The following is a 57,671-nucleotide window of genomic DNA, read 5'->3' as shown; positions in this document are numbered from 1 at the left end:
CTCTTTGATGATCGGATCTTCCGTAAAGCTGTCCACCACTAAATATCGAGCAAAGTAAAACACCACAACCACAACAAAGGTGACGAGCATGCCGGTGCGTAAACTCTTCCACGTGCGGGCGGATGCTGCATTAAAGTTCGATGCACCCACCAAATGCCCCACCAAAATCTCATTGCCAATGCCAATGGCCAACGCAAAAAGCATCAACATGTATGAAAGCTGCAAATAGATGTTGTGTGCGGCCAATGCATCTTCCCCCATTTTGCCCACAAAGGCGAGCATCACGAGCATTTGCGCCGTCCATGAGAGATTTTCCCCTGCCGATGGCAAACCAATTTTTAAAATCTGCTGCAAAATCTTTTTATGAAACTGAAAGAACATGCGCCATTCTAAACGCACTTTGATGCCAAAAAACAAAAGATAAAAGAGCAGCGACACGCCCACAATGCGCCCAAGCAATGTTGAACCCGCCACGCCAGATAAGCCCAATTGCGGAAAACCAAACACGCCATAGAGCACAAAAATATTGCCCACCACCGTCACAATGTTCATGATCAGTGAGACATACATCGGAGCTTTTGAGTAGCCATACACCCTTAAGCAAGAGGCCAAAATGATCGCCACCGCCTCAAAAATCAGACAGATGCCAATGATGTGAAAATAGTCATACGCCATGCCTAAAATGTTCTCTGGCGTATTCATCACGGCCAATAAGTCGCACCCAAAGAACCAAATGGCCAAAAAGGTGACAAAGCCCAGCATTAAATTTAAGGTGATGGATAAATGGATGGCTTTACGCGTGGTTTCTCGATCCCCGGCGCCTAAATATTGCGCCACCACAATGCTACACCCAACACCGATGAAGTTTAAAATGGCCACGCTTGTTTCAAAAAATTGATTGCTTGCCGCAGTTGCCGCCACCATTTGAATGGAAACATGGCTGATCATCCACGTATTGATCAACAAAGTGACTAAGTGCAAAAAGATGTCGATAAAGATCGGCCAACTGATGGAAAACAGTGAGCGTTCACTGACTGCATGGGTTGATGAGGACATAGAACTCTACTTATGGAATGAGGAAGATGATGCGAAAAATGTCCGCATTATATACAGTTATGACGCATTTCAAAAGTAATCTTTATTGCCTGATTAATGCTATAATCAAAGGAGATACCATCATTTTCTACACATTCTATAAGGAATAGACATGAGTGATACCTTACCTAACCGCCCAAACATTTTCCTTTGCATCATTGGCTGGCTTGCGTTGGTGATTTTTGCCTTTTCAGTCTCATCGCCATCGCTGCTCTTTCCGATTTCGTTTGTGCCCGTGATTCTTGTTTTACTCAGCTACAACTTATACACAGAGCACCCTTCTTTTAGACGCATCGCCATTGCGCAAGGCGTCAGTGCATTGTTGTTCTGTTTATTCACCATGATTGCCTCGATTCGTTTAGAGCAGTTGCCAGGCAATTTATTGGATTTAAAATTCCATTATGGTTTTATGATTGTGCTCACCACTTGGTTATTCATCGTGATCAGCAATTTTGTGACCACAGCATTCATTTTAGTGAAAGTATTGCACAAGCACTCATCAGCCATGTTATTGTTCCTCTTTAACTTTGTAATATTTATGGCGGCATTTTATGCACTGCATTGGGCCATTCCAACATTCTTTGGCGCACCTTAAATTTTCATTACTTTACACACAAAGCCTTGATTGACATCAAAACTCAAGGCTTTTCATGCCTCAATCGCCCCATAAAATAAACATAAATTAACACAGTCAATATATAATAGAAGCATCTAGCATCACCACTCTTTTAATCATTTAGATCCGGGAGTTTGTTATGAATACGATGAATTTTGAACACGCATGGCGTGACTTTAAAGGCACTGATTGGCAAGATTGCGTGAATGTACGCGATTTCATTCAACACAATTACACACCTTTTGAAGGCGATGATGCCTTTTTAGAAGGCCCAACACCGCGCACAGAACAACTTTGGCAAGAGCTCTCAGTCCTCCTTTCTAAAGAGCGCAATGCTGTCGGCGGCGTATTAGATGTGGCAGATAATGTCGGCTCACGCATTGATGCATTTAATCCTGGTTACATCAACCGTGATTTAGAAAAAATTGTCGGCGTCCAAACCGACGCCCCCTTAAAACGCGCAATTTTCCCAAACAGCGGCTTTCGTTTAGTGGTGAACTCACTAGAAGAGATCAACCGCACCATTAATCCTGAAATTGAAGACATCTATACCCATTATCGTAAAGATCACAACCAAGCCACGTTTGACATTTATAATCCTATGATTCGTGCATGCCGCTCATCCGGCGTCATCACAGGTTTGCCGGATGCTTATGGCCGCGGACGCATCATTGGCGATTATCGCCGTGTGGCATTATATGGCGTGGATTATCTAATCCGTGCAAAAGAAGCAGAAAAAGCCGAAACCGATGATTGGGACTTCACTGAAGATACCCTTCGCTTACGCGAAGAGATGTCCGAACAATTGCGTGCCCTCAATGAATTAAAAATGATGGCGCTCTCTTATGGCTTTGACATCAGCCGTCCTGCAGACAATGCCATCGAGGCCATTCAATGGACATATTTTGGTTATCTTGCCGCCACTAAAGAGCAAAATGGCGCTGCCATGTCCTTTGGTCGCGTCTCTACCTTCCTTGACATCTACATTGAGCGCGATTTTAAAGAAGGCACATTGACAGAAACAGAAGCTCAAGAACTCATCGATGATTTGGTCATTAAATTACGCATCATCCGCTTTTTACGCACCGAAGATTACAATCAGCTCTTCTCAGGAGATCCCACTTGGGTGACAGAATCCATCGGCGGCATGGGCTTAGATGGCAGAACATTGGTGACCAAAAACAGCTTTAGATTCCTACACACATTGTACAACTTAGGCCCTGCACCAGAGCCAAACTTAACGGTTTTATGGTCCACGCAATTGCCCAAAGGCTTTAAAGATTTCTGTTCTAAAGTCTCCATTGAAACGAGCGCCATTCAGTATGAATCGGATGACTTAATGCGCCCACATTGGGGCGATGATTATGGCATTGCCTGCTGCGTCTCTGCGATGGCGATTGGTAAACAGATGCAGTTCTTTGGTGCACGTGCAAACTTAGCCAAAGCGCTTCTTTATGCCATTAATGGCGGCGTGGATGAAAAAACTGGCAAATTGGTGGTGCCAAACTTTGAAAAAATCACCAGCGATGTGCTCACATATGATGAAGTGATGCCACTTTATGACAAAATGCTCGATTGGCTTGCACAAACCTATGTCAAAGCATTAAATGCCATCCATTATTCCCATGACAAATACGCTTATGAGCGCATTGAAATGGCACTGCATGATCGTGATGTGATGCGTACGATGGCATGCGGAATTGCCGGCCTATCGGTTGCGGCGGACTCCTTATCCGCCATTAAGTTTGCCAAAGTCACGCCCATTCGCAATGAGGATGGCATCGCCATCGACTTTACCATTGAAGGCGATTATCCTGCATTTGGTAACAATGATGAGCGCGTCGATGAGATTGCCGTGGCATTGACAGAATCCTTCATGAATAAAGTCAAAGCTCAGCCCACTTATCGCAATGCCACACCGACACAATCCATTTTAACCATCACATCGAATGTGGTGTATGGTAAAAAAACGGGGAACACACCCGATGGCCGCCGCGATGGCGAACCCTTTGCGCCGGGTGCAAACCCAATGAATGGTCGTGATGTGTCAGGTTTTGTGGCCGCAGGTGCCTCTGTAGCAAAATTGCCCTATGATGCAGCATTAGATGGCATCAGCTGGACTGCATCCGCAACGCCCGGCGCCCTTGGCAATACGCTTTCTGATCGCGTTAATAATCTCTCTAACTGTTTAGATGGTTATTGCGGCGCCAATGGTTTTCACATCAATGTGAACGTGTTCAATCGCGATACGTTGATTGATGCCATGAATCATCCTGAAAAATACCCACAATTAACCGTGCGTGTTTCAGGCTATGCGGTGAACTTTATTAAGCTTACCAAAGAGCAACAAATGGATGTCATCAACCGCACTTTCCATGTGAAAGCATAACCATTTGATGTCAAGCGGGCATATTTCGGTATGCCCGTTTTTCATGATGAGGCCAATATGACCCACATTCATAAACACATTCCCACCATTCCCATTGAATCCATTGATGAATTGGACTTTGATCCCATCCGTAAACCGCTTGGTGTCATTGCCCCTGCCATCATCAATCATGACAATCAACTCTCAGGCTTTGTCCATTCTGTGGAAACGGGCGCCGCCGTTGATGGCCCCGGTGTACGCTTTGTGCTGTTCACTTCAGGCTGCCAATTTCGCTGTTTGTATTGCCACAATCCGGACACATGGAAACTTCATAATGGCAAACTTCGCACTGTGGATGAGATGGTCAAAGAGATCGGTAAATATGCACGCTTTTTAAAATTTGCAGGCGGTGTAACCTTTTCAGGTGGCGAACCAATGATGCAAGCTCATTTCATTGGCGAGATTGCTTATCGTGTCAAAGAGCAATATGGACTACACATCGCTTTAGACACCCAAGGATTTTTAGCCGGGCACTTAGATGATCAATGGTTTGAGCACATTGATCTTGTGATGCTGGACATTAAGCACATTGATCCCGAAAAATATCTCGCCCTCACATCCCAACCCTTACAACCCACCTTAGATTTTGCCCATCGCTTAGTGCGCATGCATAAACCGATGTGGATTCGTTATGTTGTGGTGCCAGGGCTGACGGATGATTTAACAGACGTTGAGAATCATGCCCATTTTTTAGATGAACTTAAAGCAAAAAGCATCGCTTTACATGGTCATAACCTCATTGAACGGGTAGAAATTTTGCCCTTTCATAATTTAGGTGCCCACAAATGGCAAGCGCTCCATTTAACCTACACCCTCAATGAGACGCCCGCACCGAGTGCTGAATCGTTACACACAATTAAAGAAATCTATAAAAAATATCGCTTACCTGTTGTATAGTTATCCCGTTTTATCACAAAATAGGATCATCTATGGAAATCATCAATTGGATAACGGGACCTTTTAATAATTTTATTTGGTCTTATATTTTAATCATCGGTTTATTGGGTTTAGGGGTTTACTTTTCAATCCGCACACGCTTTGTGCAAATCCGTTTATTTAAGGAAATGCTAAAAGTCACTGTGGAAAAGAATCCTGGTTCTGACGGCGTTTCTGCCTTCCAAGCCTTCACCATCAGTGCCGCAAGTCGAGTGGGCACAGGCAACATCGCAGGTGTTGCACTCGCCATTGCCATCGGCGGCCCTGGCGCCGTATTTTGGATGTGGATCATTGCCATCATTGGCATGGCCACCGCCTTCATTGAAAGCACACTTGCCCAAGTCTATAAAGTAAAAGATGGCGACACTTTCCGTGGTGGCCCTGCATATTACATGGAAAAAGCCTTGGGCTTTAGAAAATTGGGCATTGCCTTTGCCATCTTACTGGCGGTCACCTTCGGCTTTATCTTTAACTCTGTGCAATCAAACACCATTGCCCATTCATTTGCTTCTGCCTTTGGCTTTACTGATGTGCAAATTGGTGTGGCATTGGTGATTTTAACCGCCATCATCATTTTTGGTGGCGTCAAACGCATTGTGAATTTTACACAAGTGATTGTGCCCATCATGGCGGTTTTTTACATTGGCTTGGCGATGTATGTGCTCTTTACTAACATCACAAAAGTGCCAGAAATGTTCATGCTCATTGTCAGCAACGCCTTTGGTTTAAAAGAAGTTGTGGGCGGCGGTATTGGTGTGGCCATCATGCAAGGCGTGCGCCGTGGTTTATTCTCCAATGAAGCGGGCATGGGTTCTGTGCCAAATGCAGCAGCAGCGGCCAACGTTTCTCACCCTGCCAAACAAGGCTTGGTACAAAGTTTAGGCGTATTTTTTGACACCATCATGGTGTGTTCTGCCACTGCGTTCATCATTTTATTATCCGGCTTATACACAAATGTCGAACCTGGCATGGGTGGCGTTGTCTTAACCCAAAACTCATTGGCGTTACAAATGGGCTCATGGGCACAATATTTTGTGGCCATCGCTGTAATGTTCTTTGCTTTTAGCTCCATCATCGGTAACTATTACTATGGTGAAACGAATATTGAGTTCATCAATGGTAACAAAACAGCCTTATTGATCTATCGCTTAGTGGTGCTTGCGATGGTGATGTGTGGTGCATTGATGGAGATGGAATTGGCATGGAACTTAGCAGACGTCTTTATGGGCTTGATGACCATTTTAAATTTAATCATCATCATGATGCTCAGTAGGATTGCCATTTCGGTAGGCAATGACTATTATCGTCAGCTCAAAGAGGGTAAAGATCCTGTATTCAAAGCTTCCTCCATCAAAGGGCTAAAAAATACTGAATGCTGGGGCGAAGAGCAAAAATAATGAATCTTTAGCGATCGATATAAAAAAACCTCAATCAATGATTGAGGTTTTTTCACATGGGGCAAGCTTATTCGCGGCCCATGAATTCGCCCGTTTCTGTATTGACACGGATTTTGGTGCCGTTTTCAATATAGTCAGGCACTTGTACATCAATGCCAGTGGACAAACGCGCAGGCTTGGTGCGTTTTGTGGCACTGCCGCCTTTTAATTCAGGGGCTGTGTCAACAATTTCAAGCACAATGCTTTGTGGCGGTGACAATGCGATTGGCTGATCATCAATCAATGAGACATAATAACCTTCTACGCCTTCAATGATGTAGCCTTTCATGTCTGCCACAATTTTGCTGCTCAATGCATATTGCGTGTAATTTTCCACATCCATAAAGACATAATCTTCCCCATCCATGTAGGAGAAAGTGGCTTCACGTTTGCTTAAATCAACGCTCTCTAAATCATCATCTGCTCGCAAAGACAAATCGACTTTGTGTCCATCTGGGATGGAGAACATCTGAATACGGTAAGTGGTGTTACCACCGCGCGCAGTCGGCGCTGATTTTTCCACTTCTCTGACCACATAGTAAAGACCGTTATGAGCGATCACTGTGTGTCTTTTAATCTCATTTGCCTTCATTACATACCCTTTCTAACAGTTATAAACATTTCGCATGAATCAATGTTGCCGCATGCTGATAAGCCTCTTTGACTTGATCAGGACGGCTGACATGGAAATTCAAATCATGCAAGAAGCCATCGGCTAAACCATAAATGCACGCATGCACAGTGCAACGCTGACCGCGTGCCCAAGCATCCTGCACAATTGTGGTTTGCGTCACATTATACGCTTGCTCAATGGCATTGAGCTCACATAAACGATCCGCACGGGATGGAAAATCATCACACAAGTACAAAGAGTGATCTTCATACACATTGCGCACATGCAGCAACCAGTTATCGGCCAAACCAATGCGATTGCCCATGAGCGCAGCTTTCACGCCCGAACAACCATAATGGCCCACCACCATCACATGTTTCACTTTTAAAACATCAATGGCAAATTGCAACACCGATAAACAGTTAAAGTCGCTGTGCACCACAACATTGGCAATGTTGCGATGGACAAATACTTCGCCAGGACCAATCCCTGCAATTTGGTTTGCAGGCACGCGTGAGTCAGAGCAGCCAATCCATAAATATTCTGGAGCTTGCTGATCCACAAGCGACTCGAAAAATCCTGGGGATTCTTCTTTAATGCGCGCCGCCCAAGCTCTGTTCTTCTCGATGATTTTATCAAATGACATGTTAAATTCCTTGGATTGATGAACTAGCCAATTGATTTGGCGTCGATGTCATAATAATCCAATTTCTTTTTCAATGTCGAGCGCGTGATGCCTAAAATTTCTGAAGCCTTAGACTGATTACCGTTGGTGTACTCTAAAACCTTTTCAAACAATGGACGCTCAACTTCTGATAAAACTAAACGATATAAGTTAGGTGGATATTTGCCATCTAACTGCAGAGAAATTTCATTCAATGCGGTTTTCACAGATTCACGCAAAGGGATATGACTTTTGATTCTGCGTTGTGCGATCATTCTTTGTTACTCCTAAAAACTAAATTACGCTTGCAATCGGTTGATTGTTAATTAACGATGTCAAAATATGGTGTTGTTCATCCCTGCTACGCGCAGACATTAAAGTGGTTCGCCAATCTTTCGCATTGTCAAACCAAGATGAATACCATAGAAGATGTTTACGTGCGACTCGAACACCTTTCTCGTCGCCATAAAGTTCATATAGACCATTGAGGTGCGTATTAATCACCTCAAATATCTCATCATGAGAGGGTCGATATTCTTGATCCTCCACTAGGGAGCGAAAAATCCACGGATTGCCAAAGGCACCGCGGCCAATCATTAAAGCATCGGCACCGGTTGCTTTGAGCACATAACGGGCTTTTTCAACACTGGTGATGTCGCCATTCGCGACCACCGGAATGGAAATTTGGGATTTGATGTGGGCGATGGTTTCATACTCAGCTTCCCCTGAAAAACCATCTTGGCGGGTGCGGCCATGAATCGTCAGCGCTTGAATGCCAACGCGCTCGGCAATGCGTGCGATGTTGAGGGCATTTTTATTCTCATGATCCCAACCGGTGCGAATTTTTAATGTCACCGGCACATCCACAGCATTGACCACCGCGGTTAAGATTTCAGTCACCAAGCCTTCATCACGCATTAAGGCAGAACCTGCAGCTTTCTTACACACTTTTTTTGCAGGACAGCCCATGTTGATGTCGATGATGTTCGCCCCTAAACCGACGTTATAACGCGCGGCATTGGCCATATCTTCTGGCTCAACCCCTAAAATCTGAATGGAGATGGGCAAGCTTTCACCCTCCGTCACCACGCGATTTTTACTCTTGTCAGTGTCCCAGAGATTTTCTTGCGCGTTGACCATTTCAGAGACGGCCAAACCTGCCCCTTGTGCACGGCACAATTTACGAAAAGGAAGGTCTGTAATGCCGGCCATCGGCGCCATAATGTAGGGCTGAGTTAACGTCAGCTCGCCAATTTTCATGCGCGTTTGATTCCGTGTACAAGCGCCCAACCATCGATGGTGTTAAAGGGCTCAACAAAATCAAACCAAGGCGCATAGGCATCTTTGATCATTTGCACATCAGACAATAAAATGCCCGCTAAAATGATGTTGCCCTGCGGTTTTGTCAGGGATGCCAATTTTTCTGCCAAAGCCGTTAAAGGTAAAGCTAAGATGTTAGCCATCACTAAATCGGCAGGTTCTGCTGAAAAATCTTTTGAAAGCACACAGTGAATGTCAATGTGATTGCGTGAGGCATTTTCATGTGTTGCTTTGATCGCTTGTGGGTCGATGTCTGTGGCATCACAACGCACGGCACCCAATGTACGCGCTGCAATTCCTAACACACCAGATCCACAGCCATAATCCACAGCCGTGTGGCCATTGACTTGATCTTTATGATTAGAGAGCCACGTTAAGCAAAGGGCTGTCGAAGGATGCGTGCCCGTGCCAAAAGCCAAACCTGGGTCAAGCATCACGGTTGCACATTCTGGCTCAGGGGGATCTAAATGGGTTGGGCAAATCCATAAGTTTTCGCCAAACTTCATGGGATGATAATGATCCATCCATGAGCGTTCCCAATCGGTATTTTCTAAGTGATTTTCACGAGCCACTGGCAATGCATTGATCTCTGTGGCTAACACAGATGCAACACAAGCAAAAATCTCTTTTTCATCACAAGGCTTTTCAAACAAGCCTGTCACCAAGGTCTCTGGCCATAACGGGGTTTCACCTGGCAATGGTTCTAATACTGGATGATCTTCTGCATCACTGTACGTTACAGCAATTGCACCTGCAGTTATAAGCGCCTCATCTAATTGATCTGGTGAATATTGACCAGATTTTAGCGTGAGCTCGAACCATTCATTCACGATGTCACTCCTGAAGTGTCTAATAAAAAGGCAATGAATACTAGCGGATTTTCAGAAGATGTCAAGAAAACATCTTCTGCCAGCATCCGAAAATTGAATACAAATTATACAATAATTCCCGATGAAAAGAATTATTTTATCGATAGAGCAAAAACTTATCCTAACTAAGGTGGGGATTTATTTTTCTGATTAATGCTTCTTGCTCAGGCGATTGCGGTGGTGCTTTAAGGAGGAGGAGATCAAATAATTCAGGGTCCTGCATTTCAAGTAATGCACTGAACATCGCTTTTTCTTCAGCAGGTGCATCTGCATAATGATGATCAAGGTAATGATCAAATAAACGGTCCATTTCACGCATGCCGCGACGAGCACGCCATCTCAATTTTGGCAACTGATCCATAATAAACTCCTCATCAAAACTCAAGGGCGCCATTCTACCACGAATCAAACCATTCTTCCCAGGATTCGACGCACTACATTGTAGATTCAATGTATGTCAAAAAAGCCCTCATCAGAGGGCTTTTGATAGACAACTTGTCGACTATCCGCGACAGGAGACAGATAACACGCGCCCCTTCCGATACACAATGCGGCACTGTTGATTATTGCGTGCCCCACCACACATCGCAGCGGAAATACTGATGTTATTGACCTTACAGCCAGAGAGTGCCCCTTTACTGTTGTAAATCATCGTCATGCGTCCGACAATGGCTTGTGGTGGTGAGGTGAGAATTTTCTCAGTCTGCGCCCCTTTTGCCCCCATTTTTGGCATCACGCCGCGCACTACAGCAGTATCTGGCGCTGCCTTTTGTGAAGGTGCTGCCGCCGGCGGTGCCCGTCGATTATTCGCAGCAACACGTGCATTAACCTGATTGAGGGTTTCAATGCTGCCATCGCCCGTCACCTTATAGCTGTAACGCTTTTGGAAGGTTTCAATGGTTTTCTTTGTTGTGGGACCCATCATGCCATCTGGTTTAAGTTTATAGCCTAATTTCACCAATTGTGACTGAATGGTTTTGAGCGTCTCTTTCTCAAGGGCTTTAACAAGCTCAGGGGTGAGTTTGTCATTGACCGGTAATTTTTGCTCTTTTTTGAACTTCTCAATGGCGCTGTTGGTGGCTTTACCTTGCAAACCATCCACCTTGCCATTGAAGTAACCGAGGGCAATTAAATATGCCTGTACTTTTTTGGTCTGTTCAATCAGTGCCTCTTGCTCTTTAAGCACTTTCACATATGTTTTCACATAATTGGCATTGTTTAAATCACCAAGCACGATCAATAAAATACCAATGTCCAACTCTTGTGGCTCTTTATTGACGGGCAATTGATGTTGCTCACGCAATTTTTTGACAATGTTACGGGTTTTTGGCCCAAGTGTGCCAGTTGGCGCATCCGTCATCAAACCTTTATCAATGAAATAAGTTTGTAGGCGAGTGATGACCGCTGCATTGAGCGCAGCACTCGTATTGCGACCAATTTTACCATCGACACCCAATTTTTTCTCTTTCTGGAAGGCTTTGATCCCTTCAATTAATGCATTGTTATATTCACCATCCACTTCTTCTTTATAAAGTCCAAGCATGGCAAGCATCAATTGTAATTTTAAAGACTCTTCTGTGCCTTTTGGATTAAAGCCCGGCAACCCAACGCCCACAGGTGTTTCTTCCACAACTGTTGCCGTCTCTTCCACCACAGGCTCTGCTTCATCGACTGGGCCTTCATCATCGCCCTCTTCTTCAATGATGCCATCCTCTTCGGTGTTGTCTGCCTCAATGGCAACATCATCCATAGAGCCATCATTAAACATCTGCCCTTCGTTAAAAAGTGTGCTCAATGTCTCTGGCAATAATTGACCTTTAGGCGGCAAATTCACGCTCTCTTCATATGCTTTGAGCGCATTAATGGTGCTGGCACCGGCAATGCCATCAATGTCTTGATCATACAATTTAAGCTGCTTGAGCTTCTCTTGGACTTTTTTCCAAATGTTTTTCTCCAATGGTGATTCCCATTTGGCATCTAAACTGCCCGTGGGCTTTTGTCCGATGGAGGTTTGATACTCTTTGATGGCTTGACGCGTCGATGGCCCCATTTGTCCATCTAACGTGCCCGCAGGGAAACCGGCTAAGGTTAGCCAAACTTGTAAGTTCAATAACTTCCCTTCTTTGGCGTGACTGTCAATCAAAAAGCCCGCCGTCAATGGCTCTTCAATGGTGGATTCAGATTTTTCAGCCTTTTCCACCACATGATCAACGATCGCATTTTCCTGCACCGGCGCTTCAATCGCCACTTCTGGCTTTGGCAACACCACTTTCACATCAGGCGCATTGTTAGGTGCTGCTTTGACGTCATCACGATATTCAACAAGCTGTACAGAAGCAGCCTCAGTGCCTTGCGCCTTGTTCGCTTTTAGATTGTCTTCAGCTTTTTTCAATGCATCGACTTCAGCAATGTTGCTCGCAAATGCGCGTTTGATCGCCACAATGTCCGCAATCGACAAATGACCCGTCACCGGTAATTTTGATTCTGTTTGAAAGGCTTTCAATGCTCGGCTTGATGCACTGTTCCATGTGCCCGTAATGTTTTGTGAATTGGGCTCAAACAACAGCTCTTGCAAAAAGCGAATGCCCTCTTCTTCTAAATGGGCATACCAATCGGGCGTGATTTTAGGATTTTTCTCAAGGCCACGGGTGGTTTGATAGCTTAAAATGGCCTCTTCTAACCCTTTATCATATGTCCCTTTTAAATTGAAATTGGTTGAATTGACAGGAATGCCCAGCAGTAAAAACCACAAACGGATACGCTCGATCATCTCTTTAGAGACGCCAGAGCTCACCTTTTGAGACAACAGCCATTTTTGCACCTTCGGATCATCATTGAGCACAGCATAATCATAGAGCGTAAAGCCATTGTCATCCGTTGTTTTTAACAACTCAGGATCTTGCTTCATCTCAGATTTCACACCATTCAAAGATGAGGATGACACTGTGGTGAATACATCTCTTTCTGTCTTTGAAAAGTTCAAAAAGATCGGAATCACCAGCAGCACTGCCACCCAACCATATTTCAAATATTTGTTCATATTATTCCTTAATTGTCGGAATGAGCCCTTTACGCAATAGTACCAATAAGAGAGAGATGGCAGCCGGTGTCACCCCTTGAATGCGAGACGCTTGGCCAATGGTTTCTGGCTGCTGACGCGTCAATTTTTCGCACTGCTCACGCGATAAGCCTTTAATTGCGGCATAATCAACATTCTCAGGCAGTTTTGCCTCCTCAAATTTCTTATTGCGTGCAATCTCTTCGATCCCGCGTTTGATGTAGCCTTCATATTTGGTTTGAATCACCACATCGTCAATGGCAATGCGGGAAATGTCACTGAATTCTGGCGCATTGGGCAACGATTCTAAAGCTTCAAATGTCACTTCAGGGCGTTTTAATAAGGTGATCGCACGCATGTTGTGCGGCATCACCACAGATGTTTTTTCTTGCAACGCTTGACCTTGCTCTGAATCTTGCACCACCATCCAATCATTGAGGCGGCTTTCTGCCACGGCGCGATCTTCATTCTTACGCACAAAGCGCTGCCATTGATCTTCGCCCACTAAACCAAGCTCATAACCAATTGGTGTTAAGCGCTCATCGGCATTATCCTCACGCAAAATTAAACGATATTCTGAGCGCGATGTGAACATGCGATAAGGTTCTTGCACGCCTTGCGTGATCAAGTCATCGAGCATCACACCAATGTAGGATTCATGACGCATCGGATACCATTCATCTTTACCCAAATAGTTGCGCGCGGCATTTAAACCAGCAATGAGCCCTTGTGCGGCCGCTTCTTCATAACCGGTTGTGCCATTGATTTGCCCTGCAAAATATAAGTTTTTAATGGCTTTGGTCTCTAGGGTGAATTTCAAATCACGCGGATCAAAGAAATCATATTCAATGGCATAACCTGGGCGCGTGATGTGTGCATTTTCAAGCCCTGGAATGCTGTGGACTAAATTGATTTGCACATCAAATGGTAAACTTGTGGAAATACCATTGGGATAATATTCATAAGTGGATAAGCCTTCAGGCTCTAAAAAGACATGGTGACGATCTTTATCGGCAAAGCGCATGATCTTATCTTCCACCGACGGACAATAACGCGGACCGACGCCTTCAATCACACCTGCATACATCGGCGAGCGATCTAAACCACCGCGAATGATGTCATGGGTGCGTTCGTTGGTATAAGTTGTCCAGCAAGAAATTTGACGCGGATGCGGCAACGCTTCACGCAAATAAGAGAAATATGGGACAGGATCATCACCTTTTTGCTCTTCCATGCCAGAAAAATCAATGGTGCGACCATCAATGCGTGGCGGCGTACCGGTTTTTAAACGGCGAATGTTTAAAGGCAATTCGCGCAATTTTTTTGCCAATGTGTTAGAAGGTGGATCGCCCATGCGGCCACCTTCATAATTGTTCATGCCAACGTGAATCAGACCAGAGAGGAATGTCCCTGCCGTTAACACCACAGAATGTCCATGAAAGCGGATGCCCGATTGTGTCACCACGCCGACAATTTTATCCCCTTCTACGAGGAAATCATCTGCCGCTTGTTGGAAAATGTAGAGATTTTCTTGATTTTCCACAAAGCTACGAATCGCCGCACGATACAATGCACGGTCAGCCTGTGCACGTGATGAACGCACCGCGGGCCCTTTAGATGCATTTAAAATACGAAACTGAATGCCGCCTAAATCGGTGGCTTTTGCCATCACACCGCCGAGCGCATCGATCTCTTTGACGATCTGCCCCTTCCCGATACCGCCGATGGCAGGATTACAACTCATCTGCCCAATGGTCTCAATATTATGTGTTAACAATAAGGTTGGCACGCCCAATCTTGCAGAAGCCATCGCAGCTTCTGTCCCGGCGTGTCCGCCACCGACTACAATTACACCAAAATGTTTAGGAAAGTCCATATTTAATTACATCTAACGTTAAGCAAAGTCGCTATCTTAGCAGTTTTATGCATAAATCCCAATAAGCTGATCATACATTTACACAATCTAAGGCCCCGATGATTAAGGCGCAAGGCCAAAATACTTCATCAAATCTTTATACAACATTTTTGCACTGAGTTCATAGCCTTTCGGTGACAAATGCACCAAATCCGGGCGCCCTAAATCATGGCTGACCCAGCGCTCCATGCTGCATTTTCCGCCCATTGCTTTTTGCCAATCCCAATACAAAACGCCTTCCGACTGCGCAACGGCGCGTTGAATTTTCTTCACTTGCTGATAAGAAGGTGGCTGTTTATCGCTGCATTCACGCGTGCTGTTGCCATTTTTAATGGAATCTGATGCGCCCACCAATAAAATGGCAGCATTCGGTAAGGTTCTGCGCACCGTTTGAATGCTGTTGTGTAGGTTTTTGCGATACTCTTTTTCATCGAGCGTGTCATTAAACGCTTCATTGGTGCCGTACTCTAAAATGACCAAATCACTGGATGTGGCAGCCAGTTCATCGAGCCACTGCGGCGACCATTTGTTCCAAATCGATTGCTGCGCGCCATTGGTGCCAATGCCGGAGAGAATCACGCCCGGTTTTTGATAACGCTGTAACCACATGCCACCAATTTGCGCCGCTTCGTCAATGGCATCGATTTTAAAGGGTAAATAGGTCAACAGATCAATCATCTGCCAGCCATTCGATGGATGGGACAATAAACCATCTGAAACGCGCACGCGGTTTTGCATGTCTTCAACTGCAATCGCTTCAGGCTTTGTGCTTTTGACCATCAAACGTACATTCCACATACCGCGCGTCAATTCCACCTGATTGAGGGTTGCCAATAGACTGCTGCCCTTACGAAGGGGCTTGGCCACATAGCCACCCATCGGGAAATCCAGATCACTGATGTTGCGACTGCTCATCACTTCCCAGTTCGATGGCTGCCAAGACATGAGCGCATGGCGCTGACCTTTAACCTGCATCGGCGTCACCCAACCAATGCCCGCATTGCCAAATTTATCCTGCATCAATTGACGCAGTGGATCTGTAAAGAAATCCGCCGCCGTATGAGAGTCACCAAATTGCGTAATCGTCACCACTGAATTTTTGTATTGCAACAAATCGCGCATTTTTGACTTCAATGCACCGCCATTGCGGTCGCCAAAGTCCTCAATGCCCGGGCCTTGCTCGCGCAAAAAGTTATCATTCGATGCATCGGTGCTTTGACAGCCCAATAAACATCCCACTAATGTTGTCACCAAACAAGCTTTGGCAATATTAATCATTTTGTTTCCTCTGCGGTTGATTCTATGGTGAGTTCCTCAATGATGCGATCTGCCAGCATCTTTTGACCCCTCACTGTAAAATGGATGCCATCATCCGTTCTTACTTTAGCATTTCCTTGCGCGGTTTTTGCATAAGCACTGTATTTTTCTTCGCTGCACCCAAGCAAATCATACGTCGGGATGAAATGCCCATGAAAACGTTTGACCTCATCGGCATACAAGCCATTTAAATAAATCACATCTTTATGGAGCTTCGTTTTACGCATACACGGCACGCCAAGCCACACCACAGGAATTTGTTTACTCTGCGCGGCCTTTAAAATGCGCTGAATGCGCTCACGATACGCTGCTTCCCAAGCATCACTTTTAAAGCGCAGATAATATTTTTGCCCCTTGATCGGAAAATCCCATGGATCATTCGGCCCTAAAAAGACAAACATCGCTTTAATGTTCGGATTTTTTTGTAATGTCTCTTCCACCACTTGTGGCCAGTTAAAGAATTTGGGATACGATAAACCAGTGCTCTGTTTACTTAAATCAATGCCGCCGATTTTATGCGCTTTATAGAGCATTTGTTGCACTTTTGGCGCCACGCCCTGCATCAATGAGTCGCCCACAAAAAAGAGCTGATCCCCTTCGCTGAGCACAATCTCTTTCGGCGTTGCAATGGGCGCGTCTTTTGCATCATGACTCTGCGTTTCTCGCTCATGCAAAGATTCGAGCACAATGGCAGGTGCGATGGCCGCTGTTTGCACTTTAGCATCTACCAAAGATTCCTCGGGCGCTTCTTCAACTGCATGGCTGATGGTTGTCTCTACCGCTTCTGGCGCTGTGATTTCTGACGCACTCAACTCAGCTTCAGCCGTAATAACCTCAATTTCTTCAATGGGTTCTTGTGCTTCTTCTGATGCTTCTCCTGGTGCTTCTTTGGATGCTTCTTCTGTCAGAATTACAGCCGATTGACCCGTCCACCATTGCTCTAATCGCACAATGGGTGAATCTGTATGATGGGTTTGCGTCCAATAAGTGTTGATGGAGGATTGATAGCAATAAAAAACGCCCGCGATCGTCACCATCAAGACATAAAAGGTTCTTAAAATGATCATGGCTCGCTCCTAAAAACTGGCATAAATGAATTGCGGAATGCCTGAGGGCGCCCAATCAATCACAAGCACAAGCACCACGATCAGGACAAAAGGCAATACCGTCCAATGGATCATATGCACGATGTTTTCTATCCACACAATGGCTTTTAACAGCCAAGGATACACATAATAAACAAGCACGCAGGCCACTAAAATGCCTAAAGTATCAAGATGATTCATGACATCGCCATAGTTATTCACCATTGCTAATGCATAATCACCGGCATCACTTAATGTGGCACTTCTGAAAAAGAGCCAACCTAAGCAGACATAATTGAACATCAAAAAGCGCGCTAAAAATGGTGAAAAGCGACTGATGCCATTTTTTTTCCAATAGCGATCCCCCACATTAAGGGCAACGGTGCCAACACCATGAATGACGCCCCAAATGACAAAAGTGAGGGTTTCACCATGCCAAATACCGGAGAGTACCATCGCAATCAATACATTGATCTGCGTGCGCGTAAAGCCACCGCGGCTACCGCCAAGCGGAATGTAAATGTAATCGCGAATCCATGTGGATAAGCTGATGTGCCAACGCTGCCAAAATGCCTTTAAATTGGTGGCCATGTATGGCACATTGAAGTTTTGCGGCAAACGAAAACCTAACAAAAGCGCAATGCCCGTCACCAAATCGGTGTAACCTGAGAAATTAAAGTAAATCTCAAAAGCATATGCCCATAAACCCAAAATCAGATCAAACGAGTGATGAGCACTTGGGTTATCAAACACGGGCTTAACATATTCATAAGATAAAAAAGCGCTCAACCAATAAACTTTAATCACGGCGCTGACAATTAAGATCATCGCACGCGTCGGCTCAAGCACGGTCCGCGGCGTTTGTTGCTGAATTTGGGGTAAAAATACGGTGGCACGATTGATGGGGCCTGCAATCACGCTTGGGAAAAAGGATAAAAAGAGCGCAAAATCAAAAAAGCTAACAGGCATCTTCTCTTCTTGATGATAGAGTGACACCAAATAACTGATGGAGTGAAAAGTGTAAAATGAGATGCCGATTGGCAATAATATCTCAGCAACGGGCGGCGATAAATCAATGTTCCATGCTGCAAGCTGGCGCATGAATTCGGCAATGAAGAAATTATAATATTTAAATACCGCAAGGTTACCAATGGCCGCCACAATTGCGATCGTCAACCATAATTTGCGATGTGGGCTATAGGCAATGCCTGTGGATAAGAGATAGATCACCACTGTATATGCCCCAAGAATGAGGGCAAAATCAACATTAAAGAGTGCGATTAATACATAACTGACGATCAATAACAGGGCATTTTGAAGTGCAGGTACAAGGCGCAAACACCAGTACAGCACAAAAAACGGCACAAAAGCCGCCGCAAATTCAATGGATAAATAACTCACTTGGAACCTTAATCTATTTTTGTAATGGCAACGCTATAGCGCCATGAGTATGGCGCTTGGCAATTCTAGCATTTATGTGACAGATTGCACGGTTAATTCGCCCTATTCGTGGATGATCATTGTACGCACATCATAACCCTGCTCTGTGGCGGTTTTTAAGTAATCCTCAATCACCGCAGGATCAATGGTGGGCGTGCGCGCTAAAATCCATAAAAATTCCCGTGATGGTTCGCCCACAAGCGCCACTTGATAATCCTCATCAATGCGCATCACCCAATAATCGCCTTTAGTGAAAGGGATCCAGCGCAGGTATTTTGGTAAAAAGCTCACCTTTAGTTCACTGCCGATGGCATTTTGTGGATAGGCCATCGCTTCTGCAGTTTTCCATTCACCATTATCCATTTGACAGCGGTTCGTCACACCGATATTTTGCGCAACCTTCTCATAATGGGCTTGATTTCCTTTCACGCACGCTTTTTGAAAGCGATTGGGCAAACGCGCGATTTCATACCATGTGCCAAGATAGCGATCAACATCAAACTGCTTCACCGATTGAACAGGTGCAGCATTGTCTGCCAATGCCGTTGAATGATGGATCATCAATAATCCCATCACCCCAAATATTTTTAATAAAGCTCGCATGATTCCTCCAATAGTCATTGTGTGATTCATTTTTTAAATTCATATGACCATTCATAACACTGATATTGCGCGAGATCAAATCAATCTGATATTCTGCGGCGTTCGCCAGAAAAAAGTCGCTGGCCATACACAACTAAAAAGGAGTTAATATGGAATCACATCACGACGATCGACTTAAACAACAGGTCATTAAAAAGGCCTTCATCCGCTTAATGCCGGTGTTATTGTTTGCCTATGTTTTGGCCTACTTAGACCGCGTCAATATCAGCTTTGCGGGGCTGACCATGATGGAAGATTTAGGCTTATCCGCTAAATTATTCGGTTATGGTACAGGCATCTTCTTCATCGGTTACTTTTTGTTTGAAGTGCCAAGCAACCTTTTACTCACAAAATTTGGGGCACGCCGCTGGATTTCACGCATCATGATCACATGGGGCTTAGTGTCTGCATGTATGGCATTTGCCGCAGGCGATGTGAGCTTTTTAATCATGCGCTTTTTGTTAGGCGCCGCAGAAGCAGGCTTTTTCCCTGGGATCATTTTGTATTTAACCTTCTGGTTTCCACAAGAGTACCGCGCACGCATCATCTCTGTGTTCATGCTCTCCATCCCCCTTTCTCTTGCCGTGGGCGCACCGCTCTCCACAGCATTATTAGGATTAAATGGCATCGGTGGTTTACATGGCTGGCAGTGGTTATTCATCATCGAAGGGATTCCCACCGTGCTTGTGGGTTTGCTCTTCTTATTTGCCATGCCAGATCGCCCGAAAGATGCCAAATGGTTATCTTCTGAAGAAAAAACATATCTACAAGGTGTTTTAGATCAAGAGAGCGCAAGCATCGCAAAAAAAGCAGGCACGCACTTCTCCCTTGCCTTAAAACATCCGATTGTATGGATTTTGGCCATCATTTACATCTCAAACGTGACGGCAAACATTGGTCTGTCGAGTTTTTTACCACGCATCATTAAAGAACAAGGCACCTTTACAAACATGCAAATTGGCTGGATCACCTCCATTCCCTATTTTGTGGGCGTCCTTGGCAGCTTAGCCTTTGGCTTTTTAACCGATAAATTTAAAGCGCCATTCTTATTGTTATTGGTGGCGATTTTATTAACTGGTGTGGGCTTAGTAGCCGCAGGTTACCTCTATGCACAAACGGCCGTTGCCATGGCCATCATTGCTGTGTCTGTAGCGGGCATCGGGATTTATGGCTTTAAAGCGCCATTTTGGTCATTGCCTTCCATGTTTTTAACAGGTGCTGCTGCCGCAACCGGCATTGCGATGATCAACTCCATCGGTAACTTAGGGGGCTTCATTGGCCCTTCTGTGATCGGCTTGGTGCGTGATGCAACCGGCAGTTATGCCGCAGGTTTGTACTTCTTAGGTGGTTTAAGCATTTTCGCTTCCCTCCTTTCCATGTTTTTAATGGCCAAATACGCCAAATCCACTGATGCATAATCAGCGATGATACAAAAAAACTCACGCACCGATCATGATGCGTGAGTTTTTTAATGCCAGGTTCATTTAATGGGTTTTGACCACCGTGATTGTCCAGGCTGCATCGCCAATTTGCGCATAATCTTTGACGGTATAATTTGACTCAGCTGCCCAGCGTGGAATGGCTTCTGTGCCTTGCGTACAATCAAACTCAATTTTAAGCTCATCCCCCACGGATAATGTTTTGATTATATCTTTCGCTTCCAACAACGGAAATGGGCACACCATACCGAGGGATTTTAATTCATACACTGCCATATATTTCTCCTTAATGTTTCTAAATAGTCATTCAATTGATCATGCCGCAGCGGTTTTAAGTGCCACTTGGCGTGGGCGTACATACACAAAGTAAGCGGCAATCCATACCCCAAAAATAGTAAACAACAATCCTAACCAACCTTGCCACGTCATGATTGAGGTGTTGGTCAATCCATTGCCAATCGTGCAGCCACCTGCAAAGCCGGCACCAAAGCCCATCAAAATGCCACCCAAACAACTGGTGATGAGGATATTGGCACTGGGGACGCGCCATTTAAATTCACGGCTGCCCTTTGCCGCAATCCATGAGCCAATGAAAATGCCAAGCACTAAAAATACGCCCCAATCGATCACACCAGCATCACCGGTGACCAAAAAGCGCACGATATTGGCAGATGGCGTTGTGATGCCAAGCCCACCGCTTCTGCCGGATGCTGTGCTCAATGGCCAAGCGATCAAAGCAATCACACCGATGACGGCGCCAGCCACAAATGGATGCCAGCGTTTTTCAAACAATAGATGGGCGATGCCTGTGCGCTGCGCCGGTAAACTTGGCACGACCACTTTTGGGCGGCAAAGATGGCGCGTCACTAAAACTGTCGTCACCACAACCAATACAGCAATCAATGCCCATTGTGGGACATGCAACGTGTCTGCCACTGAGTTATTGATCAATGTGGTGCTTTTTGCATCGCTATAAAAATCTTTTAACGCACCATATTTCACCACTGCCGCGGACAACATATAAAAAATCAACGCAATCCAACTGCCAATTAAGCCTTCGGCTGCGCGGTACCATGTGCCAGTTGCACAGCCGCCCGCCAAGACAATTCCGATGCCAAACACTAAACTGCCGCCAATCACACTGATGAGTGAGACATCTTTAATGGCAATTGACAAATGCCCTGTTTCCACCAAGGCATAAACGCCCACCGCTTGCACAGAAATCGCGATCAAAAATGCATAGAGCAATGTGTGGTTGCGCGTTAAATAAATGTCGCGAAAACCGCCTGTCATACAAAATCGGGATCGCTGCAAGATAAAGCCAAACAACGCACCCACCAATAATCCACTGAACATCCTCTTCTCCTCCACTTGTCATCATTTTTATTGAGCCGATTCACATCGTTCAAAATTTATAGCACCCTGTGTGACAGATGGCAAGAAATATTTTTAATTACATATATGTTTAGTATGTTAATGCGATTAAAAGACACATAAAAAAATCCCCAAGCATGGCTTGGGGATTGATATATCTTGATGGATTATTTACGGCTTAATGTAGGCAAAGCCTTGATGCTGTAAACGTGCCAATGTCATCACAGCCGCCGGCACTATGGTGATGCAATTTGGTAACATGGATGCGCTAATCTCAAAGCCATTCATCGAGTTTTGGCAGATGTTCAGCATCACACCTAAAGCTGCAAGATCTGCAAATTTTGAAGCATACTCCGCCGCTAAATACCCTTTCACAGCCGCACCATTGGCAACGATGCGAATGTCATACGGCTCATCCAACCCTTTGATGAGATTGTTGACATTGGCCATCACGCGCGGCCATTTGTCCAACTCATCAATGTGAAAAACCACGTTAAATGCAGTCATGATGACTCCTCCAGAAAGTATGTTCTGCACAAATTGTAACAAATTTCCTGCTTGTGGCGTAGTCATCGCACATCATGTTAAGCGTCTTTTATGTTGCCATTTTGTAGTTTTTTGTCAAAAAAAAACCTTTTTTGACCATCAACACCCTTTTATTTTTCCAAAAATCATTTTAAATGGATTTATTTTCACCATAATTTTTACTTAAACACCCATTATTTTATGAAAATAAAAAACAACAAAACCACCTAAAACACAACATAAATAGCTATTAAAGCCAATAAAATACATCATCATTCACAATAAATTTAAACTTAAACATTAAATATTGTTTGACAATTTTTTATATTCTCAGATACTACAAAATAGCTCCATTTTAAAGACAACATCACAAATGCGGTCTTTAAAGAATCACAATAAATCCAAAGATTACTGGCGCTAACCACCTGAATAACAGGATAACTACATAATGAATGATTGATAACAATGAGGAGGATGCTATGTCTGATAGCACAGATCAACAGCATGACGGTTTGACGTACCAGCAGTTCATCGCCATCGAGGAGATGCCTGAGTTTAATCACTTTGTTCGCCGTAAGAACATCTTTTTATTCTCTGTCACGGGCAGTTTTTTATTCATCTATATTTTGTTGCCCATTTTGGCGTTTCAACCCTTTTTGCAAACCCCAGTTGTGGGCGCAATTACTGGGGTTTGGTTCTATTCTGCCGGTCTATTTTTAATGACGATCGTGTTGTGCACGCTCTATGTGCGTAAAGCGAGTCAATTTGACCGTGAATCTGCGGCTGTTTTACAAAAATTTGAAGAGATGAAAGGAGGTCAGCCATGAATTGGATCTCCATCAGCTTCTTTTTAGCCATTGTGGGGCTCACTTTGGTGGTGACGTACATCGCCGCGCAGCGCATGAGTTCAGCAAAAGACTTCTACACCGCAGGCGGCGGTTTAACCGGCTGGCAAAATGGCTTTGCGATCGCGGGGGATTATCTCTCTGCGGCTGCATTTTTGGGCGTTTCTGGCGCGATCGCTTTAACGGGCTTTGATGGCTTTTTCTTCTCGATTGGTTATGTTGTCGCGAACCTTGTATTGCTCTATGTGATCGCCGAACCGATGCGCAACCTTGGCAAATACACATTGGCCGACATGCTCACGGCGCGCTTTAATGAAAAACGCGTGCGCGGCGTGGCAGCCGGCGGCACCATCATCATCGTGATTTTATACATGATCGCCCAATTGGTGGGTGCAGGCGCATTGATCAAGCTTTTATTTGGCATTGATTATTGGATTGCGGTATTGATCGTGGGCGTGATGATGACAACCTATGTACTCTTTGGCGGCATGACGGCAACCTCATGGGTGCAAATCATCAAAGCGGTCTTATTGCTCTTTGGTACAGGCTTATTGGCGGGCTTGGTGTTCCATAAATTTGGCTACTCCATCACGCATATGTTCGACACCATTGCGAAAGACAATGGCGAATCCTTCCTCATTCCCGGCATGAAGTACTCAAGCTCCATTGACTCGATCTCCATGATGATGGCGCTGGTGCTCGGGACATCGGGATTGCCCCACATTTTAATGCGTTTTTTCACGGTGAAAGATGCCAAAACGGCACGCGCCTCCATCTCATGGGCAACGTGGATCACCACCATTTTCTTCTCTTTGACCATCTTTTTGGGCTTTGGGGCATTACACTTTGTGGGCATCGAGAGCATTTTAGCGGAAAGCAAAGCGGGCAATACCGCAGCGCCGCTCCTTGCTAAGTATTTGGGCGGTGAAGTGTTGATGTCTTTCATCAGCGCAGTCGCCTTTGCAACAATTTTAGCGGTGGTTTCAGGGCTTGTTTTGACGGGTGCATCCGCCATTTCCCATGACATCTATGCAGAGATCATCAAAGATGGCAAACTCAGCTCAGGACAAGAAGTGGCAGCCGGTCGTTTAGGCTCCATCGCCATTGCCATTCTTTCCATCTTCCTTGCCCTCTTTGCGCAGAATTTAAACGTCTCTTTCTTGGTGTCCTTTGCCTTCTGCATTGGCGCATCGGCAAACTTACCGGTGATTTTATACACCATCTATTGGAAGGACTTTAACTCAACAGGCACGGTCGCTGCGATCGCAACAGGTGTCTTATCCTGCTTAATCTTAGGGGCGATGGGGCCAAACATCTGGTCAGAATCAGGGCATGCCATTTTCACAGGTGCACCATTGGTGGATTTAGCCGTACCTGCCATCATCACCATTCCCCTTGGATTTTTAGCGGGCTTTATTGGCGCTAAATTGGGCGCAAAGCGACACAATACGGCAGAGGCTTATTCCCTTTACCGTACCATTCGCGTCAAAGCCAATACAGGCGCGCGGATGTGTTAAGGCGCAAGCCCTGCCGCCTGCATTAATAATTTGGTGATTTTAGCTAAGCCATACATAAATACAGCACCTCCGACCCATAAACCAATCAACCAGAGCCATTGGCTCTTTTTAGAAGGTTTATGAGCGGTGTCGGGGGTGCGGGTATTGTCGTCTGTCGTCATTGCGAGCCTTCTTTACCGAATGATTGTCAGGAATGAAAGGCTTTAGTATACATCAATTCAAAAACCAACCGGCGATGCTTTCACGCGTGGTTTGTGTGGGTAAAACTTCATGGGGAAAGGCTTCAGAGAGAAAAAACACCATGCGCCCTGCAATGGGCTCAAGTGTGATGAGTGGATTGTCTTGCTGATCATACACCACCAATTCCCCGCCATCGCCCACTTGCCAATCTTCATTGAGATACAACACTGTGGTGATTTTGCGGCGGCTTTGGGCACGCGGATTGTCATTGTGCTTGTGGTAAAAAGCCCCTTTCGGATAGCGACAAAAATGGGTTTCAAACTCTTTTAATCCCATATAGAGCGCCGCATTCACGGCTAAACGCACCGCATCCATTTGATCTAAATATCGCGCGATGGCCTCGCCCATTTCAGGATCTAACCACACCGTCAAATCGCCGCGCACATTTTTATTATTTTGCAATGAGCTTTGATGACCGATGCGCGCTGCCTGTAAGGCATCTTCTGGAATGGCTGCTTTAATGGCCGCAATGTCAGATGAGGATAAAAAATCGTCCCAGACATACCAACCACATGTTGTTAAAGCATCTAAAAGTTTATCAATTGTCATGGCATTAATATCCGTCGATGAATGGATCCCTCTTATACTGACAAATGCACCAAAATTACAATTTAAAACTTAAATGTATCACAATTATTTATGGATTATTTCATTATCTTATATGACAAACATTGTGCCATGCTGTGCCTTTGAACACAGAAAAAATCGCCACTTTTTAAAAAGGCTGCCAAAAATCATCCTCTGGCAGCCTGAATATATTATTTTTTTTATTTATGTAACGGGTAAAATCGCATAAATAATCAGCAACTTAAGCGAATAAATTTTGCGCATGCTGCTCTTATGATTCGGCAATGATGCCAACTTCTAACAATTTAGGACAAAAGAGCGAATCATCATGATATGTGACCACCAATTTATCCGTCGAGCGCGTGATGGCGACATACAACAATTTGGCCTCCTCTGACAATTCACCATTGTGCTTATAAGGTCGCCCCACCGATGGAATGCACACAAAGGGAAACTCTAATCCTTTAGACGCATGCATGGTGATAAAACGCACGCCTTGCATATTGTTATCTTCTGTGGCGATTGGCACACTTTTAAAATGGCAAACCTTTTTAATGTCATTGCTGAAAAATTGATAACGATGGATCACCGCCATTTCATGCCACGGGCGACCATTTTTATGCTCATTGACCATCGCTTCGACAATATAGTTCGCCTCTTTGAGATAATCATGATTGGCAATGCGCATCACCAAAGGTTTAGTCCCTTTACGCCCTGCACTGTTCGGCTCTAACAATGGCACAGCATCTTCATCGCCTTCATAGGCAATGTAATGGTCAGAAAAGCGCTTGGCAAAATCAAGCACCGTACATGGATTGCGGTAATTGGTGCGTAAAATCGTGGTGCGGCCTCTGGCATTGATGCCAACACTTGAGAAGGTTTTGATCTTTTTCTTATCCACGCCATAGATGGATTGAGCATCATCATACAAAATGAGCAACGTTTCAGTATGATCTAGCATTTGCACCATGATTTTAAACCAATCGGCCTCAAAGTCATGGCCTTCATCAATCAATACAGCGGCATATTGCTGCCTTGGCAAGGTTTTATTTTCTAAATGATTCAGCACTGATGTCACCATCATTTGGCAATACAGATCCGTGCTCTCTTGTTTAGGTGGCTTTTGACAACCGTGCTTTTGTAACTGTGCACCGCACCATGCATGAAAGTTGTGCACATGCACTTTATCACTTAAGTTTTTAGCCTCAAAATACAAGGCCAAATCATGCGCCAATGATTTGTTGTAACACACCACCAAAATCGGTTGCGTGGCACTTTTGGCCAAATACTCAGCGCGATACTTTAAAATCACCGTTTTGCCTGAACCGGCCACGCCATGAATGATTCGGTGCCCAACGCCAAGGCTGCGTGCCAATTGCTCTTGCTGAAGATCCATCACTTTTAAAATGCCCATGGATTCTGTGCCTTGCGCTTCTAGCATCTCATCGGGCGCAAACAGCTCTGTTTGCTTTAAGGGAATGCAGATTTCCGGATACAGTGTCCCACGGATGCGCTGAATCAAAGCATCGTTGAGCTTTGTCTGCATTTGAAAGGGCAACATGCCCCAAAGCTGCGCCGCAAATTGTGCGGGATCTGCACTTTCATACATCTCATCACTGCAAATGACCAAATGCTCTGGCAACACGCGATCAAACTCTGCATCGCGATACATTTTGCGCGTAATGTTCGTCAGCACAACGCCCTCGCCATAGGCAATGCGATGCTGTGCTAAAAAACCTGCCCCCAATTGTTTAACGATCTCGCGTCTACTGCGTTTGGCTTGTTCTAAAGGATTTTCCTTCAAAACCTCCGGCACATTGCGCAGCGCCACATGTAAACGTGAGAAAATCTCAATGTTATTAATTGTCCAATCTTTGACTTCCAGCACCAATAAACCACGTTCTGGATGAAAAAGCACAAAATCAGGATAATAACCATGAATCGGAATGTTGAACCAACAGATGGTGTCATCATCGAGTTTGTCTTGTAGGCGTTTTGCGAAACGATTTTCCCCCGCGGTCATCGACCCTTCTGAGCTTTTAATGGTGGGTATAATAAAGGCCATAATGTCTCTTTTTTTTATTGTTAGATGAATGTGTTTTTTACATTATAAACATAAAAAAACCATTTCAAAATCTTGAAATGGTTTTTGTGCTTGATCAGCACTTATTTTTTCTCATTGAACATCTCTTTGATAAAATCCACTTCGCCCGTTTCCACTTTATAGAACGCACCAACAATGCCAATTTCACCGCTGTCATACATCTCTTTTAAGACGGTGCTTTTTTCTAAAATGTGATCAATGGTGTATTCCACATTGTGAAAAGCCACTTTATCCACCGCTTCTTTCGATTTGATGTCAAGATCGGCATGATGCACTTTAACATGCTCAATCGATGGCTGAACTTTTGCCAAAAGATCCGTTAAATGTCCCAATTTAGCCCCCTTACAAGCGCCCGTAATCGCCCCACAATGGGAATGACCCAGCACCACGATCAATTTTGAGCCCGCCAATTTACAGGCAAACTCCATCGAGCCGATGATGTCATCATTGAGCACATTGCCCGCGATGCGTGCGCTGAAGATGTCGCCAAGACCTTGGTCAAAGATCAACTCCGCAGAGGTGCGGCTATCAATACAACTTAAAATGATGGCAAATGGAAATTGCCCCGCTTTGGTCTCATTCACTTGCTCTAACAAGTTGCTGTGAGCTTTAAGGTTCGCGATGAAGCGCTTGTTGCCCTCTTTTAAAAACGACAAAGCCAATTGTGGCGTTAAAGATTTCTGATCTTCTACGTTGTGTAATCTCATGTTTAACTTCTTCCTAGTTGGGGTAATTCAGTACAAATTAGAAAACATCTCAACTGCAATCAATGATCAAACAGTCTACTCTGATTTTTCCCCTGATCGGGCGAATGGAAAAAAATCCTACAAATTTTGCACACTTTTTATACAGTCATCGTGCGCATCATTCAAAAAAAAACCGCTGACAACAGCGGTTTTTCCTCACTTAACAGCCCACCAATTTTTCAATCGTGGACAATAAGCCTTTAACATGCTCAAAGCGCGTGTGCGGATTTAAGAGTGTCATTTTTAGCGTCACAATGCCATCGCGGCGCGTAATGCCTAGATTGGCATGCCCTTCATCAAACAAAAGCTGGGCAATGTAGCGATGGGTTTTTGTGCTGTCTTTACCGCCTAATGATTCAGGCTTGATTCTAAAGAGCACACTGGCAATCTGTGTTGAATTGACGAGCTCAAAATGCTCAGACTCATCCACATATTTTGCCACTTGTTGCGCTAAATCCACAGAATAATCCACCATGTCACCATATTGCTGAGCCCCGATGCTTCTCAAACTCATCCAGAGTTTGAGGGCATCAAAACGGCGGGTGGTTTGAATGGATTTGCTCACCAAATTCGGCACGCCTTCCAACTCATCTTCCACAGGATTGAGATAATCATCGTGGCGACGAATGAGCTCATAATTTGCGCCCTCTTTTAACACAAATGCACCACAACTGATGGTTTGTAAAAATTGCTTATGAAAATCAAGCGCAATTGAATCGGCGTGCTCAATGCCCGCTAAACGGTCACGATATTGATGAGAAAAGAGCAAAATGCCGCCCCATGCCGCATCCACATGCAGCCATGTTTGATGCTGCTTGGCAAGCGTTGCAATGCCTGACAGATCATCAATGGCGCCTGTGTCCGTTGTGCCGGCAGTGGCCACAATGGCAAAGGCTTTACGACCTTGTGCGGCCAAATCGTCTAAAGTATCCGCTAAGGCATCCACCATAATGCGACCGCCATCATCACAGGGCACAGAAACCACGCAACTCTCTTCAAAGCCTAGCAGCAACACCGATTGCTGCACAGAGAAATGCGCCTGCTCAGAGCAGATCACCGCCAATGAACTTTTGCTGTATTGCGGGAAGGTTTTCAAGCAATATTCGCGGGCCAATAATAAACCCATAAAATTGCTTTGCGTGCCGCCACTTGTGAAGATGCCCGCATCGCCCGCAGGATAACCAATGATGCGGCGAAGCTCGGTAATGATGCGTTCTTCAAACAATGTTGCCGATGGGCTTTGATCCCATGAATCCATGGATTGGTTCGACACATTGATCAACACTTCTGCCAATTGTGAGGCCAAGGTCGTTGGGCAATGCAAATGGGCGGAACACAATGGATGGTGCACCTGTAGCGCATGCTGCAAGAAGTATTGATTCGCCTCTTCAAGCGCCGCTTTGTCACCGATGCCGTCACTTGGCAATAACTCAATGTTCTTCAACTCACTTCGCAATGTTTCGATCGGCATGCCATCGTACATTTTGCCATCTTCCAACCAATTGGCGGCCAATGATACCGCTTGGGTCATCAAATTGCGATATGTATTGGCCCCCGCCTCACCTGTTTCGGTGATGCCTAAGGTAATGTCTTTGTTCATGTCCGATCCTATTGAGAAACTTGCGTCAACGCGATGTCTAAACGTTCTAAAATCAACGCCACTTCATCTAACGATAATGTCAATGGCGGTAAAAAGCGCAACACGCAACCATGGCGGCCGCCACGCTCTGCAATCAAACCTGCATTAAAGCATGCGCGCTGTAACGCCACCGCCAACTCAGGTGCATACGGCAAGCTGCCTAAATGATCTGTTTGTCCTTTTGCATCGACAATTTCAAGCCCGAGCATCAAACCGCGGCCACGCACTTGACCAATGCAAGGATAACGCTGTTGCAATGCCAACAAGCCCTCTTTTAACGCTTTTCCCACTTGTTGTACATTCTCTTGTACGCCTTCTTTGGTGATCATCTCAAGTGTGACTAAGCCTGTGGCCATCGCCAATTGATTGCCGCGGAATGTACCGGTGTGCGCTCCAGGATTCCAAACATCCAATTGTGCACGATATGCCACCACCGCCATTGGCAAACCCCCACCAATGGCTTTAGACATGACGATCATGTCCGGCACAATGCCAGATTCACCGAATGCAAAGAAATCGCCGCTGCGACCAATGCCTGCTTGTACTTCATCTAAAATCAACACAATGCCCAAACGCTCTGTCACTTCACGCACGCGCTTTAACCAATGCGCAGGTGCTGGCACAACGCCGCCTTCCCCTTGAATCGCCTCTAAAATCACCGCCGCAGGTTTGGTGATCCCGCTTTCGATGTCTGTGAGCATGCGTTCAAATAGATTGGCCAATGCCACTTCACCTTGCTCGCCACCGATGCCAAGTGGGCAACGATACGCATAAGGATACGGCATGAACTGCACATACGGCATCAAACCAGAAATGGGAGTTTTGGCATCAAGATTGCCTGTGGCACTCAATGTGCCATTGGTCATGCCATGATAACCGCCTGTAAAGCTGATGATGCTCGCGCGCCCTGTGGCTGTTTTGGCCAATTTAAAGGCCGCCTCATTAGCATCTGCACCTGTAGGACCACAAAATTGTAAACGCCAATCATCACGATTGCCCGGCAATAAGCCTAACACCGTTTCAGAAAACTGGTCTTTTAAAGGCGTCGTTAAGTCCAGCGTATGCAATGGCAATTCGCTCTCTAAAACGTCTTTAATCGCTTGAATGATGCGTGGATGATTGTGACCTAAGGCAAGAGTGCCTGCGCCTGCCAAACAATCTAGATAACGTTTTCCTTCAACGTCCTCAAGCCAAGCACCTTGTGCTTTTTTGATGGAGATCGGAAACTTTCTAGGATAACTTCGTGCATTGGACTCGAAGTGTGATTGTCTGTTGATGTAATATTGATTATCAAATGTTGATAATGGTGTTGTTCCCATGTCAAACCCTCTGAAAAAAGTTCTACTGTGGTAATAAAAGCACGCATTGGATTGAATTTTCTAACTATCCACCTAATGATACATTATGCTTAGATTTATCTAGGTCATAAATCTAATGATTCAATTTTCTTTGTTCTTTTAATCTAACAGTAATTGTTAAGTTATCAATGCCCAGATAGTACAACCGCATGCTGTAATATCTAATGGCCCTCCGTGAAAAAAATAATTTAAATACCGCTAGTGACTAGCGGGCGCTAATTCTGCCCTATAAATTTCAAATTGGCAACGTTTTTATGCACCCATTTTTCATGTAAATTTACATGAAAATCATGTGGATATTGGTAAAGAAAACCGCTAAAAACTTTAAGAAATGACGAAGATAAATGGCTTGGATTTTTTCCATTAAAAAAGCCCTTTTCCAGAGCTTAAGGATATATTTTATCTTTGTGGGATTCATTTCAAGTCAATTGATCAGATGATCGCAATCTTTCATCATCCGATTTCTCTTAACATTTATGAACCTATATATGGACTTAATCACATCCCCATTTTAAGCCTGCCTGTTGCTCAAGATTATAACCAATCATAATGCGATCCACCCACAAGATAAGTTTTGGTGTGCGCATCGCGGTCCGTTTTACGAGCAGGCCCAATTAAATTTTCTAAATATGCAATGTCCACACCGATCATGTCATAAGAGAATAGATCTGATATTTTATTGCCCACTGCCATTGCAGGTGCAGAAGCTGTCCTTTGATTACAAAATCAAAATTTAAAATTGCGAACAATAACAACACCTTTTTTCTGAAAAAGCGCTTGTGGACAGGCTCGATTTTTTAATCGATGAATTTTTATCATCATTGCATGAATTAAAATCATTTTTTTTCATGCATTGATTTAGATATAAATCAATACAACAGTTAATTTTAGCAACCAAGGGCCAGAACACTATGAGTACAAATTTTAAATGTTCCGTCAAAAGCATTTGTTTCGACGAAAATTATCATCCTGCCAACAGCACACGCTTGACCACCAACTTTGCGAACTTAGCCAGAGGCGAGAGTCGCCAAGAGAACTTGCGCAAAACATTGCAGATGATGAACAGTCGCTTCAATGACTTGGCCCATTGGGACAATCCAAAAGGCGATCGCTATGCCATTGAGCTTGAAATCATCTCTGTGGACATTGATGTGGAAAACAACGGCGAAACCTTCCCAATCATTGAGATCTTAAAAACCAACATCATCGATCACACAACGAATCAGCGCATCGATGGCATCGTGGGCAACAGTTTCTCTTCTTATGTGCGTGACTATGACTTTAGCGTATTGTTGCTTGATCACAATAAAGACAAGGCTGAATTCAGCTTGCCGGAGAACTTTGGGGATCTACATGGCAAACTCTTTAAATACTTTATTCATTCACCTGCTTATCAAGACAACTTTAATAAAGCGCCTGTGATTTGCTTGAGCGTGGCGAGCAGCAAAACGTATCATCGCACTACAAATACGCATCCTGTGCTCGGTGTTGAATATGTGCAAAATGAGTTCTCCTCAACCGATCAGTACTTTGCAAAAATGGGCTTACAGGTACGTTACTTCATGCCGCACAACTGTAAAGCGCCGCTCGCCTTCTATTTCAGTGGCGATTTATTGAGCGATTACAGCAATCTTGAGTTGATCAGTACAATTGCCACCATGGAAACCTTCCAAAAGATCTATCGCCCTGAAATCTATAATGCAAATGCTGCTGCCAGCGCGGTGTATCAACCAAGCTTAAATAACCAAGATTTCTCACTCACACAAATCGTTTATGACCGCAAAGAGCGCAGCGAATTGGCCGTTAAACAGGGGAAATTTACCGAAGAACATTTCATCAAGCCCCACAAAGAGATTCTTGAACAATGGGCCGCAGCCTACGACCTTTAATTCACCGCATGGACAGAACGATTATGAAAAGATTATTACCCACTTCCACCGCTGGCAGCTTACCAAAACCTTCTTGGCTTGCGGAACCTGAAAAACTTTGGTCCCCTTGGAAATTAGAGGGCGAACAGCTCAAAGAGGCCAAAGAAGATGCATTGTTGATTGCATTGCAAGATCAAATCCATGCAGGCATTGACATCGTCAGCGATGGCGAACAAACGCGCCAACACTTTGTGACCACATTCATTGAGCACTTAAACGGCGTCGATTTTGAAAAACGTGAAACCGTTAAAATCCGTGATCGCTATGAAGCGAGCGTGCCAAGCGTGGTTGGCGAAGTCTCCCGCCAAAAACCTGTGTTTGTGGAAGATGCCAAATTCTTACGCCAACACACCGATCGCCCGATTAAATGGGCATTGCCGGGCCCCATGACCATGATTGATACTTTGTATGATGGCCATTACAAAAGCCGCGAAAAATTGGCGTGGGAATTTGCCAAGATCCTCAACCAAGAGGCCAAAGAGCTTGAAGCGGCCGGCGTTGACATCATTCAGTTTGATGAACCTGCCTTTAACGTCTTCTTTGATGAAGTCAATGATTGGGGCATTGCAACCTTAGAACGCGCCCTTGAAGGCTTAAAATGCGAAACTGCGGTGCACATTTGCTACGGTTATGGCATCAAAGCCAACACCGATTGGAAAAAGACATTGGGCTCTGAATGGCGCCAATATGAAGAGGCATTTCCAAAATTGCAGCAATCTAACATCGACATCATCTCGTTAGAATGCCATAATTCACGCGTGCCGATGGATCTGCTTGAGCTCATTCGCGGCAAAAAAGTGATGGTGGGCGCCATCGATGTGGCCACCAATGTCATTGAAACCCCAGAAGAAGTTGCGGACACTTTGCGCAAAGCCCTTCAGTTTGTGGATGCTGATAAACTCTATCCATCCACCAACTGCGGCATGGCACCGCTCGCTCGTCATGTGGCGCGCGGCAAGCTCCATGCATTGAGTGCTGGCGCTGAGATCATCCGTAAAGAGCTCAACTCAATTTAGGAAAATAGTCATGGTTGAAGCAACAGACTTTAGAAATGCAATGTCTTTGTTAACAGGCGCGGTCAATGTGGTGACCACGGTGGGTGAATCGGGCCGTTATGGCTTCACTGCATCGGCTGTTTGTAGTGTGACAGATACACCGCCAACACTTTTGGTCTGTATGAATCAATCGGCAAGCTCCCATGAGCATTTCATTGCCAATAAGGTTTTAACAGTCAATGTGTTAAGTGCACATCACCAACACATCTCCACTGTTTTTTCCTCCAAAATGAGCCCTGAAGAGCGCTTTGAGTTTGGCAATTGGACAACCTTAGCAACTGGTGCACCGGTGCTAGAAGATGCACTGGTGAGCTTTGATTGCGAGATTGAACACATCCAGAATGTGGGCACGCATGCCATCTTCATTTGCCAGATTGTGGCCATTCGTCAAAGCGAGCACAATCAAGGCTTGGTGTACTTCAACCGTGCGTATCATCCTGTGGGAAAAACCGAAATTGCTTAACGCCCAAACATAAAAAAGCCCCAAACGGGGCTTTTTTTATTCGTATTCGTGTTGTCTTGGCAATTGTCTGATCTGAACGGTGAGCCACTCTTTAAAGCCCGCTTTTTTCTGATATCGATGCATGTCAAACTCAAATGGAAAAATGGTGCGAAACTTCGACTCAAAGCGATCGTATGAAAAATCATCGTGCAAGGAACTGGCCACTTCCAACAATTTTTCATGCAGATCCTTATCCACATACGCAGGCGCCTTGCGCGGGCTGCTGATGTCATAACCAAAGATTTTTAAGCGCGCATGCGCCGCTTCTCGCACATCATTAACGGGATCGGTTTTCATGATCTCTAAAAACGCCGCTTCCACCGCAGGACATTTATATTTACCCAACTTTTTAATGGCATCGATGCGTTTTTCATAGCTGTGGGCATCATTGAGCTTTTTAAAGAGCGCCTCTTGATCCGCAGGTTCTGCCTCAATAAATGCAGGCTTAGGTGCATTGAGTTTTTTAAGGATCTCTTGCAAATCCTCACCATGCTGATAGCGCGAACGTATGATTCTAGCGGCATTGAGCACATATTGAAAGGGGCGCGCCATCGGTGGGATGTTACGCTTTTTCACAAGGCTTTCATACTCAGCATAACGGGCTTCAACCTTCTGCCAATCTTGTGGGAATTTCTTTTTAAATCCCAGTATAAATTCATCATCCGAGGCATTGCGGTCTAAGTCTAATAAGACTTCTGCCACTTTTTTGTCCTTATCCTCGATGATGACACCCTTTGTTAAACGCTTCTTTCCCATACTGCCCTCTATTGACCTGCAAAATTTCTAACTAAAGAAGGATTATATTCTTAAATCGTATGTAAAGCACCTAATCTAAAGGGTGATCGCCATTGAACTGTGTATTTTATGAAAAATCCAACTGTGCTTCAAAAGCTTTTAAATCGAGTCTTGCCAAACCTAAATGGGCTTCAGCACGATCTAATACCAAGTAAAGAAAATAGTTGGTATTTTTCTTTAATAAACGAATTAAATGATACTCTTTACCAAGCGTGATCAAAATGTCTTCGATCTCATCATCTAAGTTGAGGCTATTGGCCACATCGCGCTTGGTTTTAACAATTTTGGCATTGCCGGATGATGCCAATGCAATGTCAAAATCTGTGGCGCTTTCTGAGGCAACGGCGACTCCGCTATTGACATCCACCAACGACACAACCTTAAACCCCGAAATTTTTTTTAATTCTGCTAAATTATACTGACTCATGATTCTTCCACTATATTTACATTTAAATAAATATAGCTTACATTTCTAATTTTTGAGTCGCTTTGTTAAAATAAATTTAATTAATGAAGTTTGACCGGAACAAGCAATTGATCACTTGATAATACCGAACTTTTTTTTCCATGCTTCTAAAGGTGATAACTTCTTATCTGGATTATCTTCATATTTTAATCGAGTTTCACCACATTTTGGACACTCTGATGGCAGCATAATCGCATCGCTACTTTCTGACATTGACCAATTGCAATTGGTACAGCGAATTTTAAAAGGTAATTGTTGCATCATCACCATAATATTTCTCCTGAAAGTTTAGTTATTTTTCTGTCTTCATCACTGCTTGAACCATGCCTGAAACACCATTAAATAATCGAACACCTTGATTGATGAAACCTGATTGACGATCCTTCGCTTCAATATTTCTACGGTTCAATTGCGTCTGAATTGCTTCATTGTATTGGGCTTGTATTGCTTCTTCTAATGCTTCAATACCAAAAGATTGATCATTCAATATTGCTAGAGGATAAATGGTCTCTGCTTTCAATCATGAAGTCTTGTATCCAAAAAGCGCAGAATTGGCCGCCCTTGAGGAAAATCATAAGCCACAGATGTCGCAGTACATGGGGAAAATCCATTGCCTATTTCAACAGTTGTTAAATGTGTCAATGCTTGAATTAATGAAGATTTACCTGCACCGGTTTTTCCTAATAACCACAAGATAGGTAAATCTTTTGTTTCAATATCTGAAATTGATAACAATTCAGAATTTTTCTCTGGAATCATCCATTTTTTAAATGTATCTATCATATATTTCCTTAGGCAACCTATTCTCGTTTAATAAAATAGGAGACTGTTGAGGTAACATCTCGTTTAATTCTTTTTGAACCTGAGTTTGGTGATTCAATTAATTATAGCCTGTAGTCATGCATGGTTGTGTCATATTTCAATGAATGATTTCTTTGGCGTTGTTCAAGATTGTGCACTGCTTCAAATTCTTGAATGAATAGATTATCTTAATTGATATCAAACGCTATATATCTGACTCGATCATTTCTATGATTGCCGCCTGCATTATAAATAATGATATTTTGATTCCTTCTCGCTCTAGCAATCGGTCGATGCACATGCCCACACAAAATGTATTGACAATTTAATAAGCGCATATCACTTTTTAAAGTAGCACTGCCATAATTTCTACCCGTTTGATCGATTGCCGTTTGGCTATTTGCAGGCGGATAATGATGCAACAATATATTGCAATCTCGGTATCGATAAAAATCCTCACAATCTTCAGGCGCACAACCGATCACAATATTATTCAGTGTTGTCATAGAACCATCACTTCTAGGTAAGTCCGCCAGCCAATCACATGAACCATCGATCAGATCATGATTGCCGCTGCAGACAAAAATGGGTGTTTTAAACGACAAAATCCATGCGCGCACATCGTCAATTTGCGCATCAATCGCAACATCATTCGTTTCATCTAAAAAGTCGCCTGTGACACAAATGGCATCATAACGGTTTTGCTGTTCACTGATCGAATCAAAAACAAACCGTTTAAAATGAATGTCCGTGACGTGTAATATTTTCATTTTTCTATGCTCAATCGCTAAAAATAAGTTATCTAGTATGATCGAGCGACCTTTGCATGCTCTCTATCCAAGATCTTTTAAAAGCCTCATCTGTCATATACAGCTTATATAAATCCATCTCATCCATTCGTCTTTTGAGCATCACATCTTGAATCATTTTCGCAAAGACTAAATCTCGGTGATGAGGATCACTACTTTTTTGATATTTTTCTACATAATCAGGATGCCTCTTGACGCTTTCTTGAATATTGACGAACTTAATGCGCTGTTCTTCTGGCGTTAATGCCCAACTTTGGAACCATTTTTCATTAAAATTCTGAATGATTTGATCAATAGGATCATGTTGCTCTTCAGTATTATGAGCCCCACGTGGGTTAGGATTTTGAGGATCTAATTCACCGCTCTCTTCATTTAATTTTAAAGCAGAATTCAGAGAAACTCGTTGCAAGCCATAAGAACTTAAATCAACAGATTCAAGTAATTCATCTATACCATCAATGCTAGGATCATTCACAATTAATTTTGGCACTAAAAATTTTAAGAACCAAAATAGCTTCTCCCATGCCACAATCTCATAAGGCATGATCGCAGCCATCTGACCATAAATTTTTACAAACTGCTTGGCTTTGACTTTAAAATCAACTTTATCTTCGTGTGATAATTCTAAACCATGATTGAATCGATCTGCCGAAACATCAATCATTGGGCTCAAGAGCATTGCGTCTTCTTTGCTGAAAAATAGCCTGACAAATTCATCGACTTCATATTGCTCATAAACACCCACTTCATCTAATAACTCTTTCAAGTCGTGTAAAACATTCACATCCGTTGCTGCTGAAAGGGTTGTTGCTGTATAAAAAGGTGCAAAGGCTTTTTCAATGTCTTCTGCTGTATTAAAGAAATCCAATATTGCTAAGTCTTCCGTTCTTTTCCCATATTTAGGTGCGCTTCGATTGAGCCTAGATAATGCCTGAACGCATAAAACACTCGTTAATTTTTTATCAATATACATTGCACATAACTTTGGTTGATCAAAGCCTGTTAAATATTTATTGGCCACCACTAATAATCGATTTTCATCATGATCAAACTGTTTGGCCGTGTCATTTTCAGGGAAATGATTCATCTCGCTTTCCGTATATTCAATACCATCGACTTCTTTGATGCCCGAAAAGGCAATCAAAACTTTAAACGGATCATTTCTATCTTTAAGCAGTCGATCAATGGCTTTGTAATAACGAATGGCACTTTCGATGCTCTGCGTCACCACCATTCCTTTACCTTTGCCTTTGAGTTTTTTAGTGTTCACAACATGATCTGTAAAGTGATCTAACATAATGGATGCTTTAACATCTATGGTCTGCTGACTGCTTTCAACAAAAGTGCGCAACTTTTTTTGTGCTTTTTTACTGTCAAAAGTTGGATTATCCGCAATGGATTTTTGGATCTCATAATAGCTTTTATATGTTGTATAGTTCGCCAATACATCTAAAATAAAACCCTCTTCTATTGCCTGTTTCATCGAATAAAGATGAAATGGGATAAAAGATCCATCTGCCTGTGGTTCTCCAAACTTTTCTAACGTATGATTCTTTGGCGTTGCGGTAAATGCGAGATAGGAAGCATTCCCGCGCATTTTTCTTGACTGCATGAGCTCTAGAATTTTATCTTGTGCATCAATGTATTCATCTTCATCATTCTTCCCCATTGCCCTATTCATATTGTCATGCGCAGATCCAGATTGCGAACTATGTGCTTCATCAATAATGACGGCAAAGCGATGATCACTTAAATCACTGATCCCATCAATGATGAATGGAAACTTTTGAATGGTTGTAATGATAATTTTCTTACCACTTTCCAACGCTGTTTTTAAGTCTTGAGATTTATTAGCATGTTCAATAATATTTTTAACTTCTGAGAAACTCTTAATATTATCTTTAATTTGCTTATCTAATAATCTGCGATCGGTCACCACAATCACAGAATCAAAGATTGGCTCATCCATAGGTCGTCCTGCCGCTGCTTTTTCTGTTAAAGGATAAGCTTCAATCAATTGATATGCTGCCCAAGTAATAGAATTCGATTTACCTGAACCGGCTGAATGCTGAATTAAATATGTTTGTCCCACGCCATTATGTTCAACATCATTAATGATTTTTCTCACAACATCTAATTGATGATATCGAGGGAAAAACAAAGAACGGCTTTCTAATTTATCTTTTGAATCTCCATCTAAGCGCACAAAGTGTTGGATGATATTGGCTAAGCTAACTTTAGTGAATACTTCTTCCCATAAGTATGCCGTTCTATGTCCATTAGGATTAGGTGGATTACCTTGTCCTAAATTGTTTCCTTTATTAAAAGGCAAGAAAAAAGTCTCTTTACCCTTTAATTTTGTTGTCATATAAACTTCATCCGTATCGACTGCCATATGCACGAGTGAACGTGCAAAATTTAATAATGGTTGCTTAGTATCACGATCTTCTCGATATTGTTTTTGCCCATGAAAACGTGCCGTTTGCCCTGTCCAAGCATTTTTTAATTCCAGTGTTATTAATGGCACACCATTCAAAAAAATCACCATATCAATTTCTTGTAATGGATTTGCAATTGAATAAGTGAGTTGGCGCGTGACACTGAAAATATTTTTCTCAAAATTTTCATGAATAATTTGGCTGCTACTGGCTAAGGGTAATGGATACATTAAATCTAAATGCACATCACCAATATCTAAACCCTTTTTTAATAATGCCAATACGCCATTTTTTTTGATTAATCGATCATAACGTTCAATAACAGCCCGTTGCCAATCTTGTGGACGATGCTTTTGTAACCTTTCTAATTTTAATTTTTGTGTATTTTCTAAAAATTGCCAAAAAAAGTGAACGTCTAAAGCATGCTGTTGATCAAAGTTTTTCGGTGCACCAATCTCAAAACCATTCGTGTCATGCAAGTGTTTTTCAATCAAGTTTTCCAATGCTTCTTCTTTTGTATTTGATATCATTATTCTTTATTCCTTAACTATACTTTTTCTGGAGCATAATGCATTTGAATCAGTTGAATCATTTCTTTCTGATGTTCTTTAATAGATTCATGATTCCATTCTTTAGTTCTTGCCAAATCACGCATATATTTGAATTTTAATGATTCATAGGTTTTATTTCTATCTAACTTATTGTCAAATCTCTCAAATTTAACATTAGGCATTTCATTACCATAAGATGAGTTTTCTCCAACACTTAATAAAACAAGGTTTCCAAATGCATGTAAATCCTTATTATCTAATATTCGTGATGTATCTTCGGGTTGCTGTGGGTAAACATGCTCAACTGAATTCTTTGAAGTAATGCGATAATTTTTAAATTTTTCATCCTTTTCATAATCATTAGCACTATCCATCTCTTTCCAAAGCAAATATTCCAACTTATAAAACCAATAATGTTTAAAACCTGTTCCTGAGGATTTGCTTAATGTTGTTTCAATTTCCTCAGCGATTAGTTTATTTAAAACCATATTTTGACCGCAACACTCAAAACTCAATTCTAATAAACTCTGTTTTTGAGCATGATCTAATCGTTGTTCTGATAATTTGTTGTCAATATTTTCTAATGTATTGAATACACTTTCATCCTCTAGATCACTCTTGTCATTTTGAATCAGATCAACCAAAAAGGGGGTGAGCCAATATTGAGCTTTTCTATCCATCGTATAAAGCAATATGCTTTGTAACTGTGTTAAGGCTGTTGTATCAGCGACAATGGTGGTTTCAAAATATCCTTTATCATTAAATTTCTGTTTTTTAATCATCAACACATCGTGATAGTCAGATTGTGGATGATTATTTTTAATGCGTTTAACAACAAATAAATCAAAGTAATAACGAACTTGCCAAAGCAGTGTTATGAATCTCATGATTTCATCACTAGATTCATCCGTTAAATCTTTAAATACCTCATTTAACTTTTCTTCATTCAAAAAACGAATATCTTCTTGACCATTTTCTTGCAAAAAAATTCGATAGGCATGCAACAATAATTGTGAAAATGAAATCATTGAACTTAAATAACTCTGTTCAGTATCTTCTAATTCTTCCCGTTTCTGATCAGTTTTAATGGTTTCATCTACTTTATTTTGTTTGTCTTTAATCTCTGATGATTTTTCAATCATTGATAACAGATTAATATATTGATGCTCATGATCAACGCCTTCATTATGACCAGCTAACTTAAATAAATCAGGATTGTATTCTCTGTATTCTTCAATTTTTCTAGGCAATGATGGCTTATTAAAAACATCGCGAACATTTTTTACAAAATATTCATCCATCTTTTGGCATGATTCCCAAATGGCTGCAAAGACGCTTTTATCCTGAGCATCTGTCACCTTAGCCAATAATCTAGCCTTTAAAATCTCATGTTGCTCTAATTGAATCCCTGAAAAGTTTGCTGTTCTAAAAATTTTATTGAGATCTGCACCAAATGGTAGCACGTTATTCACCCAACAAACCTTTGCATATAAATAATCTAAAAAAACTTTTCGCTCACTTTCCTCTAACTTTTGAATCAAACATTTACAAATTTCAACCCCATTTTTAATGCCTTGACTATAAGCATCATCCTGATACATCGAAGATGATTGTTTGATGCCCGATTGACAAGCGAGTAACTGATTCACATTGTCACGAATGGGAAAGTATAGTCTGAGCGCATCAATGGTCAATAACTTTGTCATATCATGCTCAACTGACAATTCCTTTAATGCGATGGCCAATATAATCAAAGTCGTTGTGCGCTGTTGTCCATCCACTAATTCATATCGGCCATTATTCAAAGAACTGAGCGTTGTACCAATAAAATAATGTTGTTCAGGTGTTTCTTCCATAGCTAAACGAATATCTTCACATAGCTTATTGATCTCCTGATCACCCCAAACATAAGGACGTTGATAACTTGGTATTGCAAACAAATAATGATCTTTAATGATTTTCTCTATCGTTAGAATTTCGGTATTGACTTGATTCATATTATTGCCCCCCTAACGATAATTGTTTAATGCCAGCATCATATTCTTCGCACCAAGCATTAAAATCATAAGAATCACTGTTTTGATCGGCATTAATGAACTTACGCATTTGAGTAATGAATCTATTTGCCTGATTAGTTTCATCTCCATTTTTCATAGGTTTCAATTTAAAACCATCTAACCGTGAACATAACTGTTCAACGGTATAGCTTGTTGTGATCCAATCAAATACAGGATCATCCCATAGCAATTTTGGAATGGATCGAGCTTCCACACGCGATTGGCTCAAGCGTAATGAAAAAATCACTCTAAACAGTTTCTTTGCCACAACATCTAAATACTGATCACCAAATTGAGACAGATAGATCAATAAAGCAGTTTGAAAGCATTTAAACATATAGCCATAATAATCGATATTTGAAATATGTTGATAAAATTCATAGTAATCAGTGAGATGATTCGATTCAAGCGCCGCTTCTACTGCGAAATATTTCTCATACAGCGCATCAAAATACCGAAAATAATCCACCGTATTTTGCCCTTCATTCAATGGCTGGCGGAGCTCATAAGCCGATGATAATTTTTCTTCACTTCTCAATGATTCATCATACTTCACGCGATAACGACCAAAGCCAAGGTTCTCATGGCCTTGACCACAGTCATCTGCCAATGCTTGAACAATTGCATTTCTTAAGGCTGTACCGCCTTTATGTGGGTAGTTTTTAAAATCCAAAGTATTCCAATATCGACCGCGTAAAAGACAAGCAATTAATGGTTCATCGCGATTTTTACCCGCCACATGCTTCATGGATTCCCATGTTTTAGCCGCTTGATTAGCATAATCACTGCCTTTGGACTTTTGAATTGCCCTCAAATGATGCGCTTTAATAATATCCGCACCCCCTAAACGAACACCGCCTGTATTTTGGGTTTCAAAAAACTTATAAGCGGCATCTTCACTATCCGTCATCACTAATGTGACATTGATCTTGGTGTAATCAATCTTACCTAGCTGAATCTTATTTTCTTCTTTGAGCCATTGATAATTTTTCAGGATGTTTGCTTGGCTTTCTGGTGAATGAAATTCCAATGCTAAATTTGGATAATCCTTTTTATTGTTCTCTTCATCTTGAATCACAGCAATAATAGCCATTGTGGTAATGCGTTGCTGCCCATCAATGATATTGAGATTCTCACCATCTTGATGAGCAATGATCGAACCGAGATAATACAATGGTTCTGTATCATCCTTTTCATCTGTATTTTTTGAACAAAAATATTCTTCAAAATCAGCCAACAATGTTTTAAGCTCTTTTGTTTGCCAAACATAAGCGCGTTGATAATCAGGAATCGTTAGCTTTCCTTTAATCAGACGACCATCAGAACCCATGATGGCGTTTCTAAATAATTCATCTAAAGTACAACTGGCTAACATGATTCCTGATTCAGTCATTACGCTTCACCTACCATTTCAGGCGTGACTTTGATCTTCCCCGTCACTGCGCTGTTAATCAACGTTGTTTTGTATTCTTTTAACTTAGAAATCTGTTGTTGTAAGAGTTCATTGTAATCTTCTATATTTTTAGAGATTGCTGCTAAAAATTCCACAATCTCATTTTGCTCTTTAATACTAGGCTGCAAAATAGATAAATATTTAAAGTCTTTAAATGTTAAATTTTGTCTTAAGCCAGAACCATATTTATACATTGCTTTTGTAATATCAAAAACATGCAAAAATTCGTGAACATAATCTTTATTAGAGCTATTAACAACTCTTAAATTAATATATGCACTTGTAATAATCCCATTATCTCTAGCAATTCCTGTTCTTAAACTAGTCTTATCATTTTGTAAATCAGTACAACGAATAATAATATCCCCAGAATTAACCAACTGATAAGTTTCAAATGACTCAGGAACAAGCCCTACTAATTTTTCCTCTGGCTTAATAATAATATTCCCATAACTCAGAGAAAGCACAGTATCTCTTTTCATTCCTTTGTTCGAGTCTTTATTCTCTTTAAAGATTGTAAAACCTGGCAAAACGCTCCAATGCTCAGGAATTTCGCCAATCCAATCAACGCCTGAATCTTTCATTTTGACATTCGGATCAAGACCTTTCGTTACTGCATTTTGAATCATGATTTGCTTTTGTTCTTTCAAAAGCTCAATCTGTTTTTCTTTAATGCGAATCGCTTCATCTATTTGGCTTGTTTTTTGGTCAAGGAATTTTGCGATGAGGTTTTGTTCTTGGAGCGTAGGCAAACAAAGATTAGTATTTTTCAATATACTTTGAGTAATACTATACACTTTAACACCTTTTACTTGTTTCCTTACCTGATGCCTATAAGCTAAAGAATCTAAAAAAAATGCTATAAATTTTTTATTATCATTCAATTGATATCTGCAAATAATTGTATGATATCCAGCAAATATTGCATTATCCTTTGAAATTAACTGAGAAAAATTACCCGATCCTTCAATATCCTCAGAAGTATCTGCATAAATAAAATCTTCATAATTTATCAATGAAGATCGATTGGTCTTCAAAAACTGATTATCTACACATTTAAATCGATTCTTATTTGGATCAAACATAAATGGATACTTTGAATGTACTTCTCCATAACTGATACAAGGAATGCCTGTTTCTTTTAAATCTTTTTTAGTAATCGTCAATCCTTTGCTAAAAACAAAAGAATCCGTGAACCTGACAATTCCCCAATCTCTTGGAATTTCGCCGAGCCAATCAATGCCTGAATCTTTATAGGATTCATATTTTGGATAATTCATCATCAATATGCTCCTTATAAACTCTGATAATAGGCTTTGATTTTTTGTGCCATCAATTGGCGACGCTCAATCAAAAACTCTTTATAGCCTGTTGAATCTGCATTCATCAATGATTCAGGAATCGCATTAATAGCCATGTTTTGTTTCAAAGCATCCAATGATTTCAAAGAAGTTAACGTTTGTGTGCCTTCCTCAATATTTTTCATCACTTTTGCCATATAAACATGCGGCGCATCGTTGGATATTTTAATATTTGGTTGCTGTTCAATATAGGCAAAGTTTGCCACTTGATTATATTCAGTGCGTTTATAGCCATCTTTTTCCAAATATTTTTTCGGGAAAAGATGATGAACATCGCCTCGTTGTTCGATCAAACTTCTAACCGTTACGCTATCTGACAAAAATGCAATCTCAGCATTTTTACATTGCGCGGCTAAATAACATGTATATGTATTATTGCTTGTACTTGATGTTTCCAAATCATTCACAAGACGATAATCCCAAAAGCCTTCATCTAATTCAGCTTGTTCCATTTGAATCAAATAAGCTTCCAAGCCCTTTTCAGCAACTTGCTTAATGTCCTTTTCAATCGCAGATTCAGAAGAACCTGAATAACGACCTGTTAGCAATGACATGACAAACCAGCGTTTGATCAAGTTTTGAATTTTAGCATCGTCCACCTTATTTTCTCTTAACTGTAGGAATAAGGCATATGCAACATTCAGGCTATTTTGAGCATTTAATAATTTTTTACTAATGAATCCTGCGGATTCAATCAACATTAAAAATCGTTGATAATTGGTTTGATTAAAGAAGCTTTCTAAACCAATGCGAAGCTTCACATAACTTTCTGCTGCAATGCTTTCAACATTACGACGATTTTCAAAATCACGCCCAGAAAGCAACGCAACTAAATCGCTGAACTTACCACGATTGAATTGATAAGTATAAGCCACACGCAACACATCTACATAACTTGGTTGATACAACTGGTCATTGACTGTTGTAATCCAACGAATCGCTTGATAATCGCTCGTTTGCGTAAAGGTTCTATCATTTTTTTCAATGATTTTATCAAAGGAATTGTCATTATGAAGATGGCAGAAATAATCAATCATTTTACGGAGCGTATTGCCGCCAAATTGAATGTCTGATGCGATTTTTGACATCACAAAGTCAGCATTGCTTAACACAACGCCTTTCTGATTAATGCGGATAAATATCTCTGTTACTGTATCAATGTCTAGACTAGCATCTAACTCAATGATCCCTATTTGGCTATTTTTGATTTTTTGTAGTTCAGTTAATCTTTGTTCTAATAAGTTCTGGTCAACATCTGGGTTCACTGTTAAATATTCACCTAAAACTTTAAACATACTTACTTCACCCGTTAATATTGGGCTGATATTATTGATCCACCTTGCATTTTTTTCGATAGCTGCATCACATACTTCAAAGTGTGATTCACCTTCTTCCACAAATGGATTGTAAGCGATACGAATGGCCACTTCTTGGTAATCTTTATTTAAAACCTTTTGTCCAACAACAGCCGCAGTTAACGCTGTAATGCGTTGTTGTCCATCGATTAGGATTTTTTTGCCATTAGATAATGAGCCATCTTTCAAACGAATATCTTGATTGCGCCATGTGATGATATAACCAACAGGATAGCCTTTATATAAAGAATCCATTAAATCACGGACTTTGGTTGCGCTCCATACAAATGGTCGTTGAATTTCAGGAATGGCAATTTCACCTGATTTAATCCATGACAACAAAGTTTCAACAGGTTGTTGATGTACTGAATATTTTGCCATGATTAATTCACTCCCAAAATTTTTGCAATCAAACCATCTGCTTCTTTTTCTAAGGCCAAAATATCAGCCGCAACTGCTTCTAATGAACGCAATGGTTTATGACGATAAAAATATTTGTTAAAGCTAATTTCATAGCCAATCTTCACAGATTCTAAGTTAATCCAAGCCTCTTGAACGTGTGGTTTAACTTCTGCAACAAAATAATCATGGATTTTTTCATTCAATGGAATGGATTCAGCATCCCGTAGATCGCTATTACCCACATAGGTCATATACTCGCCTTGTTTATGCGTTCGATAATAGCCAAAATCACTGAGTTGATTCTCGTCACACTGATAGCGATCAAGCAATTCCTGTAACTTTTCATCTTTTAATTTAACCACTTTACTGATGACTTTTTCGGCAGTTTCGTCATACCAACTCACGCTATTCAAAATACTATTTTTTTCACTGACAGATAATTTTAGTTTTAATGCTTTAATCGCATCATCTACTAACACTTTAAAGTGATTAAAATCTTTGAATTCATCTGTCCCGATATGATGCATCAATTGAAATGCAGCATCACAGACATCTTTTAATTTATGCCAATAATCTGTATTGAGTAAGTTTTTACGATCTTTCGCACTTAAATTAATGTCGTGTTCTTCACACCATGTCATTAATTCATTTTCATGATTTTTTAAAAAGTCTTTTTGATACACATCATCACCATGAAGGTGATAAAAATGACTCATCGCATCGCCAAATCTCTTATCAAAGCGAAGCGGTTCAATTGCACCACTTGAAAAACATGCTGCTCTGCGATCAGGGCGCTCAATATTGACTTTGTAATAGCCAAAATCACTGTTATTAAAGATTTGACTGGCGATTCCGCTCGGCTCATTATCCTCATTGACAGAGCGTTCGATATTTTGATGATCAAGGTAAGTTTTAAGAATTAAAGCGATGTCTTCAGGTGAAAACTCGCAGTTTTTATCACCCAAATTTTTACGAAGTTTTCTAAATAAAAGACTGGCATCGATGAGTTGTACTTTGCCTTTGCGCTCTGTTGGTTTGTGATTACTGAGCAGCCAAATATAGGTTGTAATGCCTGTGTTATAAAATAAGTTATTCGGAAGCTGGATAATGGCATCTAACATATCATTTTCGATAATGTAACGACGAATATTGCTTTCTCCGCTACCTGCATCACCTGTAAACAAGCTCGAACCATTATGGACAGATGCAATACGGCTGCCATTTCCACCATTGGTTGTAGGCTTCATTTTGCTAACCATTTCCATCAAGAATAACAGCTGGCCATCGCTGGTTCTCGGTGTTGCATCTACAACATCGGTTTGCTTACCCCAATAGTCATTTAATGACACAACAAATCGCGCATCAATAATATCTTTGCCATCTTTGATGTATTTTTCTTCAGAATTCCAACTTTTACCATATGGCGGATTTGACAACATAAAGTCAAACAATGTGCCTGCAAATTCATCGGTTGAAAGTGTTGAGCCTAAGCGAATATTTTCAGGGTTATTCCCTTTAATCATCATGTCTGACTTACAAATGGCGTATGTTTCATCATTCACTTCTTTGCCGTACAGATAAATATCGGCATTTTCTTTGTAATGCTCACGAATGAAGTTTTCAGTTTCTGTTAGCATTCCACCACTGCCGCAAGCAGGATCATAAACCGTCATCACATCAGGAATAGAGGCTTTAATCGGCTCAAAAACCAAATGCGTCATTAGCTCAATCACTTCTCGTGGTGTAAAGTGTTCACCCGCCTCTTCATTATTTTCTTCATTAAATTTACGGATCAACTCTTCAAATACATAGCCCATGCCTAAATTTGTTAGCGCTGGCAGTGCATAACCATGTGAGTCTTGTTTGGCATTTGGGGATAAATTAATGTCTGGTGAAAGAAACTTATTAATCACATCTAATAAAACATCTTTTTGTGCCATGTGGCTAATTTTACTTTTCAGCTCAAAGCACTCGATGATCTCTTTAACATTACTGCTGAACCCTTGTAAATATTCATCAATATTGGCAAGTAAAATTTGTCGATTGTTCGTTGCAGCACTCGCAAGTTTAGTCAGTGTCCATTTAGAAGTATTATAAAAGACATAACCCGATGCAGCACGCAATCCCTCATCATCTAATTCCGTTAGTTTCATTTCATTTTTTTGAAACTCAGTTTCAGCTAAAACAGCATCTTTCGTGGGCTCAAGCAGACTATCTAAACGGCGTAAAACCACCATAGGCAAAATAACATCTCTATATTTCCCACGAACATATACATCTCGTAAACAATCGTCAGCAATGCTCCAAATGAAAGAAACTAACTTATTATGTACACTTTGATCCATGCCTGACCCTTTATCCATATTATAGAAATACCACTCACAAGTGGCTAAACCGAGGTAGTTTAACATTTTGTTATATGCAGCGACTATACTTACATGATCACATTATATATGCGTCTTCAATGAGACCTATGAGAGCATCGCCTGATATGCCAATTGATCCGCTTTCTCATTATATTCTATGCCAGCATGGCCTTTGACCCACACAAATTCAATGTCCAAGATCTTTTGGTATTTTGCCAATTCTGCCATAAAGAGTTTCGAAATATCAGCATTCGCTTGATATTCGCCCCTTGCCCATTTACCCGTATTTTGCAAATCATGATAAATCGTAATCGCCTTATATCCATGGCTAGATGCCCAGTTTAAAGCTTCTAAAGCCCCAAAAACTTCGGGGGCAATATTTCGGCTTGAAGCATACTGATCAGTCGCCATCTTCTTGCCAATCTCTACAGGTTTGATTTCATCCTGATGCAGGATATAACAGCCAAATCCAGCAAGAGGCACACCCGTTGAATCACTAAAGCTACCATCAACAAATGCCACAACCCTAGCATTTTTTAAGTCCGCAATCACGCGCTGATCATAATCCTCAATGATGGGCGCTATTTTACTTTTTACGCTTTTACTCTGACTTTTCTCTTTTTGTAGGCTTTCTGTGCTTAATAAAAATGCCTCTGCATCGGCTAATATTGGGAAACTTTTGAAGACAGCGCCTTTAAATCCATTCGTTTGAGCCTGACATTCTGTCCAGGTTTGATAAATCCCAGGCTGACGACCAACACGAACAGCATAATATTTTTGTTTACTCATCAATCCATCCAAATGTATGACAATAAAAGGTGACCTGCTTCTATGGTGTTATGAGATCTCTAGCCAATCATCAACCATGCCACTCATACCACAACATTCACAGGTTAAAAATTTCAATTCATCTTCTACTTCAGTCACAATCGGTGGAATAACTGATAAACATGTATTGCAATAAATTTCACTCGACCCAAAAGATAATGTAAATTTACGATCGGATACATAATCAAATGACGGAATTTTAGAGATATCTGCTTGATTGATTAATAATGCTTTTAATACATTAATTTCAGATAATCGATCTTTGATCGTATCAAATAATTCAGAATATTCACTGTTATAAAACGTTTCACCACATGCATCAATGGTGCTTCTTGCAAATGCGACAAGTTCATCTTCATCTGTAAAAGTTAAGGATACTGAATCCTCTCCATTCAATAGATCACATAAATAATTTTGATAAAAATCAGTCAGCATGAACTGGTCGCGCAATATACGAGAGGTTTTATACTCTTCATTAATCCCTTCAAAGCCTCTAAATCTTGTTAAATCAGGCATTGTGATAAGAACATTCACTGAAAATGCTGAGTTTTGTTCGGGTGGTTTACACATATCAACAACAATGCTGAAGCGATGTAATTGCCTCATGGCATCACTAAACAATGTAAACCCTTCATTCGTATTCATTAAATTTGCAGTATGAACGTTTCTATTATCTAAGCACACCAATGTAGATAAAATTTCATATGTACCGTGCTTCATTCTCTCTCCTTCGATGATTATCAGCGTTTCACATGGCTAAGCGTTATAAAGTCATTTTACTATCAATGCTATTGCGACAAACGTTTAAACGCCTCTATTGCCCTGATCCGACTACTTTTCAGATCCACAATGACATTTTTCTGCACTTTATGAATCTGTTGATGATCTAAATGCGATAATTCCGGGCACCATTGACGAATGAAATCACCCTTTGGATCAAATCGCTCAGACTGCGTCACAGGATTAAAGATCCTAAAATACGGCACTGCATCGGTGCCTGTAGAAGCCGACCATTGCCATCCGCCATTATTGGCAGCAAAATCGCCATCAATGAGATTTTGCATAAACCATGCTTCCCCTTTGCGCCAATCGATTAAGAGATTTTTTGTTAAAAACATCGCGGTAATCATTCGGCCTCGATTATGCATCCAGCCTGTTGCTTTGAGTTGCCTCATAAATGCATCGACGATGGGCACGCCTGTTTTGCCATTTTTCCAAGCGTCAAAATCTGCCTCATTGTCTCGCCATTGAATCTTTTCTGTTTTCTCCTGAAAGGCTCGATTCTTAGAAACATTCGGGAAATTCCACATGATATGGTAATAAAATTCCCGCCAATACAGCTCATTCATCCAAGTCAGAATGCCTTCATCGCCCGTTTTAAAATGCCCTTCATTGAGAATTAACGCTTCCCTTAATAAGGCTTTAACAGAAACAACGCCTTGCGTAAGATAGGGTGATAAACGACTGGTGCCATCGATCGCTGGCATGTCTCGATGGTTATGGTAATGAAAAATATCCTCTTTTAAGAAATCTTGCAGCACGCCAAACGCCGCATCTTCGCCTGCTTGATAAGCTAAATCATCAAACGCTTGGTAAGGATTCACCTGAATGTCATCACTTGTGAGCCCTGTGGGCGCTTGCACAGGAATCTCACAATCATTCTCAAACGGTTGATGCTCCAACACTTCTATCAATCGCTTTTTAAAAGCCGTAAAAACCTTATAAGGGTTATTGTCTCCATTGAGTATCGAGCCGAGTTTAACCAATGTTTTATCGTGGCAATGATTAATCTTAAAACCACTCTTTTTTAATTGTCGATAAACCGCACGATCTCTTTCGACTTCATTGATGCCTACCTCATGATTAAAATACAGCGATGAGATTTGATGGTCGAGCATCAACTGATTGATGCGCTCTGGGATTTGTGCCCATGAATCTACTTCAATGATCTTTAAAGGAATATTTTTATGGTCAAGCGCCTTTTGAAGTGCTTGCAGATTTCTCCACATAAACGCCAGTTTCAATTTAGCATCATGATGCTTTTGCCAGTCTTCATGGGCAATAATAAAAAGTGCAATCGCCTGCTGATTTTGAGTCGCTTTATATAAAGCTTCATTATCATGAATTCGTAAATCAGATCGAAACCACATTAAAGATCGCATAATACCCCTGAGCTCTACTCAAAAATTAGATCATTATAATATAGCCTATAAATAAGATGGCTATTCAAAAAAGGCGTTTTTCGACACATACACGTGCAAGGATTTATTTAAGTTTTGGAGTCCTAAAAAAGGGGATGATGCTAAACCAATTCAACCTAAACCATAAGCAATAAAAAAGCCACTCAAACTCAGTGTTTTAGTGGCTTCTTCTTAAATACTATGACTTAGTATTTATGTTATCTGGTGGAGGCGGCAGAAGTATTACACCGCCACAAAACTATCAATAATTGCTTTATGCTTTGTTAAGCAAAAACATACTAAATTAGCCTAAAACATAAAAATGTATGTGATTGGATCTTTTTTGGTACGGATATGAAATATTTACACCTCTTCTCCAATTGCATCCATATAGGCTTGAAAATCAATAGCAGGGATAGTACCGATAGTTTGTTGTAGATAGCGAGTCAGTTGCATGAAGAACGCAATTAGTGAGTTATCTTGATGGCTAAAATGTACGTTGTTAAATTTTCTGATTTCATAATAATCATTTATTCTTTTCGAAAAATCTGAGAGTTCATCGATATTTTCTTCGCCGTCATAATTTATAAAAAAGCTTCCATAGTCTGCAATACATCCTAAATCAATGGTTTCTAAACCTTGTAATGATTTGAGATGTTTCTCTATAGTGCCATTATTTTTATGTGTAAATGAATTAGTTGTTGCTAAAAAACCACCTATGATTTTAGTTAGCGGTCTTGCAGATAATTTTTTACCAGAGTTTATCATTGTTGTAGATGTTCTTACTAACTGACGAACGCTAGCAATTTTTTTACCTGCATATTGGATATAGTTATCCGAATCAACATTACCTTGAATATCAGGTTTGACTTCAAAAACAGCATAAACTCCCTCAGCAGGTATATAATGGAAGCCATTTTGAGTAAAAATAAAAGGTGTAAAATAGTTGTCATAAATCACGATATCAATTTGATCACTAATATTTCCTAAATGATCTATAACAATAGCTGTATCAACACTGTATCGACTAGGAAGATATTTGCGCAACCATTCTACCCATGCATTTTCTAAAGCATCACCTTTTGAACCAGGATGTTGGATAAACTCTCTATTGGTACTTAGTTGAGCTGACATTTGTTTTTGCATACTGCCAAATAATTCTGATAATTTAATGTTATTCATAAATCTCCAATTTATTGTTATCAAGAATAAAAAAGTTAAAGTCTAATAGATGTTCTTTGGTGATACTTAGAATAAATAAAATAGGGTTTTTAATTTGAACATCTTTATGTTCTGCGATATCGATCATTGCTTGAAAATCTGTTTGGCTATAAAATGCTGGACCATTTGGGTGAGTATGCCATTCACCGATGTAATATATTTTGTGTTCAGAATATAACTGTTTAAAAAAGTCATTTGTAAGATGTGATTGTCTTATAAATTCTATAGGTGTACTGATAAAGTCCTCTACAGCTATAAAATCGCAGATTTCTAGAGACTGTAAATTATCTGAATATTTTCCAATTAAAAAACCTCCAAATTCATTTGGATAATATTTTTTTCCTAAAATTTCCATTTTGTGCAATAAAGATTCTGAAATGGTTAATTGTAGATTTTTATAATGTTGTACAATTTTCAAAATTTTTCAACCTTCATAGTTTGCATTTCATCAGAATATTGGATTATAAAATTACCCAAAGTATCACGTTCTATCATTGTATTAATGTGTTTGAGTGCAAATTGGACTAAGGTTGCAATATCATTATAAGAGGCTTTAAAAGTTGGGCTCCAGCAACCTGTTGGGTTATATAAATCACTCATATCATTGTCTAATATTTTATTAAATTGGTGCTGTACAAATTTATACAGTATCGGTGAAACACCACAAACTAATGAATTAGCATGGTTAGTAATTGATAAATTTAGTATAGTTGGTGATCCTAGTTGATCTAATATGTACATTAAATCATCATCAGTTGAACAATCAAAAATATAATCAAAATTGGTCAAATCATCATGTATTTGGTTTTTATACCACTCATCTAATGATGAGTATTTAATATGTTCAGTAATAATTTTTTTAAAAAACTTAATATCTATAAAGGGAGATGATTGTAATAAGATATCAGTAAGTTCATCAATTTTATTTGTAAAAGGGTGTGAGAATGCATACTCTGAGCGACAAATATTTTCAGGTTTTTTTATATCATAATCAATTAAAGTGAGTTTTTTACAGCCACATTTTGTTAACACTTTGGCAACTTGGCTACCTACGGCACCAATGCCAATAATTAGGATATTACTATTAGTTAATTTTTTATTAAAAGATCCTCTGCCAAAAAAATATTCATAGGATGAGTTTTCAGTTATTGCCCAACATATTGTTTCGTTTTGAATTGTATAAATAGAGTTTGTAGGTGAAAGCTGAAAAAATAATTGATCAATATTAAGCAAAGCTACTTGCCAATGTATCTCATGGTTTTGTGTATAAAATCCTAAAAATAATGGTAATGGTCTTGCTTGATTATATTTGCCACTATTTGCAAAAATGTATTTCCATAAGTAACTTAAAAAATCTTGATTTAATATCTCTTTGAATTGCTCCCAATTATCGAATGAGAATCTGCCATTAATTACAGGAGGAGATTCGATAAATAAATAAATTCCCGCTGTATCATATGGTTGATTTATATAATATGCACTCCAATCACATGATACTCCTCCAATTTCTTTAACCATAAAGTTATTAACTTTATTCTCACCATAAGGAGATTGAGAGATAAATTTAAGCAATACTTCTCCAAATTCATTCTTTTCAAATTTTTTATTAATGTTAGTAAATTGGTAGGAGTATAATATACTATCAAATTTTCCATGAGAAACTATTAAGTGCTCATAGTGCTGATCTTTATCTTCATTGAGAATATATTTTATTATCCAATTTTGGATTGCTAAAAAGTCTTGCTGAAGTTTTTCTTTAAAATTAGTGCAGTGATTATTGTGGAAACAAATTGAACCATCAGACATTACATGACTGAATTGGATCAATTCACTATTTTTAAATCTGATTGATTCAATGTTAGCAAATTTTAAAGGATAGCAAGGACTGATCTCTACATTAAATAATATGGGTTCTACAAGGGGTTTAAAATCAAAATATATTTGGAATTTTACTGAGGCTTCAGAGAATGATAACTCTGATAAGCCTCTAACAAAACTTATTTGGCCAATAACTTCTTTGAGTTCTGATTCAGTAAAGTTCATTCTTTAACCAAACCTAGATGAGCTTGGTGGAGTGGAGATAACAACTGCTGATTTTTTTAAACCATATGTTTTATCATTAAATTCATCTTCTTGTTCAACAGCAAATTCTTCATTTTTCTCGAAATAAAGCATAATATTTTTTTCATTTTGCTCTACTTGATATAGTAGTCTTTTGAAGAGGCTGACTAGGGATGCTTTCTGCAAATCATCAAGAGTATTCATTAAGTTATTATTAGTATTACCAGGATCTATGAGACTAAAGTTTTCAGTGTTAATGTTTTTGATAGCATACGCTAATACTGAGCTTAATTGTTCCCACAATGTCCCTTTGGGTTTTTCCTTTTCATAGGCTTTGATCACTAGAAGCTCAATAAAAAAAGACTTGTACTTGTGATTATTTTGATGTTTCCATATTTTTAACAAACGGATAACTTTTCGCTCATTCTGCTTAGCTTTAATATGATCTATTTGACTATGAATATTGGTTTTTAGATATCCACCATTAGATTTGTGAAGATTTAAGTCTTTTTTATCAGAAAAAGAATCAATACTCGTTTCTCTTGCAGGGACTATGTCAATATCGACTTGATCTCCTTCAAATGATAACCCTATTGATACACCTTGTTTTTTTATTGCGCACTCATCTTCATATTTTTCATTTAACTTTGCATAAACATCATCAAACATCTCTTCTAACGTTGTAAATGATTTGTATTTAAATGGAACAACGACATCTAGATCAAACTTAGTATTGATCGCGGTATACTTTTTATAAGAGCCTGAGTTAAAAGCATCATAAATTTTATTACCATATTGTTCATTTAAAAAAGACTTAATCTCATCTCTTTTAGTTCTATAATCACTTATAAGATCTTTAATATGTCCCATTCTATGAGATTCTAGTACACTTTGTAAATAGTCACTTTTATAGTCTGCCACAATTATTCTCCAAATTATTACATTATCAATAATGGGGGCTATATTAGATAATTCAAGCCTTGCAGAATTATTCTCCTAAAATATTTACATATTTTTTCAATCTTATCATTAATCATTAATTAGTGAAATGATGTTAGTAATTTAGTGATCAGCACGATTAATCCAATAGATATTGTAAACAGTATTTTTGCTGACTTAATTCCTTTGGTAATCCTCCCATAAATAACCGAAGTTAAAAGTAGAGGTTAAGCAGCCATTAAAGGTGGTCGTCCTTGATTAGCTTGGTGTGGCCTTTCATGATTATAATGCCAAAGCCATTGAGTTGCATAATCT

General features: G+C 41.0%; 53 protein-coding genes (1 of these 53 running past the window's edge). 10 read left to right on the top strand and 43 right to left on the bottom strand.

What is annotated here, in order from left to right:
• On the bottom strand, positions 1–1,056 hold the 5' portion of the coding sequence (locus B9T20_RS08265; RefSeq protein WP_094490614.1) for an MATE family efflux transporter. The gene continues 297 nt to the left of window position 1, outside the view; the window shows 1,056 of its 1,353 coding nt (coding positions 1–1,056); it begins with the start codon at positions 1,054–1,056; its stop codon lies off the left edge, out of view.
• A 151-nt stretch (positions 1,057–1,207) separates the two neighbouring features.
• Between B9T20_RS08265 and B9T20_RS08260 the strand changes: the two genes are divergently transcribed.
• The 4 genes from B9T20_RS08260 to B9T20_RS08245 all read left to right on the top strand — a co-directional run bounded on the left by B9T20_RS08260 (position 1,208) and on the right by B9T20_RS08245 (position 6,472).
• On the top strand, positions 1,208–1,690 hold the full coding sequence (locus B9T20_RS08260) for a hypothetical protein (protein ID WP_094490613.1): 483 nt from the start codon (positions 1,208–1,210) through the stop codon (positions 1,688–1,690).
• Between the two features lie 169 nt (positions 1,691–1,859).
• Positions 1,860–4,100, top strand: a complete 2,241-nt coding sequence (pflB, locus tag B9T20_RS08255) for a formate C-acetyltransferase (RefSeq protein ID WP_094490612.1) — start codon at positions 1,860–1,862, stop codon at positions 4,098–4,100.
• Positions 4,101–4,157: 57 nt separating this feature from the next.
• The gene (pflA, locus tag B9T20_RS08250) at positions 4,158–5,036 is read left to right on the top strand and encodes a pyruvate formate-lyase-activating protein (protein ID WP_094490611.1); all 879 of its coding nucleotides are present in this window, start codon (positions 4,158–4,160) and stop codon (positions 5,034–5,036) included.
• Positions 5,037–5,068: 32 nt separating this feature from the next.
• Positions 5,069–6,472, top strand: a complete 1,404-nt coding sequence (locus B9T20_RS08245) for a sodium:alanine symporter family protein (RefSeq protein WP_094490610.1) — start codon at positions 5,069–5,071, stop codon at positions 6,470–6,472.
• A gap of 67 nt (positions 6,473–6,539) precedes the next feature.
• On the opposite strand, the gene yeiP is transcribed toward B9T20_RS08245, so the two are convergent.
• The 12 genes from yeiP to B9T20_RS08185 all read right to left on the bottom strand — a co-directional run bounded on the left by yeiP (position 6,540) and on the right by B9T20_RS08185 (position 19,395).
• Positions 6,540–7,103, bottom strand: a complete 564-nt coding sequence (gene yeiP, locus B9T20_RS08240; protein WP_094490609.1) for an elongation factor P-like protein YeiP — start codon at positions 7,101–7,103, stop codon at positions 6,540–6,542.
• Between the two features lie 19 nt (positions 7,104–7,122).
• Positions 7,123–7,770, bottom strand: coding sequence for a carbonate dehydratase (gene can, locus B9T20_RS08235; protein WP_008315061.1), 648 nt, complete (start codon positions 7,768–7,770; stop codon positions 7,123–7,125).
• 23 nt (positions 7,771–7,793) lie between these two features.
• The gene (locus tag B9T20_RS08230) at positions 7,794–8,063 is read right to left on the bottom strand and encodes a helix-turn-helix domain-containing protein (protein ID WP_008315064.1); all 270 of its coding nucleotides are present in this window, start codon (positions 8,061–8,063) and stop codon (positions 7,794–7,796) included.
• A gap of 19 nt (positions 8,064–8,082) precedes the next feature.
• A complete protein-coding gene (dusB, locus tag B9T20_RS08225) occupies positions 8,083–9,048 on the bottom strand; it encodes a tRNA dihydrouridine synthase DusB (protein WP_094490608.1) in 966 nt (321 codons plus the stop codon).
• Positions 9,045–9,938: a 50S ribosomal protein L11 methyltransferase gene (gene prmA / locus B9T20_RS08220; RefSeq protein WP_094490607.1), complete on the bottom strand. Its 894-nt coding sequence runs from the start codon at positions 9,936–9,938 to the stop codon at positions 9,045–9,047. The genes dusB and prmA overlap by 4 nt, the downstream gene beginning before the upstream one ends.
• A 160-nt stretch (positions 9,939–10,098) precedes the next feature.
• Positions 10,099–10,338: a succinate dehydrogenase assembly factor 2 gene (locus B9T20_RS08215; protein WP_008315067.1), complete on the bottom strand. Its 240-nt coding sequence runs from the start codon at positions 10,336–10,338 to the stop codon at positions 10,099–10,101.
• 141 nt (positions 10,339–10,479) lie between these two features.
• Positions 10,480–13,017, bottom strand: coding sequence for a peptidoglycan-binding protein (locus B9T20_RS08210; RefSeq protein WP_094490606.1), 2,538 nt, complete (start codon positions 13,015–13,017; stop codon positions 10,480–10,482).
• Between the two features lies 1 nt (position 13,018).
• Entirely contained in the window at positions 13,019–14,911 is a 1,893-nt protein-coding gene (mnmG, locus tag B9T20_RS08205) for a tRNA uridine-5-carboxymethylaminomethyl(34) synthesis enzyme MnmG (RefSeq protein WP_094490605.1), read from the bottom strand.
• Between the two features lie 102 nt (positions 14,912–15,013).
• Positions 15,014–16,228, bottom strand: coding sequence for an SGNH/GDSL hydrolase family protein (locus B9T20_RS08200; RefSeq protein WP_094490604.1), 1,215 nt, complete (start codon positions 16,226–16,228; stop codon positions 15,014–15,016).
• Positions 16,225–17,334: an SGNH family hydrolase gene (locus B9T20_RS08195; RefSeq protein ID WP_094490603.1), complete on the bottom strand. Its 1,110-nt coding sequence runs from the start codon at positions 17,332–17,334 to the stop codon at positions 16,225–16,227. Before B9T20_RS08195 ends, B9T20_RS08200 begins: the two co-directional genes overlap by 4 nt.
• A 9-nt stretch (positions 17,335–17,343) precedes the next feature.
• The gene (locus B9T20_RS08190; protein WP_094490602.1) at positions 17,344–18,753 is read right to left on the bottom strand and encodes an MBOAT family protein; all 1,410 of its coding nucleotides are present in this window, start codon (positions 18,751–18,753) and stop codon (positions 17,344–17,346) included.
• Positions 18,754–18,855: 102 nt separating this feature from the next.
• On the bottom strand, positions 18,856–19,395 hold the full coding sequence (locus B9T20_RS08185; protein WP_094490601.1) for a lipocalin family protein: 540 nt from the start codon (positions 19,393–19,395) through the stop codon (positions 18,856–18,858).
• Between the two features lie 149 nt (positions 19,396–19,544).
• Here B9T20_RS08185 and B9T20_RS08180 point away from each other — a divergent pair, with 149 nt between their 5' ends.
• The gene (locus B9T20_RS08180; protein WP_094490600.1) at positions 19,545–20,852 is read left to right on the top strand and encodes an MFS transporter; all 1,308 of its coding nucleotides are present in this window, start codon (positions 19,545–19,547) and stop codon (positions 20,850–20,852) included.
• Positions 20,853–20,918: 66 nt separating this feature from the next.
• Here B9T20_RS08180 and B9T20_RS08175 read toward each other — a convergent pair whose 3' ends face one another.
• The 3 genes from B9T20_RS08175 to B9T20_RS08165 form a co-directional block, all read right to left on the bottom strand.
• Positions 20,919–21,149: a sulfurtransferase TusA family protein gene (locus B9T20_RS08175; protein ID WP_094490599.1), complete on the bottom strand. Its 231-nt coding sequence runs from the start codon at positions 21,147–21,149 to the stop codon at positions 20,919–20,921.
• A gap of 39 nt (positions 21,150–21,188) precedes the next feature.
• Positions 21,189–22,229: a YeeE/YedE family protein gene (locus B9T20_RS08170; RefSeq protein WP_094490598.1), complete on the bottom strand. Its 1,041-nt coding sequence runs from the start codon at positions 22,227–22,229 to the stop codon at positions 21,189–21,191.
• Between the two features lie 189 nt (positions 22,230–22,418).
• Entirely contained in the window at positions 22,419–22,754 is a 336-nt protein-coding gene (locus tag B9T20_RS08165) for a DsrE family protein (protein ID WP_094490597.1), read from the bottom strand.
• A 497-nt stretch (positions 22,755–23,251) separates the two neighbouring features.
• Here B9T20_RS08165 and B9T20_RS08160 point away from each other — a divergent pair, with 497 nt between their 5' ends.
• On the top strand, positions 23,252–23,599 hold the full coding sequence (locus B9T20_RS08160) for a DUF485 domain-containing protein (RefSeq protein WP_018121882.1): 348 nt from the start codon (positions 23,252–23,254) through the stop codon (positions 23,597–23,599).
• Entirely contained in the window at positions 23,596–25,134 is a 1,539-nt protein-coding gene (locus B9T20_RS08155) for a cation acetate symporter (protein WP_094490596.1), read from the top strand. The genes B9T20_RS08160 and B9T20_RS08155 overlap by 4 nt, the downstream gene beginning before the upstream one ends.
• Here B9T20_RS08155 and B9T20_RS10200 read toward each other — a convergent pair.
• The 7 genes from B9T20_RS10200 to B9T20_RS10135 form a co-directional block, all read right to left on the bottom strand.
• Positions 25,131–25,295 carry a hypothetical protein gene (locus B9T20_RS10200; RefSeq protein WP_199415239.1) on the bottom strand — a complete coding sequence of 55 codons (165 nt, stop codon included), beginning with the start codon at positions 25,293–25,295 and terminating at the stop codon, positions 25,131–25,133. The genes B9T20_RS08155 and B9T20_RS10200 overlap by 4 nt on opposite strands.
• A gap of 52 nt (positions 25,296–25,347) precedes the next feature.
• Complete coding sequence (locus B9T20_RS08150) at positions 25,348–25,923, bottom strand: 2OG-Fe(II) oxygenase (RefSeq protein WP_094490595.1); 576 nt, start codon at positions 25,921–25,923, stop codon at positions 25,348–25,350.
• Positions 25,924–26,212: 289 nt separating this feature from the next.
• Positions 26,213–28,006: a DEAD/DEAH box helicase gene (locus B9T20_RS08145; RefSeq protein ID WP_094490594.1), complete on the bottom strand. Its 1,794-nt coding sequence runs from the start codon at positions 28,004–28,006 to the stop codon at positions 26,213–26,215.
• Positions 28,007–28,107: 101 nt separating this feature from the next.
• Entirely contained in the window at positions 28,108–28,752 is a 645-nt protein-coding gene (locus B9T20_RS08140; protein WP_094490593.1) for a carbonic anhydrase family protein, read from the bottom strand.
• A 199-nt stretch (positions 28,753–28,951) separates the two neighbouring features.
• The gene (locus tag B9T20_RS08135; RefSeq protein WP_094490592.1) at positions 28,952–30,391 is read right to left on the bottom strand and encodes an aspartate aminotransferase family protein; all 1,440 of its coding nucleotides are present in this window, start codon (positions 30,389–30,391) and stop codon (positions 28,952–28,954) included.
• Between the two features lie 8 nt (positions 30,392–30,399).
• Positions 30,400–31,749 carry a diaminobutyrate--2-oxoglutarate transaminase family protein gene (locus B9T20_RS08130; protein WP_094490591.1) on the bottom strand — a complete coding sequence of 450 codons (1,350 nt, stop codon included), beginning with the start codon at positions 31,747–31,749 and terminating at the stop codon, positions 30,400–30,402.
• Between the two features lie 573 nt (positions 31,750–32,322).
• Positions 32,323–32,481, bottom strand: coding sequence for a hypothetical protein (locus B9T20_RS10135; protein ID WP_158520535.1), 159 nt, complete (start codon positions 32,479–32,481; stop codon positions 32,323–32,325).
• Positions 32,482–32,699: 218 nt separating this feature from the next.
• On the opposite strand from B9T20_RS10135, the gene B9T20_RS08125 reads away from it, so the two are divergent.
• The 3 genes from B9T20_RS08125 to B9T20_RS08115 are packed head-to-tail and all read left to right on the top strand — an operon-like array spanning position 32,700 to position 35,234.
• Complete coding sequence (locus B9T20_RS08125; RefSeq protein WP_094490590.1) at positions 32,700–33,677, top strand: DUF1852 domain-containing protein; 978 nt, start codon at positions 32,700–32,702, stop codon at positions 33,675–33,677.
• A 23-nt stretch (positions 33,678–33,700) separates the two neighbouring features.
• Positions 33,701–34,732, top strand: coding sequence for a methionine synthase (locus B9T20_RS08120; protein WP_094490589.1), 1,032 nt, complete (start codon positions 33,701–33,703; stop codon positions 34,730–34,732).
• Between the two features lie 10 nt (positions 34,733–34,742).
• Positions 34,743–35,234: a flavin reductase gene (locus tag B9T20_RS08115; RefSeq protein WP_094490588.1), complete on the top strand. Its 492-nt coding sequence runs from the start codon at positions 34,743–34,745 to the stop codon at positions 35,232–35,234.
• Positions 35,235–35,270: 36 nt separating this feature from the next.
• On the opposite strand, the gene B9T20_RS08110 is transcribed toward B9T20_RS08115, so the two are convergent.
• From B9T20_RS08110 to B9T20_RS10085, 20 genes are all read right to left on the bottom strand, one after another.
• Positions 35,271–36,029, bottom strand: a complete 759-nt coding sequence (locus tag B9T20_RS08110; RefSeq protein ID WP_094490587.1) for a HEAT repeat domain-containing protein — start codon at positions 36,027–36,029, stop codon at positions 35,271–35,273.
• 106 nt (positions 36,030–36,135) lie between these two features.
• Positions 36,136–36,495 carry a hypothetical protein gene (locus B9T20_RS08105; RefSeq protein WP_094490586.1) on the bottom strand — a complete coding sequence of 120 codons (360 nt, stop codon included), beginning with the start codon at positions 36,493–36,495 and terminating at the stop codon, positions 36,136–36,138.
• Between the two features lie 111 nt (positions 36,496–36,606).
• Positions 36,607–36,798, bottom strand: a complete 192-nt coding sequence (locus B9T20_RS08100) for a hypothetical protein (RefSeq protein WP_148138453.1) — start codon at positions 36,796–36,798, stop codon at positions 36,607–36,609.
• A 28-nt stretch (positions 36,799–36,826) separates the two neighbouring features.
• On the bottom strand, positions 36,827–37,054 hold the full coding sequence (locus B9T20_RS08095; RefSeq protein ID WP_094490584.1) for a hypothetical protein: 228 nt from the start codon (positions 37,052–37,054) through the stop codon (positions 36,827–36,829).
• Positions 37,051–37,317, bottom strand: coding sequence for a hypothetical protein (locus tag B9T20_RS08090; protein ID WP_094490583.1), 267 nt, complete (start codon positions 37,315–37,317; stop codon positions 37,051–37,053). The genes B9T20_RS08095 and B9T20_RS08090 overlap by 4 nt, the downstream gene beginning before the upstream one ends.
• 206 nt (positions 37,318–37,523) lie before the next feature.
• Positions 37,524–38,105 carry a metallophosphoesterase gene (locus B9T20_RS08085; protein ID WP_094490582.1) on the bottom strand — a complete coding sequence of 194 codons (582 nt, stop codon included), beginning with the start codon at positions 38,103–38,105 and terminating at the stop codon, positions 37,524–37,526.
• Positions 38,106–38,133: 28 nt separating this feature from the next.
• The gene (locus B9T20_RS08080) at positions 38,134–41,112 is read right to left on the bottom strand and encodes a type I restriction endonuclease subunit R (RefSeq protein ID WP_094490581.1); all 2,979 of its coding nucleotides are present in this window, start codon (positions 41,110–41,112) and stop codon (positions 38,134–38,136) included.
• Positions 41,113–41,129: 17 nt separating this feature from the next.
• Positions 41,130–43,130, bottom strand: a complete 2,001-nt coding sequence (locus tag B9T20_RS08075; protein ID WP_094490580.1) for a DUF262 domain-containing protein — start codon at positions 43,128–43,130, stop codon at positions 41,130–41,132.
• Between the two features lies 1 nt (position 43,131).
• The gene (locus B9T20_RS08070; protein ID WP_094490579.1) at positions 43,132–44,583 is read right to left on the bottom strand and encodes a DUF262 domain-containing protein; all 1,452 of its coding nucleotides are present in this window, start codon (positions 44,581–44,583) and stop codon (positions 43,132–43,134) included.
• Entirely contained in the window at positions 44,583–45,926 is a 1,344-nt protein-coding gene (locus tag B9T20_RS08065; RefSeq protein ID WP_233491646.1) for a restriction endonuclease subunit S, read from the bottom strand. The genes B9T20_RS08070 and B9T20_RS08065 overlap by 1 nt, the downstream gene beginning before the upstream one ends.
• 11 nt (positions 45,927–45,937) lie before the next feature.
• On the bottom strand, positions 45,938–47,740 hold the full coding sequence (locus B9T20_RS08060; RefSeq protein WP_094490578.1) for a DUF262 domain-containing protein: 1,803 nt from the start codon (positions 47,738–47,740) through the stop codon (positions 45,938–45,940).
• Positions 47,741–47,742: 2 nt separating this feature from the next.
• On the bottom strand, positions 47,743–50,106 hold the full coding sequence (locus tag B9T20_RS08055) for a class I SAM-dependent DNA methyltransferase (protein WP_094490577.1): 2,364 nt from the start codon (positions 50,104–50,106) through the stop codon (positions 47,743–47,745).
• A gap of 126 nt (positions 50,107–50,232) precedes the next feature.
• Positions 50,233–50,916, bottom strand: a complete 684-nt coding sequence (locus tag B9T20_RS08050; protein WP_094490576.1) for a ribonuclease H family protein — start codon at positions 50,914–50,916, stop codon at positions 50,233–50,235.
• Positions 50,917–50,964: 48 nt separating this feature from the next.
• Complete coding sequence (locus B9T20_RS08045; RefSeq protein ID WP_094490575.1) at positions 50,965–51,675, bottom strand: hypothetical protein; 711 nt, start codon at positions 51,673–51,675, stop codon at positions 50,965–50,967.
• Between the two features lie 68 nt (positions 51,676–51,743).
• Complete coding sequence (locus tag B9T20_RS08040) at positions 51,744–53,117, bottom strand: deoxyribodipyrimidine photo-lyase (protein ID WP_094490574.1); 1,374 nt, start codon at positions 53,115–53,117, stop codon at positions 51,744–51,746.
• 381 nt (positions 53,118–53,498) lie between these two features.
• On the bottom strand, positions 53,499–54,317 hold the full coding sequence (locus B9T20_RS08035) for a DUF6602 domain-containing protein (RefSeq protein WP_094490573.1): 819 nt from the start codon (positions 54,315–54,317) through the stop codon (positions 53,499–53,501).
• Positions 54,310–54,774 carry a Mov34/MPN/PAD-1 family protein gene (locus B9T20_RS08030; RefSeq protein ID WP_233491645.1) on the bottom strand — a complete coding sequence of 155 codons (465 nt, stop codon included), beginning with the start codon at positions 54,772–54,774 and terminating at the stop codon, positions 54,310–54,312. The genes B9T20_RS08035 and B9T20_RS08030 overlap by 8 nt, the downstream gene beginning before the upstream one ends.
• Positions 54,771–56,399, bottom strand: a complete 1,629-nt coding sequence (locus B9T20_RS08025) for a ThiF family adenylyltransferase (protein WP_094490572.1) — start codon at positions 56,397–56,399, stop codon at positions 54,771–54,773. Before B9T20_RS08025 ends, B9T20_RS08030 begins: the two co-directional genes overlap by 4 nt.
• Positions 56,400–56,402: 3 nt before the next feature.
• Positions 56,403–57,338 carry a nucleotidyltransferase gene (locus B9T20_RS08020; RefSeq protein ID WP_233491644.1) on the bottom strand — a complete coding sequence of 312 codons (936 nt, stop codon included), beginning with the start codon at positions 57,336–57,338 and terminating at the stop codon, positions 56,403–56,405.
• A gap of 245 nt (positions 57,339–57,583) precedes the next feature.
• On the bottom strand, positions 57,584–57,671 hold an 88-nt coding region (locus B9T20_RS10085), incomplete at its 5' end, for an integrase core domain-containing protein (RefSeq protein ID WP_148138449.1).

Source organism: Wohlfahrtiimonas sp. G9077 (assembly GCF_002252155.1).
Taxonomy (GTDB): Bacteria; Pseudomonadota; Gammaproteobacteria; order Cardiobacteriales; family Wohlfahrtiimonadaceae; genus Wohlfahrtiimonas.
The sequence above is the reverse complement of the archived record's forward strand: the minus strand, read 5'-3'. Positions and strand labels throughout refer to the sequence as shown.

Bases quoted from the DNA above. Each gene is read 5' to 3' on its own strand.
- B9T20_RS08260 (WP_094490613.1), top strand. From the start codon at position 1,208: ATGAGTGATACCTTACCTAACCGCCCAAACATTTTCCTTTGCATCATT.
- pflB (WP_094490612.1), top strand. From the start codon at position 1,860: ATGAATTTTGAACACGCATGGCGTGACTTTAAAGGCACTGATTGGCAA.
- pflA (WP_094490611.1), top strand. From the start codon at position 4,158: ATGACCCACATTCATAAACACATTCCCACCATTCCCATTGAATCCATT.
- B9T20_RS08245 (WP_094490610.1), top strand. From the start codon at position 5,069: ATGGAAATCATCAATTGGATAACGGGACCTTTTAATAATTTTATTTGG.
- yeiP (WP_094490609.1), bottom strand. From the start codon at position 7,103: ATGAAGGCAAATGAGATTAAAAGACACACAGTGATCGCTCATAACGGT.
- can (WP_008315061.1), bottom strand. From the start codon at position 7,770: ATGTCATTTGATAAAATCATCGAGAAGAACAGAGCTTGGGCGGCGCGC.
- B9T20_RS08230 (WP_008315064.1), bottom strand. From the start codon at position 8,063: ATGATCGCACAACGCAGAATCAAAAGTCATATCCCTTTGCGTGAATCT.
- dusB (WP_094490608.1), bottom strand. From the start codon at position 9,048: ATGAAAATTGGCGAGCTGACGTTAACTCAGCCCTACATTATGGCGCCG.
- B9T20_RS08215 (WP_008315067.1), bottom strand. From the start codon at position 10,338: ATGGATCAGTTGCCAAAATTGAGATGGCGTGCTCGTCGCGGCATGCGT.
- B9T20_RS08210 (WP_094490606.1), bottom strand. From the start codon at position 13,017: ATGAACAAATATTTGAAATATGGTTGGGTGGCAGTGCTGCTGGTGATT.
- mnmG (WP_094490605.1), bottom strand. From the start codon at position 14,911: ATGGACTTTCCTAAACATTTTGGTGTAATTGTAGTCGGTGGCGGACAC.
- B9T20_RS08200 (WP_094490604.1), bottom strand. From the start codon at position 16,228: ATGATTAATATTGCCAAAGCTTGTTTGGTGACAACATTAGTGGGATGT.
- B9T20_RS08195 (WP_094490603.1), bottom strand. From the start codon at position 17,334: ATGATCATTTTAAGAACCTTTTATGTCTTGATGGTGACGATCGCGGGC.
- B9T20_RS08185 (WP_094490601.1), bottom strand. From the start codon at position 19,395: ATGCGAGCTTTATTAAAAATATTTGGGGTGATGGGATTATTGATGATC.
- B9T20_RS08180 (WP_094490600.1), top strand. From the start codon at position 19,545: ATGGAATCACATCACGACGATCGACTTAAACAACAGGTCATTAAAAAG.
- B9T20_RS08175 (WP_094490599.1), bottom strand. From the start codon at position 21,149: ATGGCAGTGTATGAATTAAAATCCCTCGGTATGGTGTGCCCATTTCCG.
- B9T20_RS08170 (WP_094490598.1), bottom strand. From the start codon at position 22,229: ATGTTCAGTGGATTATTGGTGGGTGCGTTGTTTGGCTTTATCTTGCAG.
- B9T20_RS08165 (WP_094490597.1), bottom strand. From the start codon at position 22,754: ATGACTGCATTTAACGTGGTTTTTCACATTGATGAGTTGGACAAATGG.
- B9T20_RS08160 (WP_018121882.1), top strand. From the start codon at position 23,252: ATGTCTGATAGCACAGATCAACAGCATGACGGTTTGACGTACCAGCAG.
- B9T20_RS08155 (WP_094490596.1), top strand. From the start codon at position 23,596: ATGAATTGGATCTCCATCAGCTTCTTTTTAGCCATTGTGGGGCTCACT.
- B9T20_RS10200 (WP_199415239.1), bottom strand. From the start codon at position 25,295: ATGACGACAGACGACAATACCCGCACCCCCGACACCGCTCATAAACCT.
- B9T20_RS08150 (WP_094490595.1), bottom strand. From the start codon at position 25,923: ATGACAATTGATAAACTTTTAGATGCTTTAACAACATGTGGTTGGTAT.
- B9T20_RS08145 (WP_094490594.1), bottom strand. From the start codon at position 28,006: ATGGCCTTTATTATACCCACCATTAAAAGCTCAGAAGGGTCGATGACC.
- B9T20_RS08140 (WP_094490593.1), bottom strand. From the start codon at position 28,752: ATGAGATTACACAACGTAGAAGATCAGAAATCTTTAACGCCACAATTG.
- B9T20_RS08135 (WP_094490592.1), bottom strand. From the start codon at position 30,391: ATGAACAAAGACATTACCTTAGGCATCACCGAAACAGGTGAGGCGGGG.
- B9T20_RS08130 (WP_094490591.1), bottom strand. From the start codon at position 31,749: ATGGGAACAACACCATTATCAACATTTGATAATCAATATTACATCAAC.
- B9T20_RS10135 (WP_158520535.1), bottom strand. From the start codon at position 32,481: ATGGCAGTGGGCAATAAAATATCAGATCTATTCTCTTATGACATGATC.
- B9T20_RS08125 (WP_094490590.1), top strand. From the start codon at position 32,700: ATGAGTACAAATTTTAAATGTTCCGTCAAAAGCATTTGTTTCGACGAA.
- B9T20_RS08120 (WP_094490589.1), top strand. From the start codon at position 33,701: ATGAAAAGATTATTACCCACTTCCACCGCTGGCAGCTTACCAAAACCT.
- B9T20_RS08115 (WP_094490588.1), top strand. From the start codon at position 34,743: ATGGTTGAAGCAACAGACTTTAGAAATGCAATGTCTTTGTTAACAGGC.
- B9T20_RS08110 (WP_094490587.1), bottom strand. From the start codon at position 36,029: ATGGGAAAGAAGCGTTTAACAAAGGGTGTCATCATCGAGGATAAGGAC.
- B9T20_RS08105 (WP_094490586.1), bottom strand. From the start codon at position 36,495: ATGAGTCAGTATAATTTAGCAGAATTAAAAAAAATTTCGGGGTTTAAG.
- B9T20_RS08100 (WP_148138453.1), bottom strand. From the start codon at position 36,798: ATGATGCAACAATTACCTTTTAAAATTCGCTGTACCAATTGCAATTGG.
- B9T20_RS08090 (WP_094490583.1), bottom strand. From the start codon at position 37,317: ATGATAGATACATTTAAAAAATGGATGATTCCAGAGAAAAATTCTGAA.
- B9T20_RS08085 (WP_094490582.1), bottom strand. From the start codon at position 38,105: ATGAAAATATTACACGTCACGGACATTCATTTTAAACGGTTTGTTTTT.
- B9T20_RS08080 (WP_094490581.1), bottom strand. From the start codon at position 41,112: ATGATATCAAATACAAAAGAAGAAGCATTGGAAAACTTGATTGAAAAA.
- B9T20_RS08075 (WP_094490580.1), bottom strand. From the start codon at position 43,130: ATGAATCAAGTCAATACCGAAATTCTAACGATAGAGAAAATCATTAAA.
- B9T20_RS08070 (WP_094490579.1), bottom strand. From the start codon at position 44,583: ATGACTGAATCAGGAATCATGTTAGCCAGTTGTACTTTAGATGAATTA.
- B9T20_RS08065 (WP_233491646.1), bottom strand. From the start codon at position 45,926: ATGATGAATTATCCAAAATATGAATCCTATAAAGATTCAGGCATTGAT.
- B9T20_RS08060 (WP_094490578.1), bottom strand. From the start codon at position 47,740: ATGGCAAAATATTCAGTACATCAACAACCTGTTGAAACTTTGTTGTCA.
- B9T20_RS08055 (WP_094490577.1), bottom strand. From the start codon at position 50,106: ATGGATCAAAGTGTACATAATAAGTTAGTTTCTTTCATTTGGAGCATT.
- B9T20_RS08050 (WP_094490576.1), bottom strand. From the start codon at position 50,916: ATGAGTAAACAAAAATATTATGCTGTTCGTGTTGGTCGTCAGCCTGGG.
- B9T20_RS08045 (WP_094490575.1), bottom strand. From the start codon at position 51,675: ATGAAGCACGGTACATATGAAATTTTATCTACATTGGTGTGCTTAGAT.
- B9T20_RS08040 (WP_094490574.1), bottom strand. From the start codon at position 53,117: ATGCGATCTTTAATGTGGTTTCGATCTGATTTACGAATTCATGATAAT.
- B9T20_RS08035 (WP_094490573.1), bottom strand. From the start codon at position 54,317: ATGAATAACATTAAATTATCAGAATTATTTGGCAGTATGCAAAAACAA.
- B9T20_RS08025 (WP_094490572.1), bottom strand. From the start codon at position 56,399: ATGAACTTTACTGAATCAGAACTCAAAGAAGTTATTGGCCAAATAAGT.